The sequence below is a fragment of the Georgenia sp. H159 genome (assembly GCF_035607575.1).
Lineage (GTDB): Bacteria > Actinomycetota > Actinomycetes > Actinomycetales > Actinomycetaceae > Oceanitalea.
In genome coordinates this window covers 342,142-396,386 of sequence record NZ_JAYDZY010000007.1, presented here as the reverse complement: position 1 = coordinate 396,386, position 54,245 = coordinate 342,142, and the positions used below count along the sequence as shown (strand labels likewise).

The following is a 54,245-nucleotide window of genomic DNA, read 5'->3' as shown; positions in this document are numbered from 1 at the left end:
GCGGGGGGACCGCGGACCTGACCGTGGCCTACGGCCGCGCCGGTGACGAGGTCTACGTCGGGGACTGGGACGGCGACGGCACCGACACCCTGGGGGTGCGCCGCACCCCGTAACCCCCGGGCACACCTGGGCGCACGCAAGGCCCCGCACCACACCAGGTGCGGGGCCTTGCCGCGCATGAGGCAGACCCCGAACCCTTCGCCGACAGCGGAGTTGTTGCACCGTCAGGCGACCAGCGGTGGCGGTGTGGCAAACCCTTCGCCGACAGCGGAGTTGTTGCACCGTCAGGCGACCAGGGTGGGGGTGAGGCAGGAACCCTCGCCGACAGCGGCGTTGTCGCGCCGTTCAGGCGACCAGGGGGAGGCGCCGCGCCGGGTGCAACAACTCCGCTCTCGGCGACCAGAGGGGGGAACCTTCGCCGTGGCTGCAGGGACCCGACCAGTCATCCACCGCAGGGGCCCAGGTCGGGCTACGCGGCTAGGAGCCGTGGAGCTCGGTGTCGCGGTTCTCCAGCTTCTCCCGGGTGGACCACAGGCCGGCGGACGGCGTCGAGATGTAGAAGACCTCCTCGCCGTCGGGCAGGGTGTTCCACCCGTCCCTCATGACGGCGGGGTCGTAGCGTCGCTGCGCCTCCTCGACATCCATGTACTGGTAGCCCACCGACTCGATCTCCTCCTTACTCAGGTGACCGGGTGCGTAGGTGATCGTGAAGCGGCCCTCGGAGGACCCGTGGACGAGGTGAGCGGTGCCGTGGGGGATGTCCTGCATGTCGGCCTGCGTCCGGTAGAGGTCGATGACCTCGGCCTGGGAGAGGTAGCCGTACCTGCGGATGAGCGTGTCCACCTCCGGCTGCTCCCCGAAGCGCTCCACACCGGGGGCGATGACGAGCAGCTCGCCGCCGTCGGCGATCGCCATCCGGGTGCGGTAGACGGCCTTGTTCGCCACCCACGTCGCCCGGAACTCGTCGGCCTGCATGACCGCGACGACCTTCTTCGCGGGCTCGTCGAAGAGGGTGAAGTTCTGCTCGCGGGAGGCGCGGGCGGCGTCGTAGTACGTCTCGACGTCGTCGCCCACGTACACGCCGGTGTGGGCCAGCTTCCCGTCGTCGTCGTAGTCCATGACCACCTGGAGGTAGACGTCCGGGAGGTCGGCGAGGAAGTGCTCCTCGGCGTAGTTGAAGCAGGCCCGCACGGGCGTGAGGAGGTTGCCGAGGTTGTTCTCGATGCCGTAGACGGCCGAGGCCATGTGCGAGGCGCCGAGCAGCCGCTTGCCGCCCAGGCCGATGAAGTAGTTCTTGTTGTGGTTGGCGAACCCGAGGACCTCGTGCGGCACGACGTGGCCGACGTTGATGATGAGGTCCCACTGCTCGGTGACGAGCATGGTGTTGAGGTCGACCGGCATCTCCCAGTCGACGGCGCCGCCCGTCTGCTCGCGGACGAACTCCGCGGGCACCGTGCCCACGTTCGTCACGCCGTTCTTCCAGTCGTGCGCGTGGATGCGCTCCTCGGGGATGGAGCCGAACATCCACCGGTTGTCCTCCGGGGTGTGCGGCACGTGCTGCCCGAGCGTGGGGATGACGTGCACCTCGGTGCCCCCGGCGTCGAGCCGGTGGTAGAGGTACTCGGTCATCCAGCCGGTGCCCGAGTGGGCACGGGTGAGGTCCGGCGGCAGGAGGAGGACGCGACGGTACTCGGCGATCCCGAGCCGCTCCTTCGCCTCGTCGAGCAGCCGGTCGCACATCGCCTCGATCTGGGGCCGCGGGATGAAGCGGGCCTCCTCCTTGAACCACGTCATGGCTCGACGGTAGCGGCGGATGGACATCGCGTCATTCGGCGGGCCCGATGTGCTGCGGTGTGGTGGCAACCCATGGCAACCTGCTGGCAAGCAGTGGCAACTTCATTGCCGTGGGGGAGGGGCCTGGCGACGATGGCCTCATGAGCGCTGAGACGCAGGCATCCCTGCACGTCCACCCCGACCGTCTCCTCCCGGCACAGCCGGAGGTGCGGGAGGTGGCGCGCCGGTTGTACGCCGCCACCAAGGATCTCCCGATCATCTCGCCGCACAGCCACGTGCCCCCGCAGTGGCTCGTCGACAACGAGCCCTTCGCCGACCCCGCCTCGCTGCTGCTCGTGCCGGACCACTACGTCCTGCGCATGCTGCACGCCAACGGCGCCGAGCTGAGCGACCTGGGCCGTGGGCCCGACGGTCCGCTGCCGCTCGACGAGGCCGGAGCGCGCAAGGCCTGGCGCATCCTGTGCGAGAACTACCACCTCTTCCGCGGCACGCCCGTGAAGTACTGGTTCGACACGACCTTCGCCGAGGTCTTCGGGATCACCGAGGTGCCCAGCGCCGAGACCGCCGACGCCATCTACGACCGGATCGCGGCAGCGCTCGCGACCCCGGAGTTCCTCCCGCGCGCCCTGTTCGAGCGTTTCGGCATCTCCGTGCTGGCGACGACCGACGACCCGCTCGACGACCTCGCTCCGCACCGGGCCCTCGCCGAGGACCCGACCTTCACCGGGCGGGTCATCCCCACGTTCCGCCCCGACCGCTTCCTCGAGCTCGCCCGCCCGGACTGGCCCGAGCTGGCCCGCCGGCTGGGCGAGGTCGCCGACGTCGACACCGGCACCTACGCCGGGTACATCACCGCCCTGGAGACCCGCCGCCGGTACTTCAAGGAGCACGGCGCCGTGTCCTCCGACCACTCGCACTACGACGCCGGCACCGAGCCGCTCGAGGAGGCCGAGGCGGCGCGCATCTACGACGCCGCACTGCGCGGCGAGGTGAGCGCCGAGGACGCCACCGCCTTCCGTCGCCACATGATGAGCGAGACCGCCCGGATGGCCACCGAGGACGGGCTGGTCATGACCCTGCACCCGGCGGTCCGGCGCAACCACGACCCGGACAACCTCCGGCGGTACGGCGCCGACGTGGGGTCCGACATCCCGGTGCGCGTGGAGTTCACCGAGGCGCTGCGCCCCCTGCTGGGTCGGTACGGGAACCACCCGAACCTCACCCTCGTCGTCTTCACGATCGACGAGGACGTCTACTCCCGCGAGCTCGCGCCGATGGCCGGCTTCTACCGCTCGATGCACGTCGGCGTGCCGTGGTGGTTCCTCGATGCACCCGAGGCGATCCGCCGCTTCCGGGGGGCCGTCACCGAGACCGCCGGCTTCTACCGGACGTCCGGCTTCATCGACGACACCCGCGCCTTCCTGTCCATCCCCACGCGGCACGACATGTCCCGTCGCCTCGACGCCGCGTACCTCGCGGAGTTGGTGGCGGAGCACCGCCTCACCGAGGATGAGGCCCTGGCCACCGCCCACGACCTCGTCACGACGATCCCGAAGAAGGTGTTCAAGCTGTGACTGAGCGACTCAGCCGCCGCCCCGACCAGCCGGCCGCGCCGGTCCGCATCGCCCACCTCGGGCTCGGCAACTTCTTCCGGGCCCACCAGGCCTGGTACACGATGCACGCCGACGACGGCGCGGAGTGGGGGATCGCTGCCTTCACCGGTCGCCGGCCCGACGCTGCCCGCGCCCTCGCGCCGCAGGACGGGCTCTACACGCTCATCGTGCGCCGTCCGGAGGGCGACGACCTCGAGGTCGTCACCTCGGTGAGCGCCGCCCATGCCGCCGCCGACCACTCCGCGTGGCTGGAGTACCTGCGTGACCCGGCCGTCGCCGTCATCACGACCACCGTCACCGAGGCGGGCTACCTCCGCGGCCCTGACGGCGGGGTGGACACCGCCGACCCCGACGTCGTCGCGGACATCGAGACGCTGCGTCGCGACCCGGTCGCCCCGGTGAGAACCGTCCCCGGCAAGATCGTCGCGGGGCTCATCGCCCGACAGGCCGCCGACGGCGGTCCGATCACCGTCCTGCCGTGCGACAACCTGCCCGGCAACGGCGAGGTCGTCTCCCGGGTGGTGCGTGACCTCGCCGGTGCCGTCGACGAGGGCCTGCTGCCGTGGATCGAGGAGAACGTCGACTTCGCCAGCTCGATGGTCGACCGCATCACCCCGGCCGTCGGCCCCGAGGCCGCCGAGCTCGTCGAGCGCGAGCTGGGCGTCCAGGACGAATCCCCGGTCGCCACCGAGCCCTTCTCCGAGTGGGTCATCGCCGGCACCTTCCCGGCCGGCCGGCCGCGGTGGGAGACCGCCGGCGTCACCCTGGTGGAGGACGTCGAGCCCTACGAGCGCCGCAAGCTCCTGCTGCTCAACGGCGCCCACTCCCTCATGGCCTACGCCGGACCGATCCTCGGCCACGAGACCGTCGACGAGGCGTTCGCCGACGAGCAGGTCCGCGCCTGGGTCGAGCGGCTCTGGGACGACGCCGAGGCCAGCCTCGACGTCCCCGCGGAGGACGTCGCCGCCTACCGGGAGGCGCTGCGGGAGCGCTTCGCCAACCCGCGCATGCGCGACATCCTCGGCCGGATCGCTGCGGACGGCTCGCAGAAGCTGCCCGTGCGCCACGTCCCCGTGCTCCGCACCGAGCGTGGCGCCGGGCGGATGCCCGCGGGCGCCGTCGTCGCGGTCGCGGCCTGGATCGCGCACCTGCGCGGCGGGGGAGTGCCCGTCAAGGACGTCGCGGGGGACCGGTGGCAGCAGCTGGCGGCCGGCGACGACGAGCAGGCCGTGCGCACGGTCGTCGGCGAGCTCGCAGCGGACCTTGCCGACGACACCGAGCTCCTCTCCGCCGTCCTCGAGCAGCTGCGGGCCTTCGAGGCCGGAACGGCCCGCTGAGCATGAGCGTCGTCATCGGGATCGACGTCGGCACGACGACCGCGAAGGTCATCGCCGTCGACACCACCTCGTCCTGGCGCGTCGCCGCCTTCCGTGAGTACCAGCTCGCCGAGCCGCACCCGCGCTGGCAGGTGCAGAACCCGGCGATGGTGCTCGACGCGGTCGACCGGGCGCTGGCCGAGGTCGTCGTCGCGTGCGGCGGGCGGACGGTCGACGTCATCGGCGTCGGCTCGGCGATGCACGGCCTCGTCGCGCTCGACGAGGACCTGCGGCCCCTCACCGACATCATCACCTGGGCGGACACCCGGGCGTACGCCGAGGCCGCGGCGCTGCGCGCCGAGGGCCGGGCCCGGGAGCTGCTCCACCTCTCCGGGACGCCCGTCCACCCGATGAGCCCGCTCGTCAAGCTCCGGTGGTTCGCGGCCAACGACACGAGCACGGCCGGGCGGGCGCACCGCTGGGCCGGCCTCAAGGACCTCGTCCTGCTGCACCTCACGGGGAAGCTCGTCACCGAGCTGTCGACGGCGTCGGCCTCGGGCCTGCTCGACCTCGGCACCCGCACCTGGGCCGACTCCACGCTCGACCTCGCCGGCCTGCGGCGCGAGCAGCTGCCCGAGGTGCTGCCCACGACGGCGCTGCTCGAGCTGAGCCCGCAGGCGGCCGAGCGGGTGGGCCTGCCGGCCGGGATCCCGGTGAACACGGGCGCGACCGACGGTCCGCTCGGCAACCTGGGCACCGGCGCGATCGAGCCCGGCATCGCCGGCCTGTCGATGGGCACCAGCGGGGCCGTGCGCACCGTCGTGCCCGAGCCTCGGCTCGACGAGGGCGGCCGGCTGTTCTGCTACGCGCTGACCGACGACGCCTGGGTGACGGGGGCGGCGATCAGCAACGGCGGCGTCGTCGCGCGCTGGGCCGGTGAGGTCTACGCGCCCGACGTGCCGCCCGGTCCCCTGCGTGACGTCCAGGTCCTCGCGATGGCCGAGCAGGTGCCCGCGGGAAGCGACGGGCTCGTCATGCTGCCCTACCTGCTCGGTGAGCGTGCCCCGCTCTGGGACCCGGAGCTCACCGGCGCGTTCCTGGGCGTGCGGCACGCTCACGGGCGCGGCCACTTCATCCGGGCCGCGATCGAGGGCGTCGCCCTGCAGATGGCGAGCATCGTCGACGTCCTGGACAGCGTCACCCCGATCACCGAGGTGCGCTGCACCGGCGGGGTGTTCCGTGCGGACCTGTGGCGCACGGTCATGGCCGCGACCGTCGGACGTCCGCTCGTGCCCACCGACGACGCGGAGGGCTCGGCGCTCGGCTCGGCGATCCTCGCGCTCTACGCCACCGGCCGGGCCGAGTCCCTCGCCGCCGGCCTGGAGATGCTCAGCCCGCGCGGCGAGGTGCCCGACCCGATCACGGTGCTCCCCGAGGACCGGACGGCGTACGCCGGCCTGCGGGGCCGGGCGGCGCACCTGCTCGGTGCCTACGACGAGCTGCAGGCCTACCTCGAGGCGCTCGAGCCGAGCAGCTGACGTCGCGAGCTTGGTCCCTGGTCGCAGGGACCCAGCGCCGTTGACGGGGGTCGGTGGCCGGCCGGGTGCGGTCAGGGCACCGGCCAGGTGTGGACCGGCTCGTTGCTGTGCATGGCCTCGACGTAGTCCCGCATCATGCGGTGCAGGGCCCCCTTGCGGTCGTGCCGGCGTGCCTCGTAGGCCTCGACGGTGGCCACCTGCCACGTCGCGCCGTTGCGGCCCAGGCGTGCCCGCGCCTCGATGATGTCCAGGAACCGGCCACCGACGGCGTCGTCCACGCCGAGCCGCTCGAGCCCTTTCGCCGCCATCGGCAGCAGCGTGCGCAGCACGAGCTCGTCGACGCCCACCTCGCCCGTCCCGGGCCAGTACATCCGTGCGGTGATGCCGTCCCGAGCGGCCGACTCGAAGTTCTCCCGGGCGGCGTCGAAGGACATCCGCGACCACAGCGGCCGCTCGTCGGTCACCAGGTCGACGACCAGCCCGTAGAAGAACGCCGCGTTCGCCAGCGTGTCCACGACGCTCGGCCCGGCGGGCAGCACCCGGTTCTCCACGCGCAGGTGCGGCTGTCCGTCCTGGACGTCGTAGATGGGGCGGTTCCACCGGTAGATCGTGCCGTTGTGCAGGCGCAGCTCCGCCAGCGAGGGTGTCCCGCCGCCGGCGAACACCGCGGCCGGGTCCTCCTCGCTGCTCACGGGCAGCAGCGCGGGGAAGTAGCGGACGTTCTCCTCGAAGAGGTCGAAGATCGAGGTGATCCAGTGGTCGCCGAAGAACACCCGCGGCCGGACGCCCTGGTTGCGCAGCTCGGGGGAGCGCGTGTCGGTCGACTGGAGGAAGGTCTCCACCCGCGTCTCGGCCTGGAGGTGGTGGCCGAAGAGGAAGGGGGAGTTGGCGGCCGTCGCCAGCTGCGGGCCGGCGAGCAGCTGGGCGGCGTTCCAGTAGGCGGCGTAGCGCTCGGGACGCACCTGCAGATGGAGCTGCGTCGAGGTGCAGGCCGCCTCCGCCACGATGGAGTCCATCGTCAGCGTGAGGGGTTCCCGCCCGCCGATCCGCAGCGTGATGTCCTCGCGGCGTGAGCTCATGACGGCCTCGTCGAGCGCCGCGTAGCGGTCGCTCTCGGTGAACCAGCCGCGACCCGCCGGCGGTGCAGGAAGCGTGGGCAGCGTCCCCACCATGACGATGTCCGCGCCGACGTCCCCCGCCCGGTCCCGGGCCCGGTTGAGGTTGCGGCGCAGGGCGGCCTCGAGCTGGTCGAGGGACTGGCCGTCGATGCGTCGTGGCTCGACGTTGAGCTCGATGGTGAACTTGCCCAGCTCCGTCTGGTAGGCCGGGTCGGCGATGCGCTCGAGAACCTCCTGGTTCCCGTGGAAGGGCCGCATGTCCGGGGTGACGAGGTCGAGCTCGATCTCCAGGCCGGTGCGCCACTCCTCCTCGACGAAGACGCCGGCGTCGAGCATCGCCTCCAGGGTGTCGAGGCAGTGGCGGATCTTCGCGCGGTACCGTGCGTGGTCCGAGCGGGTGAAGGTCGTGCCGGAGATCTTCTCGCCCATGGCCGCTCCTCGGGGTCGTGGGTGTGTCGAGTGTGAGAGAACCACATCGCGGACCGGTCGGCACGCGTTCGGGCGCTGCCGGTGGACAATGGCGGGTGATGGTGGACGACGACGAGCTCGACGACGGCGCCCCGGCCGCTGGTCGGCGGCAGCGCTGGCCCTGGTGGCACCGGCAGACGACGACGACGCGCCGTGTCATCCGCACCACCCTCGCCCTCGTCGTCACCGGCCTGCTCTCCGTGGGCGCGGGGGTCCTCACCGCCTCGACGGACTCCTCGCTGGGCCCGCACGCCGCCCACTACTCGGTGACGCCGCAGCACCAGATCGTCGTCGACCTCGGACCGCTCGGGCAGGTGCTCCTCGACTCGCCGCTGCCGTGGCCGCTGGGTGTGGAGGTGGTCGTCCAGGAGATCCCGCAGGAGCTCGCGGCCGTGTCGGCCAGCCCCGTGACCGGGCTCGCCGGGGACCTCGCCGCGTACGCGCAGCTCGTCTCACAGCCCGAGGCCGTCGTGGCGGACGCCGCGATGGCGCTGGTGCGCGATGCCGTCGGTCGCACGGTGCTCATCTGGTCGGCGCTGCTCCTCGTGATCTCGGGTGGGCGGCTGGCGTCGCGCGGCCTGCTGCGCACCGAGATCGCGCACGCGCTGCGGCGACCCGGTGTGGCACCGCTCGCCGGTGTGGTCGTGGCGACGCTGGTCGCCGTCCCCACCGTCTCCGCGCTGCGGGACCGTCCCGTCCAGGGCACGACCATCAGTGCCCTCGCCGGCACGCCGATGGAGGACCTGCGTATGACGGGCCGCATGGCCCAGCTCATCGACACCTACGGCGGGTACCTCGTGGACGCCTACGAGGAGAACGAGGCCTTCTACGCGTCGGTCACCGAGAACCTCGAGGCCGCCTACGCGGCCAACCGTGCACCGCAGCGCCCGCCGGGCATCCCGATCGTCAGCCCCACCCCGACGGACCCGGCAGCGACGCAGGAACCCCCGCCGGCCGACGACGCGGCCCCGCCCGCCGACGACAGCACCGGCACCGTCGCGCCGCCCGGTGCGGGCGACGCTCCGGCTGCGGACGACGGCGCGCCCGCCGCCCCGCCGGCCACCGGGCCCGACGCACCCGCGGATCCCTCGCCGGCGGCGAGTGGCACGCCGACCGTAGACGCCATCGCCCCGGAGGTGCCCTTCCCAGGGGCCACCCCGGCGGCGACCGAACGTCCCGCCCGGGTGGAGCCGGTGACCTTCCTCCACGCCACCGACCTGCACTGCAACGTCGGGATGGGCCCGGTCCTTGCCCGGGCGATCGAGCTCAGCGGCGCCCAGGCGCTGCTGGACACCGGCGACACCGTGATGAGCGGGACCTCGGTGGAGTCCTACTGCGTCAACGCCTTCGCGGGTGCGGTCCCCGACGACGTCCCGATCGTCGTGTCCACGGGGAACCACGACTCGGTCACCACGGCGGACCAGATGCGCGACGCCGGCTACCTCGTCCTCGGGGGCGAGGTCGTCGAGGTCGCCGGGGTGCAGATGCTCGGGGACACCGACCCCACGCTCACGGCGATCGGCGAGGGCACGCGCCAGGAGCGGGAGGAGACCGTCCCGGAGATGGGGGAGCGGCTCGCCGAGGCGGCATGCGCCGCCGACCGCGTTGACCTCCTGCTCGTCCACAACCCGCGCGCCGCGCTGCCCACCCTCGAGCAGGGTTGCGCGCAGCTGTCGCTGTCCGGCCACTGGCACCGCCGCGAGGGGCCCGAGGTCCTCGACCGCGGTGTGCGGTACGTCGGCTCCAGCGCCGCCGGCGCGTCCGGGGGCGCGACGATCGGCCCGCTCAACGGCTCCGCGGAGCTCACCGTGCTCCGCGTGGACGCCAACAGCGGCCGCCCGCTGGACTACCGGGTCATCACCATCAACCCCGACACGACCGTGGAGCTGGGCCGGTGGTACAGCTTCCCGAAGGTGGCAGACGTCGCCACGCCGAGCGGGGATACTGACGGGCAGCGGTCCACCGAGGACCCGACCGACGCGGAGACGTCCGCGGGAACGGAGCGCCGATGAGCCAGCAGCCACGGGCCGAGGAGGTCACCGACGGCGACGACGAGCTGCTCGCCGAGGAGCGCGCGCTCGCCGAGCTCGACCCGGCCCACGCCACCGAGCACCAGCTCGCCGGCGGAGCCCCGCGAGGGCTGGGCTGGCTGCTCACCATCGGCGGTGTGCTCGGCCTGTGGGCGTCGGTCATGCTCGTCCTGTCCCAGCAGACCCTGCTGCGCGACCCCGACGCGGCACTGGCGTGCGACGTCAACCCGCTCATCGGGTGCGGGAAGTTCATCCTCAGCTGGCAGGCCTCCGCCCTCGGGGTGCCCAACGCCCTGCTCGGCACGATCGCCTTCTCCGTCGTCACCGCCACCGGCGTCGCCCTCCTCGGCGGCGGGCACCTGCCCCGGCCGTACTGGCTGCTGCTCATGGCCGGCTCGGTGCTCGCCGCGGTGACGATCACGTGGTTCCAGTACCAGGCCTTCGTCGAGCTGCGGGGACTGTGCCCGTACTGCCTCGTCGTGTGGGCGGTGACCATCCCGATCGTCGTCAACGTCCTCGGCCGGGGCCTGCAGGGACGTCACCTGCCCGCCCCCGACGGGCTGCGTCGTTTCCTCGTGCAGGACAGGGCGCTGCTCATCACCGTCTGGTACGCCGTCGTGCTCCTGCTCATCGGCGTCGTCTTCTGGGACCAGTGGATGCTGATCCTGTGACTGCCTCGCACGGCGAGCTGCCCGCCTCCAACGTCACCCAGGACTACCTCAAGGCGATCTACGCCGCGGTCGAGTGGGGCGGGCCCGCCACCAGCGTCAGCGCACTCGCGGCGCGCATGGGGGTCTCGGCGTCGACCGCCTCGGAGACGGTGCGGCGCCTCGCGGACGAGGGGCTCGTGCACCACGAGCGCTACGGCGGCATCTCCCTCACCTCCCGCGGGCGGCACGCGGCGCTGGCGATGGTGCGCCGTCACCGGCTCATCGAGACGCTCCTCGTGGAGCACCTCGGGTACGAGTGGGACGAGGTCCACGACGAGGCCGAGGTGCTCGAGCACGCCGTCTCCGACCTCCTCGTCGAGCGCGTCGACGCGCTGCTCGGCCACCCGGTCCGCGACCCGCACGGTGACCCCATCCCGAGCCCGGACGGCGAGGTCTCCCTGCCGCCCACCCGTCCGCTGAGCGAGACCCCCGCCGGCGACGGTGGCCACGTGGTGCGCATCTCGGACGCCGAGCCGCAGGTCCTGCGTCACCTCGCCGACGTGGGGGTGCGGCTGGACGCGCACGTCACCGTCGTCGAGGCCCGGCCCTACGTCGGGACGACGCTGTTCACGGTCACCCAGCCGGGGCAGGCCGTGGGGGACGCGGTCGAGCTCGGCGACCCGGCCGTGGCCGCCGTGTGGGTCACGCGCTGACGCTCAGAGCCCGGGCTGCGCGCTGCGCAGCTTGTGCGCCAGGTGCTGGAGGGTGCGCAGCTCCTCCTCGTCGAGCGCGCCGCCCACGTACCGGCGGATCGAGCGCACGTGGTTGCGCCCGATCTCCCGCTGCAGCCTCGCCCCCTCCTCGGTGAGGGCGACGACGACGCCGCGTCCGTCGTCGGGGGCGGCGCGGCGCTCGACGAGCCCGCGGGCGGCGAGCCGGTCGACCATGCGGCTGACGCTGGGCTGGGAGATGAGGATGAGCTCGGTGAGCTCGCGCAGCCGCATCGCCCCGCCGTCGCCGCGGCTGAGCTGGAACAGCACGTCGTACTCACGGGAGCTGAGCGGCGCGAAGTCCTCGCCGGCCTCGAAGCGGCGCATGAGTGTCACCTGGGCGCGGAAGAGCTCCTCCCAGGCCTCCGCCGCCGTGCGGGTCGAGACGCCCTGCTCGTCCTGTCGTGCCACCGTGTTCCTTCCGTTCGCCCGATGGTAGTCGCCGATAGGCTCGGGCCATGAGCACCGTCTTCACCAAGATCATCGCCGGGCAGATCCCGGGTCGGTTCGTCTGGGCGGACGATGTCTGCGTGGTGTTCGCCACGATCGCCCCGATCACGGACGGGCACATGCTCGTCGTGCCGCGCGAGGAGGTCGACCAGTACACCGACGCATCCGACGAGCTGCTCGCGCACCTGTCCGCCGTCGCGAAGAGGGTCGGCCAGGCGCAGCGGGCCGTGTGGGACGCGCCGCGTGCTGCCGTACTCGTGGCGGGGTTCGAGGTGCCGCACCTGCACGTCCACGTGCTCCCCGCGTGGGACGAGGCCGCGCTGCGCTTCGACAACGCCCGGTCCGACGTCCCCGCCGAGCAGCTCGACGCCGCCGCGGAAAAGGTTCGCGAGGCGCTGCGGGCCGCGGGCCACGGCGCGCACGTGCCCGCGGAACTGGGGTCGCCGCAGCTCGGCTGAGCCTCGTCCGGGTGGCCGCGGCCCGGCGCAGGGTCAGGTGAGGAGCTCGCGGATGTCGTCGGCGCTCAGGGGCGAGGACGCGCCGGTGCCGCCGGCGAGGACGCGGTCGAAGAGCTCGCGCTTGCGGTCGGCCAGGGCCATGACCTTCTCCTCGATCGTCCCCTCGGCGACCATCCGGTAGACCATGACGGTGCGGTCCTGGCCGATGCGGTGGGTGCGGTCGATGGCCTGGGCCTCGACGGCCGGGTTCCACCACGGGTCGAGCATGAAGCAGTAGTCCGCCTCGGTGAGGTTGAGCCCGAAGCCTCCGGCCTTGAGACTGATGAGGAACACCGGCGCATGCCCCTCCTTGAACTCCCGGATGCGGGCAGGGCGGTTGGAGGTGCTGCCGTCGAGGTAGCAGTAGTCGACGCCCTGCTGGTCGAGCCGGTCGCGCACCAGCCCGAGGTAGCCGGTGAACTGGCTGAACACCAGCGCCCGGTGCCCCTCGGCCACCACCTCCTCGAGCAGCTCGAGGAACGCCTCGGCCTTGCTCGAGCCCACGCCCTCGTAGGCGTCGTCGACGAGCTCGGGTGCCAGGGCCAGCTGCCGCAGCAGGGTGAGGGAGCGGAAGATGGTGAAGCGGTTCTTCGTGAGGTCGTCGACCAGCCCGAGGATCTTGCGCCGCTCACGCGCCAGGTGGGTGTCGTAGATCTTGCGGTGGCGCGCGGTCAGCGGCACCGTGAGCACCTGCTCCTGCTTGGGCGGCAGCTCACCGGCGACCTCTTCCTTGGTGCGGCGCTTGACGAACGGCCGGGTGCGCCGGCGCAGCCGGTCCAGCGCGGCCGCGTCCTTGTCCCGTTCGATCGGTGTGCGGTAGTTCTCGGTGAAGGTGCCGGGATCGGGGAACAGGCCGGGGGCCGTGATGGACAGCAGCGCCCACAGGTCCATGAGGCTGTTCTCCAGCGGTGTCCCGGAGATCGCCAGCTTGACCGGGGCGTCGAGGCGGCGGGCGCACACGTGCGTCTTGGCCTGGTGGTTCTTGACGAACTGGGCCTCGTCGAGGACGAGCGCCGACCAGCCCAGCGCGTCGTAGGACGCGAAGTCGATGCGGAGCAGGGTGTAGGACGTGATGACGACGTCGGCCCCCGCGACGTGCTCGGCGAGCGGGACACCGGCCTTGGCGGAGGTCCGCTCCACCGTCTGGACGGTCAGGCGGGGGGTGAAGCGCTCGGCCTCGCTGGCCCACCCGCCGACGACGGAGGTCGGGGCGACGACGAGCACCGGGTGGTCCAGTCGCCCTGTCTCCTTGGCCCGCGCGACGACGGCGAGGGTCTGGAGGGTCTTGCCCAGGCCCATGTCGTCCGCGAGGATCCCGCCGAGCCCGGCGTCCCACAGGGTGGCGAGCCACTCGACGCCCTCGCGCTGGTAGCCGCGGAGCTCGGCGCGCAGACCCGTCGGCAGCTCGACGGCACCCGGCGCCGGCCCGGACAGCAGCGCGCTCACCGTGCGCTGCCAGCGCTCGCTCTGCGCGTCGACGATCCCGAGCGTGCGCAGCTCCTGCCACAGGTCGGCCTGGTAGGGCGTGACCCGCAGTGTGCCGGACTCCTCGTCGTGCATCCCGCCGGCCTCGCGGATGAGCTGGCGCAGCTGCTCGAGCTCGGGCCGGTCGAGGCTGACGTAGCTGCCCGAGGGAAGGAAGAGGTGCTCCTCCCCGGTGGCGAGCGCCCGGAAGAGGGTCCCGAAGGGGACGGGCTCACCGTCGAGCTCGACGGCGACCTCGAGGTCGAACCAGTCACCCTCCGGGGAGTCGGCGGCGGTGAGCCGGACGGTGGGGGCCTCCTCCACGAGGCGGTAGTCGGGCACCTCACCCGTGACCTCGACGACGACGGCGGGATTCTGCTCCCGCAGGCGCGCGAGCCCGTCGGTGGTGAAGTCCGCGGCGTCGACGCGGCGGAGCTCGGCGACCGGGGCGGGACCGCGGGCCGGCGGGGCGGCCCGCAGCTGGGGGAAGCCCACGGGCAGGGAGAGCTCCTCGAGCATCCGCTGCTCGCGCGGGAGGTCACGGACCCACCCGGCCGCGGGGCCGCCGTCGTCGTCGACGGGCTGGGCGACGGGGACGTCGGTGACCGTGCCGGTGGTGCGGTACCGGAAGGCCCAGCTGAGCCGGGCGACGGCGCCGGGCAGGTGGGCGACGGTGAGCACGAGGACCGGGGCGATGACGTCGGGGAGGTCGACCGCGCCGTCGGAGGACCGGACCGGCAGCAGCCGGCGCAGCCGGGGGTAGAAGTCGCGGCGGAACCGCTCCACGCCGTCGGGCGGGATGTGCAGCGCCTCGCCGGTGACGAGCTCGGAGGCGCCGGCGGGCAGCGGCCGGGCGAGGGGGGCGAGCAGCAGCCCGTCGTCGCTCACCGCGACCCCGTGGACCGGGTGTCCGACGAAGGCGACGGCGTGCGCGCCGACCGTGCGGCCCGCGACGGTGACGACGGGCCCGACGCGCACGCCGTCGGCGAGCGGGTGCTCGGTGACGTCGAGGGTGACCTCGGCGGGCACCGCGCTGAGCGTGACGTCCCCGGCGAGGCCGCGGTGGGGGACGAGGGCGACCCCGGCATCGACGGCCTGGCGCAGGAGGGGCCACACGGCGCTGCCGAGCTCGTCGAGGTAGACGTGCTTGGCGTACGCGTGGGAGTGGGAGGCGATGAGGGCACGCAGCGCCTCGACGTGGGCGGGGTCGTAGCGGCCCCACGACCAGCGCACGTTCTGCCAGCTCACCCCGGTGCGCACCCAGGTGCCCTTGACGCCCCGGGTCACCGGGGCGATGCGCACACGCGCGGCGGTGCGCCCGGCCGCGGCGAGCGAGCCGCGGTCCACCACCCGCTCGAGCTGGAGGCCGAGCGGGTCGCCGGAGCCGGTGGAGCCGCTGACGGCGTCGTCCAGCGCCTGCTCCCAGTCCGGCTGGGCGCGGCCGGTGTCCCGGGCGGCGACGATGGTGGCGACCCCGTGCTTGCAGTCCACGGCCACCGGGCACGTGCAGTGGATGGAGACCTCGCCGCCGATCCCGAGGAGCACGAAGCTCTGGTAGGTCTTGGTGCCGCTCCCGCGGACGGTGGCGAACAGCGCACGCTCGCCCGGGTCGACGTGCAGGCGCTGGACCATGCCGCGCCGGGCGTAGCCGGTCCCCCGCTCGATCGTGCCGGGGTCGAGCTGGCGGTGCAGGGCGGCGTCGTCGGGCAGCGACAGCTGGGCGAGGGCCCGGGCGTCGCTCTCGGTCAGCTGCACCCACCTACGGTAACCGCGGGCACCGACACGGCGGGACGGCCGTCGGCCGTCCCGCCGTGGGCTCTCGGGGGACCGGTCGGCTCAGATGCTCCGGCGCATCATCCGGATGCCCACCGTGAGCCCGACCGCCGCCAGCAGCACTGCCGCGAGGGCGCCCTGCCACACGGCCGAGGCGCCGAGGTCCCCGTTGAACAGTGCCCGCTCCGCCTCGACGAGGTAGGTGAGCGGGTTGAGGTTCGCCAGCACCTGCATCCACCGGGGTGCGGCGTCGAGCGGCAGGAGCATCCCGGACAGGATCATGAGCGGGAAGATGAGCGCCTGCTGCACTGCCCAGAACATCCAGTCGCGCTCGCGCGCGGCGATGCCCAGGGAGTAGCTGAGCGCGCCGAGCCCGATCCCGAACGCGGCGAGCACGACCAGCCCGACCGCCATGCCGGGCAGGTGGGGCCGGAACCCGAAGACCGCGGCGACGAGGGTGATGACGACGGCCTGGACGGTGAGCGGCACCATCTCCTTCAGCGCCCGTCCGACCATGAGCGCCGAGCGGGCGACGGGCGTGACGAGCATCCGCTCGTGGGAGCCGGACTGGAGCTCGAAGAGCAGGTTCGAGCCCGCCATCGCCGTGCCGAAGAGCGTGCTCATGACGATGATGCCGGGCACGAACCACTGGAAGGACTCGGCCAGCGGCAGCCCGGTCATGCCGCTGAGCAGGGGCCCGAAGAAGGCGAGGAAGACGAGTGGCTGGAGCAGGGAGAAGATGACGCTGAAGGGGTCGCGCAGCACCGGCCACAGCTCGCGGACGAGGACGTTGCGGGTGTCGACGAGGACGGAGCTCACTGGATGCCTCCGGGGGTGAGGGCGGGCTGGGCGGGGGAGTCGACGTCGGCGGCCTCACGCAGGCTGCGTCCGGTGAGCCGGAGGAAGACGTCGTCGAGGGTCGGCTGGTGGAGCTCGGCGGCCACCACCCGGTGGCCGGCGGCCGCGAGGGTGGCGAGGAGGCCGGGCAGCACGCGGTCCCCGTGGTCGACGACGACGGCGTACCGCACCGCGGCGCCCTCGGGCACCTCGACGGGGGTGTGCTCGACGGCGTCGGTCCCGGTGGCGACGTGGCGCAGGGTGTCCAGCACGCCGGGCGCCGACCCGGCCACGGTGAGGACGATGCGGTCACCGGCGAGGTTCGCCTTGAGCCGGGAGGCGGTGTCATCGGCGATGAGCCGGCCGTGGTCGACGACCATGACGCGCTCGGCGAAGCGGTCCGCCTCGTCGAGGTAGTGGGTGGTGAGGAAGAGCGTCATCCCGTAGCGCTCCCGGAGCGTGAGGATGTGCTCCCACAGGTTGGACCGGGACTGGGGGTCGAGCCCGGTGGACGGCTCGTCGAGGAAGAGCAGCCGGGGAGCGGGGACGAGACCGAGTGCGATGTCGACGCGGCGGCGCTGACCGCCGGAGAGCGTCATCGTCGTGCGGGTGGCGATGTCGGTGAGACCGAGGACCTCGATGAGCTCGTCGGCGCGCTGCCGCCGCTCGACGCGTCCGAGGCCGTAGAAGGCGCCCTGGGAGACGAGCTCGTCGCGGACGCGGTAGTACTGCGCGGCCCCGTTCTTCTGGCCGATGTAGCCGATGGCCCGGCGCACGTCGTCCGGCTGCCGGGCGATGTCGAAACCGCAGACCGTCGCGTGGCCGCTGGTCGGGGGGAGCAGGGTGGTGAGCATGCGCAGGGAGGTGGACTTGCCGGCGCCGTTGGGTCCGAGGAAGGCCGTGAGGCTGCCGGGCTCGATGTCCATGGTGAGGTCGCTGACCGCGACGACCTCCTCGCCGCCCTTGCGGCGGAAGGTCTTGGAGAGCTCGCGAGTACTGATGATCGGAGTCATGGCAGGACGGTAGCGACCGATGAGGCCAGATCCTGACCGCAATAGCGGGTAGGTTTCCTCGCATGTCCGACCCCACCGCCCGCGCGCTGCGGCTGCTCTCGCTCCTGCAGACCCACCGCTCCTGGACGGGCCGCGAGCTCCGGGAGCGCCTGGGCGTCAGTGCGCGCACGCTGCGCCGCGACGTCGACCGGCTCCGCGAGCTCGGCTACGAGGTCAGTGCCCGTCCCGGGGTCGACGGCGGGTACCAGCTGGCCACGGGCGGTCGCCTGCCACCGCTCCTCCTCGACGACGACGAGGCCGTGGCGATCGCCGTCGGGCTGCGGATGGCCGCCGTGCAGGGGCTGGGCGAGCAGACGGCGCTCAGCGCGCTGGTCAAGCTCGAGCAGATGCTCGCGCCGCACCTGCGCCGGCGGGTGTCGGCGCTCCAGGAGTACGCGGTTCCGGCGGGTGGGCGCGGGCAGCAGGTGGATGCCGACGTCGTCGCCGAGCTGGCGCTCGCCTGCCGGGACCACGAGCGGGTGCGCTTCGCCTACGTGACCGCGCTCGGCGTCGAGCGCTCCCGCCACGTCGAGCCGCACACGCTCGTCTCGAACGGACCGCGCTGGTACCTCCTGTGCTGGGACCTCGACCGGGAGGACTGGCGCACCTTCCGCCTCGACCGCCTCTCCCGGCTGCTGCGCACCGGGGTGCGGACCCAGCCACGGGAGCTCCCGGTCGACGACCCCACCGAGATGGTCCTGGCGACCGACACGGACAGCGAGACCTACCCGCTCGAGGCCGTCGCCCACCTCGACCTGCCGCTCGCGGAGATGCAGCAGTACTTCGGGGTCTGGGCGACCGGAGCGACGGCGAACGAGGCGGGCGGGACCGACTGGCCGGTGGCGGGCGCCACCCTTCCCGACCTCGTCTACGGGCCGGCGTGGATCCCGCCGGAGGTCGCGTGGACGGTCACGGGCAGCGAGGCGGCGGTGCAGGCGCTGGCCGGGTTCGGCGAGCGGCTCACCCGCGCCGTCCGGGAGGGTCAGGGCGGTGACCAGCGACCCGACGCGCCCCCCGACGGCCCCGCCGACCTTCCCACGATGTGAGACACTTGTCGGGAAGCTGGTGGCGACGACGTCCTCAGCAGGGCGTCGCCGTCACCGACGACACACCCGGCCGACCCGGCCGGGTGGGACGAGTGCCCGGCCGACCCGGCAGGGCCGACGAAGGGACGTGGTACCACCATGCAGAGGATGCTCGGGGACGACTTCGCCCGACGCATGAACATCCCGCTGGCAGACATCGTCTACCTCCAGCAGCGCCCGGTCACGCTCATGCCGCGCCGCCTCCACCGCCGGTGGCACCGGCTGCGGCAGCAGCACGTCGCGCGGCTCGGTGACGCCCGCCTCCACGGCCACGACGCCGCGGGCCGCCGCGCCCGCTGACCGGACCGGCCGACGCTCCCGCCGAGCCGCTCGGCGGGAGCCGTCCCACGCGGCAGCACCGGCTCGTACCCGCCGGCGTGGAACCACCGGCGATAAATGAGTGGCTCCCCTCCGGCGTCCCCTGGCAGGGTGCTGCCCATGGCCTTCCGACTGCCTCACTAGCAGACCCCGTCGCCGCTGGGATCCGACGACGAGGTCGAGATCCCGGTGCAGCCCGGAGCCCTGCCGTCGTGCTCGACGGCTACACCACCACAGAGAACCAGGGGAAAGTCATGTCTTCGATCATGCTCGGCGACATGTCCGCCAGCAGCATGGGAATGCCACTCGCGGACTACGTGCACCTGCAGCGTCGTCCGGCCACGCGCGTCCTGCGCGGCCGCCGGGGACGCTGGGCGGGGATCGCTCCCCGCGCCGCGGTGCGCAACGCGTCGCTGCCCGCACGGTCATGGTGACCGTCAGCAGCACCCGACCCGGGCCCGGCACGCACCACGCGTGCCGGGCCCTCGCCTTGTCCTCCGCGCGGGCGCGGCGGCCGGCCGGCACCTCGCAGCCGATGAGTTCGCGGCCGGGCCCGGGTCGGTAGCGACGGACCGAGGAGAGGAGCCACCATGCCCACGACCACGTTCGACCCCCGCTTCAGCGACCCGGCCGCCGGGCCGCTCCCTTGGGAGGAGACGCTCGCGCTGCTGCGGGAGGCCGAGCTGTACTGGCTGAGCACCGTGCGGCCGGACGGCCGCCCGCACGTGACGCCGCTGATCGGGGTGTGGCACGACGGTGGCCTGTGCATCGTCACCGGGACGGGCGAGCAGAAGGCCCACAACCTCGACCACAACCCGGCCGTCGCGGTCACCACCGGGCAGAACGCCTGGGCACACGGCACCGACGTCGTCCTCGAGGGCCGGGCGGAGCGCGCGACGGCGGGCCTCACCGCCGTCGCGGACGCGTTCGTCGCCAAGTACGGCGAGGCGTGGCGCTTCGAGGTGCACGGCGACGGCTTCGGCTCCCAGGAGGGCGGGGAGGCGTGGGTGTTCCGCGTCCTGCCCGAGCGGGTGCTCGCCTTCGCCAAGGACCCCCACGGGCAGACGACCTACCGCTTCCCGGCGGCGTGACGCGCGAGCGTCCCGCCGCGCCGGGTCACCGGAGAAGGGCCCCGACCTCCGGGGTCGCCGCGCAGTACGCGTCGACGAGCTCGCGGGCGACCGCCACCGAGTCGACGAGCGGGTGGTTGGCGAAGGCGCGCCACGCGAGCTCGCGGGAGCCCTCGGCCAACGCCCGCAGCACGAGCTGCTCGCTGGCCTTGACCGTCGTCATGAGCCCGGTCATCTCACCGGTGAGCGGCGCCACGCGGTGGGGGTGGACGCCGTCGCGGTCGACTGTGCACGGCACCTCGATGACCGCCTCGGGGGACAGCTGCGGGACGATCAGCTCGCCGGATCCGCGGGAGTCGTTGCCGACCCCGAGGATCATCGTGGACGCCTCACCGGTGGCCAGGCCGGTCATGAGGTCCAGGGCCACCTCGGAGTAGCCGCCGCCCTCGACGTCCTCGGCGCGCCGGCCGTAGCGCTCGTCCTCGGGACGCGACTCGCCCATGTAGCTGGACTCCCGCTCGTGGCGGGTGGCGTCCCAGAGCTCCAGGGCCCGCTCGGGCGTCTCGCCGGCCGCGCGGTAGAACGCGCTCTGCTGCGCGTCGAGGTACTCCCCGCGGGTGGGCTCCCCACCGGTGAGGCGGGCCATGGCCTCGCGGTGCTGGTAGTAGTAGAAGAGGTACTCGTTGGGGATGGTGCCCAGGGCGCGCACCCACTCGAAGCCGAAGAGGCGCGCCTCCTCGATGCCGTCGAGGCGCTCGTCGGAGGCGAGCAGCTCCGGCAGCGCGTCGTGGCCGTCGACGTTGAGGCTGCGCAGCCACCCGAGGTGGTTGAGCCCCACGTAGTCGAAGTCCGCGTCCCGCGGGTCCTGGCCGACGGCACCCGCGGCCCGGCGCATGAGCCCGATCGGCGTGTCGCAGATGCTGACGACGCGGTTGCCGAGCACCCCGCGCATGGCCTCGGTGAGGATCCCGGCCGGGTTGGTGAAGTTGATCGTCCAGGCGCCGGGTGCGCGCTCGGCGATCTGCTCGGCGAGCCGCAGGGCGTGGGGGACGGTGCGCAGCGCGTAGGCGAGACCGCCGGGGCCCACCGTCTCCTGGCCGATGACGCCGAGCCGCAGCGCCGTGTGCTCGTCGCTGATGCGCCCGGCCGTCCCGCCGATGCGGATGGCGGAGAAGACGTAGTCCGCGCCGTCGAGCGCGTCGCCGAGGTGCGTCGTCGTGTGCACGCGCGGGGGACGGTCCAGCGCGGGGACGAGCTGGGCGAGGACGTTGCCGATGACGTCGAGCCGCTCCGCGGAGGTGTCGTAGAGCCACAGCTCGGTGACCCGGAGCTGCGCGTCGCCGGCGGAGATCGCCGCGAAGATCTGGGGGACGCGAAAACCGCCTCCGCCGATGACGGTGAGCTTCACTCGGTGATGACCTCCGTGCCGCGGGACTTCAGGACCTCGAGCCCGGGTGAGCTCGACGTGGGGCTGGTGACGACGGTGTCGATCCCCTCGGGCCCGCACACGGCGAGCAGGCCCGAGCCGGGGAACTTGTCGTCGTCGGCGACCAGCACGCGCCGTTCGGAGACGCTGAGGATCGCACGCTTGATGGGCACCTCGATGCTCGTCGTGTCCAGCACGCTGCCGTCGTCACGCACGCCGCTGGTCCCGAGGAAGGCGATGTCGGCCGTGATCTGGCTCAGTGCCTGCTCGGGGAGCATGCCGACGAAGGAGCGGTAGGAGCGGCGCAGGACCCCGCCGAGCAGGACGAGCTCGACGACGGGGTCCTCACGCAGCTCGTCGACGACGGCGAGGGACGCCGTGACGACGGTGACCCGGCGCCCCCGCAGGTGGTGGGCGACCTGGGCGACGGTGGTGCCGATGTCGAGGATGACGACGTCGCCGTCCGCGACGAGCCGGGCGGCGAGCGCGCCGATCCGCGACCGGTTCGCGGCGCGGTCGTTCGCGACGGCCTCGAAGGGCCGGGCCTCGGGCTCGACCGACCCGCCGCCGCGCACCCGCTGGAGCCGGCCCTGCCGGCTCAGCAGGTTGAGGTCGCGCCGGATGGTCGACGTGCTGACCCCGAAGCGCTCGGCGAGGCGCGTGACGGCGACCTCTCCGGTGTCGCGGAGCTCGGCCAGGATCGCGTCCCGGCGGGTGGTCGTCAGCACGCCAAAACACTAGCAGGATTGCGCATCAGTGAGCAGCAGTGTGCATAGAATGTCCGCACATGGACGCGACGTCCGGACATGGAGGTCCGGGCCAGGAAGGAGCCCAGCGTGAGTGAACGGTCCGCGGAGGCGTCGGCGAGTACGGAGCTCGACGTCTTCCTCTCCGGCCCGCTGTTCCTCGACATCGTCTTCTCCGGCCTACCCACCGCGCCCAGGCCCGGCACCGAGGTCTGGGCGAGCGGCATGGGCTCGCTGCCCGGCGGCATCGCCAACCTCGCCGTCGCGACCAGCCGGCTCGGCCTGTCCACCGGCCTGGCCACCGGCTTCGGTGACGACGTCTACGGCCGCTGGTGCTGGGACATCCTCGCCGACGAGGCCATCGACCTGTCCCACTCCGCACGGTTCGAGTCCCAGCACACGTCGGTCACCGTGTCGATGGCCTACGACGGCGACCGCGCCATGGTGACCCACGGCCACGACCTGCCCCTGAGCTACGACGAGCTCATCACCGAGCCGCCGGACGCCCGCGCCGTCATCATCGACCTCGACGACGAGCGCGCCCGGGAGCGGTGGTGGCGCCAGGCGGGCGCGAACGGCGCGAAGATCTTCGCCGACGTCGGCTGGGACCCCTCGGAGACCTGGGACGCCGGCCGGCTGGACGCTCTCGAGGACTGCTACGCCTTCCTGCCCAACGCCGGTGAGGCGATGGCCTACACCCGCGCAGACTCCCCGCGCGCCGCGGCGCGCGCCCTGGCCGAGCGGGTGCCCCTCGTCGTCGTGACGATGGGCGACGACGGCGCGGTGGCCATCGACTCGGGCAGCGGAGAGGAGTGCCACGTCCCGGCACTGAGCGTCGAGGCGATCGACCCGACCGGCGCCGGTGACGTCTTCCTCGCGGCCTTCGCCCGCGGGACACTGGCGGAGTGGCCGCTGGAGCAGCGGCTGCGGTTCGCCTCGCTGTGCTCCGGCCTCGCGGTCCAGGAGTTCGGAGGGTCGCTCGCCGCCCCGGGCATCGGCGACCTGCATGATTGGTGGCAGCAGCTGGACGCGGCCCACGGGGAGGGCGACCCGGACGCCACGGCCCTGCGCGAGCACTACCGGTTCCTGCCCGACGTCCTGCCCGCCCGCCCCGGACGGGTCACCCGCCGGGCCGACGCCACGTTCGCACTGGAGTCCGACCTCTGAGCTGTCAGCGGGGAACACACCGGGCGGCACCGCCGCCCACGACCAAGGAGAACACCATGAGCCGACTACGCAGACACCGCGCCGTCGTCGCCACAGCAGCCGTGGCGACGTTCGCGCTCGCGGCCTGCACCCCCGGGAGCGGGGGGAACGGGGACTCCGACGAGACCGAGCCGGGCACCGACGCCACGAGCGAGGAGATCGTCACCGACATCTCCTCGCTGGGCGACGTCACCCTCGTCGTGTGGGACCAGGAGGTCCGCGGAGGCCAGAACGAGCAGATCGAGCAGCTCAACGCCGCCTTCATGGACGAGTACCCCAACGTCACCATCGACCGGGTCACCCAGTCCAACGACGACCTCACCACCACCCTGCGCCTGGCACTGACGGGCGACGACGCCCCCGACGTCACCCAGGTCAACAACTCCCGCTCGCAGATGAGCCAGTACGTCGCCGCCGGCCAGCTGCGCAACCTCGACCCCTACGCCGACGCCTACGGCTGGACCGACCGCTTCTCCGACTCGGTCCTCCAGAACACCCGGTACTCCGAGGACGGCGTCACCTTCGGTGAGGGCTCGATCTTCGGTCTCCCGCAGGTCGGTGAGGTCGTCGGGGTCTACTACTCCAAGTCCAAGCTCGAGGAGCTCGGGCTCGAGGTGCCCGAGACCTGGGCCGACTTCGGCGAGCAGCTCGCCACCATCAAGGAGGCCGGCGAGACCCCGCTCATGCTCGGCAACCTCGACGCGTGGCCGGCCGCCCACGTCTTCGGCCCCGTCCAGGGCGCGCACGTCGACCCCGAGGTCATCCGCACGCTCGGCTTCGGCAACGAGGGCGCGAGCTGGGAGACCGAGGAGAACCGCGCCGCTGCCGAGGAGCTCGCCTCCTGGGTGGAGGCCGGCTACTTCAACGAGGGCTTCAACGGCGCCGACTACGACGCCGTGTGGCAGTCCTTCACCGAGGGCACCGGCGTCTACCTCATGGCCGGCTCCTGGCTCGGCCCGGACATCGAGGCCGCGATGGGCGAGGACGTCGGCTTCTTCGCCCCGCCGCCGGTCGAGGCGGGCGCGGGCAAGGTGACCACCGGCGGGACGGGCATCCCCTTCGCCGTCACGGCCGCGTCGGACGTCCCGGACGTCGGTGCCGCGTACATCGACTTCATCACGAGCGAGGACGCGATGGCCGTGCTGGCCGAGACCGGCAACATGCCCGTCGTCGAGACGGCGGAGCACATGCCCGAGGGCGGCCTCCAGGCCGACATCTACGCCGCCTACGGCGAGGTCACCGAGGAGGGGTCCCTCGTGCCCTACCTCGACTGGGCCACGCCGACGATGAGCGACACCCTGGGCCAGAGCCTGCAGTCGTTCATGGGCGGGCAGCTCGACGTCGACGGCCTGCTCAGCACCCTCGAGGCCGACTACAGCGAGTTCGTCTCCTCGGCGCAGTGACATGAGTGCCCAGCCGCGGGGCGCGATCGCTGCCCTCCCGCGGACGGCCCGCAAGGGTCGTCCGCGGGGGCTGGGCCGCTTCGGCGTCACCCCCTACCTCTTCCTCGCACCGGCGCTGCTCGTCTACGGTGCGTTCCTCCTCTACCCGCTCGTGCGGGCGGCCCAGATCTCGCTGTACGAGTGGAACGGCCTCACCGTCGCGACCTTCGTCGGGTTCGAAAACTACGTCGACGTCTTCCAGGACGAGCGCCTGCGGGAGGCCTTCTGGCACGCCCTCGTGCTCATCTTCTTCTTCTCGGTCCTGCCGCTCGCCATCGGCCTGGTGCTCTCCACGCTGCTCGTGCGCGCGCAGGTCAAGGGCATGGCGTTCTTCCGCACGGTCGTCTTCCTGCCGCAGGTCATCGCCATGGTCGTCGTCGCGGTCGCGTGGCGGCACATCTACGCCCCCACCGGCCCGCTCAACGACCTGCTCGACTCGATCGGGCTGGGCTTCCTCACCCGCGCGTGGCTCGGGGACTTCACCTGGACGCTGCCCGCCGTCGGGTTCATCGGGACGTGGGTCTCCACCGGCCTCGTCACGGTGCTGCTCATGGCGGGGATGGCCCGGATCCCCAAGGAGCTCTTCGAGGCGGCGACCCTCGACGGGGCCGGCGCGATCCGCACCTTCTTCGCCATCAGTGTGCCCTCGGTGCGGGCCGAGATCGTCGTCTCGCTCACGCTGACGATCATCGCGGCCCTCAAGACCTTCGACCTCGTCTACGTCACCACGGGTGGTGGTCCGGGCACCTCGACGACCGTGCCCAGCTACGAGGTGTACCGACGCGCGTTCATGACCGGTGAGGTCGGCTCCGCCGCCGCCGTCGCCATCGTGCTCACCGTGCTCATCTTCTGCATCAACCTCGCGGTCAACGTCATCGGGGAGAAGGAGTCATGAGGGTCTCCACCGGTGAGCGCCTGGGCAACTACGTCATCCTCGTCGTCTTCGCGGCCTTCGCGCTGGCCCCGATCGTCACGATCCTCACCACGGCGCTGTCGCCGGAGACGCCCGAGGACGCGGCCGGCGGCCCGTTGCACGTGGAGAACTTCGCCCGGGCGTGGGAGCAGGGCCGCTTCGGGGAGTACATGACCAACTCGGTCATGGTGGCCGCGATCGTCGTCACGAGCGCGACGCTGCTGTCGATCATGGCCGGCTACGCGCTGGGCGCCTTCGACTTCCCCGGTGCCACGGTGCTCTTCTACGTGTTCCTCGTCGGCATCATGGTGCCCGCCGAGGCGATCGTCGTCCCGCTGTTCTTCGACTTCCAGACCCTCGGTCTGACGAACACGGTGTGGGCCATCGCGCTGCCGCAGGTCGCCCAGTCGGTGGCCTTCGGCACCTTCTGGATGCGTGCCTACTTCCGCGGTGCCAACCGCTCGATCATCGAGGCGGCGCGGCTCGACGGCGCCGGGCACCACCGTGTGCTGTGGCAGGTGCTGCTCCCGGTGGCACGGCCCGCCGTCGTGACCCTGGTGCTGCTCACCTTCATGTGGACGTGGAACGAGTTCCTCATCCCGCTGGTCATGTCGCCCAACGCCCAGCTGCGCACCGCCCCGCTCGGACTGGCGATGTTCCAGGGGCAGTACACGCAGGGCACCGTGCTCCTCGCCGCCGGCGCCGTGCTCGTCGCGCTGCCCATGGTGGTGCTCTACCTCTTCCTCCAGCGTCACTTCATCCGCGGCATGCTCGAGGGCGCCGTCAAGGACTGACGTGCGTGCGCACGCCTGCACGCAGTGTGGGCAGTTGCTTGCACAATCGGGCACTCCTCACTAGGTTGTGGACGCAGTCCAGTGACGGGCGTCACAGTGCGGACGAGGTCGTCTGCCCGAGCAGGAGGTAGCCGTGAGAAAAGGCATAGCCGCAGCAGCGTTTGCTGCGCTCGCCCTGGGAGCCGTCGTTCCGACGGCGGCCGGGCAGACCGAGGAGCCGCCGCTGACCGTGGGCGAGCCGTCGGTCGCCACCGAGGTGGACGAGAACAAGATCGACGTCATGGGCATCTGGGCCCACCCCGACGACGACGCGAGCTTCACCACCCCGTGCGGGGTGTGGAACGACCTCTACGACGTCCAGTGCGGCGTCATCATGCTCACCCGCGGCGAGGGTGGCTCGAACTCCGTGGGTGACGAGCAGGGGCCGGCGCTCGGACTGCGCCGCGAGAACGAGGACCGCACCTCGCACTACCGCTCCGGGACCGTCGACATCTACAACATCGACGCCGTGGACTTCTACTACAACACCAGCGCCGCGCTCACCGAGGAGGTCTGGGGCTCCGAGCGCATCCAGCGCCAGGTCGTCCACGTCATCCGCCAGACGCGGCCGGAGATCCTCACCGGCTTCTCCCCGTTCCCCGCCGGGCACGGCAACCACCAGTACGCGGGCCGCGTCATCTGGGAGGCCGCGCAGATGGCCGCCGACCCGACGGCGTTCCCCGAGCAGCTCACCGGGCCGGACGCCGTCGACGTCTGGCAGGTCAAGATGATCACCTCCGGCGCGAGCACCCAGGGCGAGGGCGGGACGGAGGGCCCGCAGTGCAACACCGGCTTCACCCCCGCACCGACCAACCCGTTCACCGTCGTCGGGACGTGGAGCGGCTACGACTCCCCGTACGAGTGGCTGCCGGGCAACGTCCAGGGCCAGCCCGCCGGCACGCCCCAGACGTGGGCGCAGGTCGGGCGCGAGGGCAACCGGGCGCACCCGACGCAGGCGCGCGAGAAGCACGAGGGCGTCTGGGAGCCCCAGTGCCTGCGCTACGGCATCGCGTGGTCGCTCGTGCCGTTCCAGCCGAACGGTGCGGCCGCCAACGGACGCGACGACGCCATCCTCTTCGGCTCGGTCGTGCAGGACCCGGGCGGCATGCCGCTCGGCTCCACGTTCTACCTCGAGGTCGAGGACTACTTCCAGGCACCGGGCGAGCCCTTCGAGGTCACGCTCAACGCCCAGTCCGGTGACGGCACCGTCGCCGCGGGCGAGGCCACGCTCGAGGTCCCCGAGGGCTGGACGGTCAGCGAGCCGCAGACGCTCGGGCCGATCACCTCCGCGGAGGAGGCGGAGGCGACGTTCACCGTCACGCCGTCGCAGGACGCCGCCACGGGCCGCTACCCGCTGTCCGCGTCGTTCGGCAACGGTGCGGTGACGGCGTACAACGACACCCGCGTCGAGATCGTCGCGGGCGTCGAGGGCCGGTTCCAGCGCTGGGGCAACTACGCCGAGTACGACGACTGGGCCGAGGAGTTCACCTGGGTCTCCGGCCGCTCGGGCGCCAACTGGAAGATCGGCGCGGGGGAGACGATCTCCGTGCCGGTCGTCGTCACCAACCGCACGAGCAGCGCGCAGAGCGGTGAGGTCTCGCTCACCGTCGAGCCGCCCCTCACCGCCTCGGAGCCCGGCACCTACACGGACCTCGCGCCCGGCGCGGAGACCACGGTGACCCTCACGCTCACCCACACCGAGCCGGGGGACCTGGGCGGCAGGACCGTCGACGTCCCGATCACGACGACGAGCGGGGCCGGGACGAGCACGGAGAACCTCTCCCTCGTCGTGGTGCCGACCGCCGTCGTGCCGGAGCTCGCCGCGCCACCGCAGGTGGACGGCACGGAGGACGACGCCTACGGCGCCGCGCTCGACGTCGGGCGCCGCTGGGAGGGTGCCGAATGCGAGCCGGACGGCACGGACTGCGGCGCCGGCAGCTACGCCAGCGCCGGGTGGCACGGCGACGACCTCTACCTCTTCGTCAACGTCGTCGACGACGTCGCGGGTGCGGCCGCCCCGCCGGAGCGGTGCTTCGGTCACTGGCTCGTCGACTCGGTGGAGGTGCTCCTCGACCCGCTCGGCGGCTCCCGCGACACCTCGACGACGTTCAAGAGCGGGATCATGCCGTTCACCGACGACCCGACGGGCAGCGCCGGCCAGGGCCCGGACGGGCCGTGCTGGAGCCGCGACGCCGACGCCCACCAGGGCTTCTCCTCCGGCCCGCTCGCCGAGCTGGTCGAGGAGGGCCCGAACTCACCGGGCCAGGAGGTCGCCGTCGACGTCGACATCGCCGAGGACGGCACCTACACCGGTGGGGGGTACACCATCGAGGTGAAGGTCCCGCTGGCCAACCTGCCCGCCGGCTTCATGACGAGCACGCCGCCCACGGGTGACGCGGCGACGAACGACGTCGACCCCGACTACCTGGGGTTCAACGTCACGCCGTACGACTCGGACAACCAGGACTTCATCGGGGACACCCGCCTGGCGTGGTCGCCGTTCGGCAGCCAGCAGTCCGAGCCGTACCGCTGGGGCCACGTCTACCTCGAGGGGTACACCCCGCCCGAGGGACGCGCGACCGAGCCGGACGAGCCGATCATCCCCGACACCGCCCTGCTCGGGGTGGAGTCGCCGCAGACGATCTACCAGTCGGCGACGCGCGGCGTGACGATCTCCGGCCTGCCGGCGAGCCGCGCGATGACGGTCGGCGACATCGAGATCACGACCGAGGCGGTGACCATCCCGGTGAGCTCGACCGAGGCGGGGACCGTGCGGGCGTTCCTCTGGCACGGGGAGCACGGCATCATCCCGGTCTGGGTGTCCAGCTGTGAGGGCGACGAGTACGGCTTCTCCTCCTGCTCCGAGGAGGACGGCGCGGCCGCGCCGTGGGCGCCCGACATGGGCGGCCGCCTGCTCGGTGACGGGATGCTCGAGATCGGCACCGGCTCCGCGACGCTGGAGATCGGGATCGACACCGAGATCCACGAGGCGCTGCGGGACGACGGCTCGATCCTCATCTCCTTCCAGTCCGCGGACGACGAGGTCAACGCCTGGTACTTCCCGGTCGTCGAGGGGGAGTACCCGACCGAGGAGCCGACGACGGAGCCACCGACGGAGGAGCCCACGACCGAGCCGCCGACGGAGGAGCCGACCGAGGAGCCGACGTCGCCGGCGCCCACCGACCGGCCGACGTCACCGCAGCCGTCCACGGCGCCCACCGACCGTGGCCCGGGACGACTGCCGACGACGGGCGCGAGCGTCCTCACCGCCGCGCTCGTGGCGCTGGGACTGGCCGCGGCCGGTGGCACGGCACTCGCCGTGCGGCGGCGGCACGCGGGCGAGTGATCGCCTGAGCCGTTGACGGCGCCCCGGGGCAGCCAGCCCCGGGGCACCGCCGTGTCACGGCCCAGCGCTCGCGCCTCCCCGTACGTCTGCCCGTCGTCCCGGGCGAAGAGTCGGGGCGGACTACCGCGCGACGAGGCTGGTCTGGAACGTGTAGCGGGAGGCGCGGTAGATGTGCGTGCCGAGCTCGACGACCGTGTCGGTGTCGGCGATGGCGATCCGTTCCATGGTGAGGACGGCGGCGCGCGCGGGCTCCTCGAGCACGCGCGCCTCGGCCGCCGTGGCCTGACGCGCCCCGATGGTCTGGTGCGCCAGTCGCAGCCGCACCCCGCGCGCACGCAGCGAGGCGTACAGCCCGTCGCGCTCGAGGTCCTCCCGGCTCGGGGCGAGCTCCGCGCGGATGACGTTGGTCATCAGGGCCAGTGGCTCGCCGTCCGCGAAGCGGAGCCGGCGCACGTGGACGACGTCGTCGCCCGGGCTGATCCCGAGCCGCTGGGCGACCTCCTCGCTCGCGGGCCGGGTCTCGTACTCCAGGACCTCGGTCCGCGGTGTGCGGCCGACGGCGGCGAGGTCGTCGTGGAGGCTGGTGAGCTCGACGGCGCGGCGGATGATCTCCGGCGCGACCTCGGTGCCGACCCCGCGCTTGCGCACGAGCATGCCCTTGTCGACGAGCTCGTGGAGAGCGCGACGGGCGGTGGGCCGGGAGACCTGCAGGCGGTCGGCCATGGCCAGCTCGTTCTCGATCCGCGTGTGCGGCGGCAGCTCGCCCGAGACGATCGCGGCCTGGAGGACCGTGGCGATCTGGTGGTAGAGCGGCACGGGGCTCGAGCGGTCCAGGTGCACCACGGGCCGGTAGATCTCCGCCGGGGGCGGGGCCGACGTCGTCGTCATGATCCTCCTCGGCAACTTGTCGGGACAATGACACATTCTGCCACCTTGTCCCGTGCGCGTCCCCGGACCCGCGACCCACGGACGGACTTTGTGCTGACATACGGTTGACCGCACGGTGCTCGGCGGGGGAGGATCGTGGCCAGCAGCCAGAGGCCGCCGGTGGCCCAACCACGGCGCGGTGAGGAGAGTGTGATGACGAGCCCGGCGAACGGTCGCCCCGAGGTCCTGACGTTCGGTCGCAGCGGCGTGGACATCTACCCGCTGACCTCGGGAGTGGGCCTGGAGGACGTCGAGACCTTCGGCAAGTTCCTCGGCGGCAGCCCAACCAACGTCGCCGTCGCCGCCGCCCGGCTGGGCCGCAGCGCAGCGACGATCACCGGGGTCGGTGACGACCCCTTCGGTCGCTACGTGCGCCGCGAGATGAGGCGCCTGGGCGTGAGCGACGAGTTCGTCGTCACCTCCACCGAGCTCAACACCCCCATCACGCTGTGCGAGATCTTCCCGCCGGACGACTTCCCGCTGTACTTCTACCGCGAGCCGAGCGCGCCCGACCTCCAGGTGCGGCCGGAGGACATCCCGGTGGACGCGGTCCGCGCGGCGGGCGTCATGTGGTTCTCGGGGACCGGGCTGTGCGAGGAGCCCAGTTGCTCGGCGCACCACGCGGCGCTGCGGGCCCGCGAGCGCCGCGAGTACACGGTGCTCGACCTCGACTACCGCCCGATGTTCTGGGGCTCCCGGGAGGAGGCCACCGCCCAGGTGCGCGCCTTCCTCCCCGGCGTCACCGTCGCGGTGGGCAACCGCGAGGAGTGCGAGGTCGCGGTGGGGGAGACCGACCCCGACCGCGCGGCCGACGCCCTGCTCGAGGCCGGCGTCGAGATCGCCATCGTCAAGCAGGGGCCGCTCGGCACGCTCGCCAAGACGCGTGAGGAGCGCGTGGAGGTGCCGCCGACGCCGACCGAGGTGCTCAACGGCCTCGGCGCCGGCGACGCGTTCGGCGGGTCGCTGTGCCACGGGCTGCTCGCGGGATGGTCCCTGGGCCGGACGGTCGCCGCCGCGAGTGCCGCCGGCGCCATCGTCGCGGCGCGGCTCGAGTGCTCCACCGCGATGCCGACGGAGGGCGAGGTGCTCGAGGTCGTCGACGCCGGCGCCCGCCCCCAGGACGTCGAGCGCAGGCCGCTGTGACGGTCACCGTCGAGGACGTCCGCCGCATCCGGATGCACGAGCCGGAGCGCATCTCCCGGGCGCTCGCCGAGCGTCCCCGCGGCCGGCTGCCCCGGCCGGGCGAGAAACTCATGGTCATCGCGGCCGACCACCCCGCCCGCGGATCGCTCGGCGCCGGCAGCCACCCGATGGCGATGGGGGACCGCCGCGAGCTCCTGCGCCGCTGCGCCGCCGCCCTGGGACGCCCCGGCGTGCACGGCTTCCTCGGGACGGCCGACATGGTCGAGGACCTCACCCTCATGGGTGCGCTCGACGGCAAGCTCGTCCTCGGGTCGATGAACCGCGGCGGGCTGCGCGGAGCGAGCTTCGAGATGGACGACCGCTTCACCGGGTACACGACGCGCTCCATCGTCGACTCCGGCCTCGACGGCGGGAAGGTGCTCCTGCGCGTCGACCTCGCGGACCCCGGCTCGCTGCGCACGATGGAGGCCACGGCCCGTGCCGTCGACGAGCTCGCGGGGGAGCGGCTGATGGCGATGGTCGAGCCCTTCATGTCCCGGCGCGTGGACGGCGCGACCGTCAACGAGCTGACCACCGAGGCCGTCGTGCGGTCCGTGGCGATCGCCGCCGGGCTCGGGGGGACCTCCGCCTACACCTGGCTCAAGCTCCCCCTCGTGCCGGACATGGAGGCGGTCGCGGCGGCGTCGACGATGCCCGCGCTCATCCTCGGCGGTGAGGTGAGCACCGACGTCGAGGCCACGGCCGAGGGGTGGGCCGAGGCGCTGCGCCACCCCGGGATCGAGGGGCTGGTCATCGGACGGGCGCTGCTGTACCCCGCCGACGACGACGTCGAGGGAGCCGTCGACCGAGCGGTGGGACTGCTGTGACCGAGACCGACGACCTTCTCCTGCGCGCCGGCGACACCGCGCACGGCCCCTACGCCCTGGACGTCACGCCGGAGCGGGCCGGCTGGCGGTTCAGCGGGCTCAAGGTGCTCCGCCTCGCGCCCGGCGGCAGCGAGGAGCTGAGCACCGGCGAGGACGAGGTGCTCGTCCTGCCGCTGTCCGGCGCGTGCACCGTCGAGGTCGACGGCCGCACGATCGAGCTGGCCGGCCGGCCCGACGTCTTCACCGCCGTCACCGACTACCTCTACCTCCCGCTCGGGACGACGGCGCGCCTCAGCTCCGTCGACGGCGGCACCGTCGCGCTCCCGACGGCGCGGGCCACGCGCCGGCTCCCCGTCTCCTACCAGGGGGCGGACAAGGTCCGGACCGAGCTGCGCGGCGCCGGTCAGGCCTCCCGCCAGGTGAACAACTACGCGCTCGCCAACGACGTCGAGACCGACCACCTCCTCGTCTGCGAGGTCCTCACGCCCGGTGGCAACTGGTCCTCCTACCCGCCCCACAAGCACGACGAGCACACGCAGGACGAGCGCGAGCTCGAGGAGATCTACTACTTCGACGTCCGCCCCGGCCCCGACGGCCCCGGCTTCGCCTTCCACCGCACCTACGGCACGCCCGACCGCCCGATCGAGATCGCGGCCGAGGTCCGCGCGGGCGACGTCGTGCTGACCCCCCACGGCTACCACGGCCCCTCGATGGCCGCGCCGGGGTACGACCTGTACTACCTCAACGTCATGGCCGGGCCCGCCGAGGACCGCACCTGGATGATGACCGACGACCCCTCCCACACCTGGGTCCGCGCCACGTGGGAGTCCCTGGAGGTCGACCCCCGGCTCCCGATGACCCGCCCCGTCGAGCAGCGTGAGGACCGAGCATGAGCGACTCCACGGCACCCCCGACCGTCCGCCTCACGGTGGCCCAGGCCCTCGTGCGCTTCCTGTCCGTCCAGTACTCCGAGCGCGACGGCGTGGAGCAGCGGCTCGTCGCCGGTGCGTTCGGCATCTTCGGGCACGGGAACGTCGCCGGACTCGGCCAGGCCCTCCTGGAGAACGAGCTCGACCCGGCACCGGGGGAGCAGCCGATGCGCTTCTACCAGGCCCGCAACGAGCAGAACATGGTCCACGCCGCGGTCGGCTACGCCCGCACCACCAACCGGCTGCAGACCTTCGCGTGCGCCGCCTCCATCGGCCCCGGCTCGACCAACATGCTCACCGGCGCCGCCCTCGCCACGATCGACCGCATCCCGGTGCTCCTGCTGCCCTCGGACAACTTCGCCACCCGCGCGCCGGACCCCGTCCTCCAGCAGCTGGAGAACGAGCAGAGCGCCGAGGCCTCGGTCAACGACGCCTTCCGGCCCGTGTCGCGGTTCTTCGACCGCATCCACCGTCCGGAGCAGCTCGTCCCCAGCGTGATGGCGGCGATGCGGGTGCTCACCGACCCCGCCGAGACCGGCGCCGTGACGCTCTGCCTGCCGCAGGACGTCCAGGCCGAGGCGTACGACTGGCCCGCGAGCCTCTTCCGCAGACGCGTCTGGCACGTCGCGCGCCCGGTCCCCGAGCCCGCCGCCCTCCAGCGCGCGGCCGCCGTCGTCCGCGACGCCAGACGGCCCGTGCTCGTCGCCGGCGGCGGCGTCGTCTACTCCGAGGCGAGCGACGCGCTCACCGCCTTCGCCGACGCGACCGGTATCCCGGTCGTGGACACGCAGGCGGGCAAGGGCGCGATCAGCTGGGAGCACCCCGCCGCCGCGGGCGGGGTGGGCTCCACCGGCAACGCCGCGGCCAACGCCCTGGCCGCCGAGGCCGACGTCGTCATCGGGGTCGGCACGCGCTACACCGACTTCACCACCGCGAGCCACACCGCCTTCCGCAACCCCGACGTGCGGTTCGTCAACCTCAACGTCAAGGCCTTCGACGCCGCCAAGAACGCGGCGGAGATGGTGGTCACGGACGCGCGCGCCGGGCTGGACGCGCTGCGGGCCGCGCTCGAGGGGTACCGGGTCGAGGAGGCCTACTCCCGGCGCGTGACCGAGCTCGTCGCGGACTGGGCACGGGTCACCGAGGAGTGCTACCACCGCGGCCACGGGCCGCTGCCCGCCCAGACGGAGGTCTTCGGCGCGCTCAACGAGCTCCTCGGCGACGAGGACGTCCTCATCAACGCCGCCGGCTCCATGCCCGGTGACCTGCAGGCGCTGTGGCGGGCCCGCACCCCCGTCCAGTACCACCTCGAGTACGGCTACTCGTGCATGGGGTACGAGATCCCGGCGGCCATGGGCGCCAAGCTGGCGCGTCCGGACAGCGAGGTCGTCGCCGTCGTCGGGGACGGCAGCTACCAGATGGCGCCGCAGGAGATCGCCACCATCGTCGCCGAGGGGCTCAAGGTCGTCCTCGTCGTCCTGCAGAACCACGGCTGGTCCTCCATCGGGTCGCTCTCGGAGTCCCACGGCTCCCAGCGCTTCGCCACGAGGTACCGCCGGCGCAACCCGGAGACGGGGATGCTCGACGGTGAGAGGCTGCCCGTCGACCTCGCCGCGAACATCCGCAGCTACGGCATCGAGGTGCTCGAGCCGAGCTCCATCGCCGAGTTCCGCGAGGCCTACGCCACCGCCGCGGCAGCGGACGCGACGACCGCCATCGTCATCGAGACCGACCTGGAGGGGCCCAACCCGCCGTCGTCGAACTGGTGGGACGTGCCCGTCGCGCAGACCTCCCGCCTGGAGAGCACGCGCCGCGCGCGCACCGAGTACGAGCAGGCCAAGGGCGAGCAGCGGCCCTACCTCTGAGCACCGCATCGGTCTCCCGACCGAGGAAAGAAGACACCCATGACCACCATCGACCACTGGATCGCCGGGGCCCCGTACGCGGGGACGGCCACCGCGACCACACCCGTCCACAACCCCGCCACCGGCGAGGTCAGCGCCCAGCTCGCCACGGCCGACGCGGCCGTCGTCGACGAGGCCGTCCGCACCGCGGCGGAGGCGCAACGGACGTGGGGCGCGACGTCGCTGGCCAGGCGCACCGAGATCATGTTCCGGATGCGTGAGCTCGTCGTGCAGCACACCGAGGAGCTGGCGCGGATCATCAGCGCCGAGCACGGCAAGACCGTCGACGACGCCCGCGGGGAGATCGCCCGCGGGCGGGAGACGCTCGACTTCGCGTGCGGGGTCAACCACGCGAACAAGGGCGAGTACAGCGCGGACGCCTCCACGGGCGTCGACGTCCACTCCATGCGGCAGCCGCTCGGCGTGGTCGCCGGGATCACCCCGTTCAACTTCCCGGCCATGGTGCCGATGTGGATGCACCCGATCGCCATCGCCACCGGCAACGCCTTCATCCTCAAGCCCTCCGAGCGGGACCCCTCCGCGGCCAACTACGTCGCCGACCTCTACCGCCAGGCCGGGCTGCCCGACGGCGTCTTCAGCGTCGTTCACGGCGACAGGACGGCCGTCGACGCGATCCTCGAGCACCCGGGCATCGCGGCCGTCTCCTTCGTCGGCTCCACCCCGATCGCCAGGTACGTCCGGGAGAAGGGCGCGGCCCACGGCAAGCGCGTCCAGGCCCTCGGTGGGGCGAACAACCACGCGATCGTCATGCCGGACGGTGACATCGAGTACGCGGCGTCGCAGATCGCGGCCGGCGCCTTCGGCTCGGCGGGGGAGCGCTGCATGGCCGTGCCGGCGGCCGTCGCGGTCGGCGAGGCCGGGGACCTCCTGGTCGCGGCGCTGAGGCGGGAGGCCGAGCAGATCGTCGTCGGCCCCGGTGACCGTGACGGCGTGGGCATGGGCCCGGTCATCACCGCGGAGGCCCGCGAGCGGGTGATCCGCTACGCCACCGAGGCGATCGAGTCCGGCGCGGAAGCCGTCGTCGACGGACGGGACCTGGTCGTCGAGGGCCACGAACGCGGCTTCTTCGTCGGTCCCACGGTGCTGGACCGGGTCGGCACCGACGTCGGGGCCTACCGTGAGGAGGTCTTCGGACCGCTGCTCACGGTCGTGCGGGCCGAGACCTTCGAGGAGGCGCTGGACATCGTCAACTCCTCACCCTTCGGCAACGGTGCGGCGATCTTCACCGCCTCCGGGGAGTACGCGCGACGGTTCAGCCACGAGGTCCAGGCCGGCATGGTCGGCGTCAACGTCCCGATCCCCACGCCGGTGGCCTACTACTCCTTCGGCGGCTGGAAGGACTCCCTCTTCGGGGAGCACCACGCCCACGGCCCCGAGGGCGTGCGGTTCTACACCCGCAACAAGGTCGTCACCACCCGGTGGCCCCACGTGGACCGCCCCGTCCAGGCGTCCATGAGCTTCCCCTCCACCACCGACTAGCTCGCCGCGACGCGGGCCCCGGCTCCCCGGGCCGCTCGCGGCCGCCGGAAAGGACCACCATGGTCAGGATCGCCGTCATCGGCGCGGGCCGTATCGGCGCCGTCCACGCCGCCACCGTCGCGCGCCACCCCGGCGCCGAGCTGCGGCTGGTGTGCGACCCCGCCGGGGACGCCGCCGAGCGGCTCGCCGCCGAGCACGGCGCGCGGGCGACCCGCGACATCGCCGACGTCTACGGCGCCGAGGACGTGGACGCCGTCATCATCGGCTCGCCCACCCCCCTCCACGTGGAGCAGATCATCGGCTCCGTCGGGGCGGGCAAGGCGGTGCTCTGCGAGAAGCCCGTCGACCTCGACCTCGGCCGGGTGGACGAGTGCATCGCCGCGATCACCGGCCAGGAGCACCGGGTGATGATCGGGTTCAACCGTCGCTTCGACCCGACCTTCGCCGAGATCCACGCCCGCGTCCGGCACGGGGAGATCGGGCCGCTGGAGCAGCTGACGATCGTCAGCCGCGACCCGGCCCCGCCGCCCACCGAGTACGTGGCGGTGTCCGGCGGCATCTTCCGCGACATGACGATCCACGACCTCGACACCGCCCGCTTCTTCCTCGGGGAGATCGTCGAGGTCAGCGCGGTCGGGCAGCGCCTGGACCCCGCCTTTGCCGACCTGGCCGACTACGACGCGGCGGTCACCACGCTGGTGTCCGCCGACGGCGCGGTCGCCACCGTCGTCAACTCCCGGCACTGCGCCACCGGCTACGACCAGCGCCTCGAGGCCTTCGGCCCGCGCGGGTCGCTCGAGGCGGTCAACCACACCGCGACGGCGGTGCGCCACTCGTCGGCGGCGCACTCCTCGGCGGCGGGGCCCTACCTCAACTTCTTCCTCCAGCGGTACGCCGAGGCCTACAGCCTCGAGCTCAGCCACTTCATCGACGCGGTCCGCGAGGGCCGCCCGGCGTCGCCCACGCTCCACGACGGGCGCGCCGCCCTCGTCCTGGCCGACGCCGCCACCCGCAGCGCCACCACCGGTGAGCGCGTCCTGCTGTCCAGCACCGCGACGACGAGGAGTCACTCATGAGGATTGCCGGAGCCCCGATCAGCTGGGGCGTGTGCGAGGTTCCCGGGTGGGGACACCAGCTGAGCCCGCAGCGCGTGCTCACCGAGATGGCCGAGCTGGGCATCACGGCCACCGAGTTCGGGCCGCAGGGCTGGCTGCCCGAGGCGCCGGCCGAGCGGGCCGAGGCCCTGACGCCCTACGGCCTGGCCGCCGTCGGCGCGTTCGTGCCGGTCGTGCTCCACGACCCCGACCACGACCCGGTGCCCGAGGTCGACCGCGAGCTCGACAGCTTCGAGGCGGCGGGCGGTGACGTGCTCGTGCTGTCCGCGAACTCCGGCCAGGACGGCTACGACGAGCGTCCCGAGCTCGACGAGGCCGGCTGGGCCACCCTGCTGCGCAACCTCGACCGGCTCACCGAGCTCGCCGCCTCCCGCGGGGTACGCGCGAGCCTCCACCCGCACGTCGGGACGATGGTCGAGCGCGAGGACGAGGTCCGGCGGGTCGTCGAGGGCTCCGCGGTGCCGCTGTGTCTCGACACCGGGCACCTCCTCATCGGCGGCACCGACCCGGTGGCGCTGGCGGCGGAGCACGCCGCACGCATCAACCACGTCCACGTCAAGGACGTGCGCCTCGACCTCGCCCGCAAGGTCCAGCGGGGGGAGCTGGGCTACACCGACGCCGTGCGCCAGGGCATCTTCGCGCCCCTGGGCTCCGGCGACGTCGACTTCGCCGCGATCGTCTCCGCCCTCGACGCCGTCGGCTTCGACGGCTGGTACGTCCTGGAGCAGGACACGATCCTCACGGCGGAGCCACCCGCCGGCGGCGGCCCCGTCGACGACGTGCGCCGCTCGCTGGAGCACCTCACCTCGCTCTCGCGAGCCTGAGCCGCCGCCGGACGGGCTGGGCAGGGCGCGACGCCTCGGCCGCAGCGCGGACGGCGGCGACTCGCCGGTGCAACCACCCGCAAACCTGGGGACGCCGACCCAGCGTCTACCCTGTGAGGCGCGGCACCGCCGCGCGCACCACGTGAAGTTGTCGGTATGTCAGGACAATCCTTGACAGGCCGGTGTGGTGCGCACCACACTGAATCTCGTGGGCGGCGTAGTCCACCCGCCCGCGGACCGGACGAGGGGAACAGCCAATGACGGCCGTTGCTGACCGCGAAGCCGCGCCTCCGGAGGGACCCGCCTCGGGCCGCTCCGGGCAGCAGAGCAGGGGCCTGCACGCGGCTCTGACCGTGGTGCGGCTCGGCCCCGTCCTGCTCCTCGCCGTCATCATGGCGGTGCTCGCGGCGCTCAACCCGCTGTTCCTCTCACCCGTCAACCTGGGCAACGTCGGGCTCGAGGCGTCGGTCGTCGCGATTCTCGCGCTCGGGCAGCTGCTCGTCATCATCACCGCGGGCATCGACCTGTCCGTCGGGTCGGTCATCGCGATGTCGAGCATCTTCGGCGCGCTGTGGATCCGTGAGCTCGACCTCGTCACGGGCTGGCTCGTCATCCCGACGATGATCATCGCCGGCGGCCTCGCGGGCGGGATCAACGGCACGCTCTTCGTCAAGGGCAAGCTCCCGCACCCCTTCCTGCCCACCCTGGCCATGCTCATGGTCGCCCGCGGCGTGGCGCTCATCGTCAGCGAGGGGCAGCCGATCACCGGGATGCCGGAGTCGGTGACCACCATCGGCTCGGGCCGCATCGGCTACGTCCCCTACGCCGTCGTCCTCGTCGCCGTGCTCGCCCTCCTCGTCTACGTGCTGCTGCGGCGGATCACCTGGGGCCAGTGGATCTACGCCATCGGCGGCAACCGGGAGGCCGCGCGCCGGGTCGGGGTGCCGGTCGACCGGGTGCTCATCTCCGTCTACGTGCTCAGCGGGATGTCCGCGGGAACGGCCGCCATCGTCGTCTCCGGCCAGACGAACTCCGCCTACCCGACCGCCGGAAACCTCATGGAGCTGTCCGCGATCGCCGCCGTCATCATCGGCGGGGCGAGCTTCTTCGGCGGCCGGGGCACCGTCGTCGGGACACTGGTCGGCGCCCTCATCCTCGGCGTCATCCAGAACGGCCTCAACCTCATGAACGTGCAGAGCAGCTGGCAGTACGTCGCCCTCGGTGCCGCGGTCGTCATCGCCGTCGAGCTCGATGTCGTGCGCTCCAGGCTGGAGACCCGGCTGCGCGTGGTGCGGACCGAGGAGACGGAGGAGGCGACATGACGACGACGGAGCAGGGTTCCGCGCCGGTCCTCGAGGTCCGTGGTGCGGTCAAGCGGTTCGGTGCGGTCACCGCGCTGGCGGGTGTGGACCTGTCGGTCCACCGCGGGGAGGTGCTCGGCCTGCTCGGTGACAACGGCGCCGGGAAGTCCACCCTCATCAAGGCGGTCACCGGTGTCCACCAGCTCGACGAGGGGGAGATCTTCCTCGACGGTGAGCGGGTCGCGGTCACCAGCCCGACCGGCGCACGCAGCCACGGGATCGAGGCGGTCTACCAGGACCTCGCGCTCTTCGACAACCTCGACGTCGCCACCAACCTCTACGTGGGGCAGGAGCTCACCAAGCCCCGCGGCTGGCGCGGGTTCGGCTGGCTGGACCGCAAGGCCATGCGCCGCGACGTCGAGGAGCGGCTCGCCACGCTGCAGGTCCACCTGCCCGACCTCAAGGGGCACGTCGGGCTCATGTCCGGCGGGCAGCGGCAGGCGATCGCCGTCGCCCGGGCGGTGGCCTTCGCCCGGCGGGTGCTCATCCTCGACGAGCCGACCGCGGCCCTCGGGGTGCGCGAGACCCGCAACGTGCTCGACGTCATCCGGCGCCTGCCCGAGGAGCACGGGATCTCCATCATCCTCATCTCGCACAACATGGACCACGTCGTCCAGGTGTGCGACAACGCCGTCGTCATGCGCCAGGGGCGCGTCGTCGGCAGCACCCGCCCGTCACCCGAGACGGCACAGGACATGGTCGCGATGATCGTCGGCGCCACCGAAGGCGTCGGGAAGAAGGGACACCCGCAATGAGGCTCACCCGTCACAGGACCGCACTGGCCGCGGCCGCCCTCACCAGCGCTCTCGTCCTCGCCGCCTGCGGTGGCGACGACGGCGGTGAACCAGGAGGCGGCGACGGCACCGGCGACGCCGAGGGGGACTACACGGTCGCCGTCGTGCTCAAGACGCTCTCCTCACCCTTCTGGCTGCAGGTGGCCGGCGGGGTGGAGGACGGCGCGGAGGCCGCCGGGGTCGAGGTCACCCTCGCGGGGGCCACGGCCGAGACCCAGGTCCAGGAGCAGATCGACAAGGTCCGCGCGGCCATCACCCAGCAGGTCGACGCCCTCGTCGTCGCCCCGACCCAGGCCGAGCAGCTCCAGCCGATCCTCCAGCAGGCCGTCGACGCCGACATCCCCGTGCTCCTCGTCGACACCGACATCGAGGACTGGGACGGCAAGGAGACCTTCGTCGGGACCGACAACTACGCCGCCGGCGTCACCGCGGGGGAGTACATCCTCGAGCAGACGGACAGCGGCTCGATCGCCGTCATCCGCGGCGTCCCCGGCAACCCGTCGACCGACTCCCGGATCGACGGGGCGCTCGACACGATCGAGGACAGCGGGATCGAGGTCGTCGCCGACCTCGCGGCGAACTCCGACCGCGCCGAGGGCCGCTCGGTGATGGCCGACATCCTCCAGTCGAACCCCGACGTCTCCATCGTCTTCGCCGCCAACGACGACATGGCGCTGGGCGCCCTCGAGGCGATCAAGTCGGCGGGCGTGAACCTCGAGGACATCCTCGTCATCGGGGTGGACGGCACGAGCGACGCCGTGGACTCGATGCTTGCCGGTGAGCTCGACGCGAGCATCGCGCAGAACTCCTACGACATGGGCCGCACCAGCGTCGAGCTGGCCGTCGAGCTGCTCGAGGGCGGGACCATCGAGGAGCGGGTCGACACCGGCGTCACGGTGGTGACCGCCGAGACGGCCGAGGAGTACGGCAGCCAGCTCGAGGACCAGGCCGCCGACGAGGACGTCGCCGAGGAGCAGTGACCGCTCGCTCGGGCCGGGCCCACCACGCCGGTGGACCCGGCCCGGGCGCGACCGGACAGGGACGGGACGGAGGACGAGGCACGTGCTCGACGTCGGAGTGATCGGTCTGGGCGCGATGGGCGCCGACCACGTCCGTGCCCTGGCCCGGCACGTCCCGGACGCGCGGGTGGTGGCCGTGCACGACGCCGCACCGGAGCGTGCCGAGCAGGTCGCCCGGTCCGTCGGGGCGCGGGTGGCCGGCAGCGCCGAGGAGCTCATCACCGGCGCGGACGTCGCGGCCGTGGTCATCGCGTCGCCCGACGACACCCACGCCGAGCTGACACTGGCGTGCCTCGCGGCGGGCAAGCCGGTGCTGTGCGAGAAGCCGCTGGGCGTGGGCGTGGCCGAGTCGGCACAGGTGGTCGGCGCCGAGGACGCGGCCGGACGGCGGCTGGTGACGGTGGGTTTCATGCGCCGCTTCGACCCCGGGTACCTCGAGCTACGGACGGCCGTGCTCGACGGGCTCGTCGGCGACCCGGTGCTCGTCCACTGCGTCCACCGCAACGCCACGCCGCACCCGCAGGCCACGAGCGAGGGGGTGGTCGCCAACTCGATGGTGCACGAGCTCGACATCCTCCCGTGGCTCACCGGGCTCCCGGTCACGGCCATCGAGGTCCGCTCACCGCGGACCACCGGCCTGCGCGACCCGCAACTCGCCACCCTCGAGCTCGGCGGTGGAGCGGTCCTCGCGTCGGTCGAGGTGTTCCTCGGGGCGCGGTACGGCTACGAGGTGCGCTGCGAGGTGGTCGGCACGCACGGCGCCGCGAGCCTCCGGCCGCCGGGCCGGCTCGAGCTCACCTACGACGGGCACTCCCGCACCCCGGTGCCGGCGGACTTCCGCGGCCGCTTCGCCGAGGCCTACCGGGCCGAGCTGCGCGCGTGGGTCGACGCCGCGCGTGCCGGTGGCGCGACCGGGGCCTCCACCGAGGAGGCCCACCGCGCCAACGTCGTCGCCGCCGCGGGGGTCGAGTCCCTCCGCACCGCTCGTCGCGTGAGCGTCCCGGAGACGGGGCCGCTGCTCCCACCCGACGCCCCATACCCACCGCCGCCGGCGCCCGGTGGCCACGCCGCCCCCGTCGCGCCGAGCGCCGAACTCTCTGCTGCGCCACCTCTCGAGCGCCGCGGCGCGGACGGACGATGAGCGCCACCGCCGCACCAGGGCCACGCCGGCCCGTCGGCGTCGGGGTCATCGGCCTCGGCTGGATGGGCCGGCTCCACGCACGCAGCTACCGCAGCGTGCCCGAGCGGTACCCCGAGCTCCGGGTCGCGCCCGGCCTGCTCGTCGCGGCCGACCCGTTCGAGCACACCCGGCAGGCCGCCGTGGACCACCTCGGGTTCGAGCGGGCGAGTGCCGACTGGCGCGACGTGCTCACGGACCCGGACGTCGACGTCGTCTCCATCTGCGCCCCCAACCATCTGCACCGGGAAATCGCGCTCGCCACGGCAGCGGCCGGCAAGCACTTCTGGATCGAGAAGCCGATGGGCCTCGACGCGGGCGAGAGCGAGCAGATCACCAGGGCGGCGCAGGCCCGGGGTCTGCGGACGGCCGTCGGGTTCAACTACCGCCACGCCCCGGCCGTCGCACACGCGCGCGAGCTCGTCCGAGCAGGTCGTCTCGGCCGGGTCACCTCCGTGCGGGTGTGGCTGCTCGCGGACTACGCCGCCTCGCCGGACGCGCCGCTCACGTGGCGCTACGAGCGCGCGAAGGCCGGCTCGGGTGTGATCGGTGACCTCCTGTCCCACGGCGCCGACCTCGCCCAGTTCCTCGTCGGGCGGATCAGTGAGGTCGCGGCGCACAGCAGCACGGTCATCGCGGAGCGGCCGGTCCCGACGTCCGTGGGCGTGGGCCACGGCGGGTACGAGGTCGGTGACGAGCGGGGACCGGTGGAGAACGAGGACCAGGTGGCCGCGCTGCTGCGCTTCGACTCCGGCGCCGCCGGGACGATCGAGTGCAGCAGGGTGGCGCACGGCCCACGGTCGGAGTACGTCGTCGAGGTCTACGGCACGCGGGGCTCGGTGCGCTGGAACTTCGAGCGTCTCAACGAGCTCCAGGTGGCGGACGACGACGGCGGCTACCGCACCGTGATGGTCGGACCCGGCCACGGGGAGTTCGCCCGGTTCCAGCCGGGCGCGGGGACGAGCATGGGTTTCGACGACCTCAAGACCATCGAGGCGGCCCTGTTCCTGCAGTCGGTGCTCACCGGTGAGCAGCTCGCGCCCGCGGCGGCCGACGGCTGGGGCGCGGCGGCGGTCGCCGAGGCGGTCGTGGCCTCGGCCGCCGACGGCCGCTGGCACACGGTCGCGCAGGTCCCGGGGACGACCTACGACCGGTAGGCGCGTCCCGCGCTACGTCGTCCTGGGGCTCGGCGCGATGACGAGCGTCCCGGGCCGGGGGGAGTAGGTGCGGTCGAGCACCAGGCTGGCCGCGCCGACCGCCGCCAGGTGCTCGCCCACGGTCGTGTCGAGGAGCTCGACCGGGTGGATGTCGTGCGCGGCGGCGTGCTCGGCGAACATCGCCGGCGCGACGGTGAAGAAGTAGGGGGACATCCGGGTCCAGTACGGCCCGCCGAGGACGAGTCGCTCGACGTCGAGCAGGTTGGTGACGAGCAGCGCGGCCCGCACCATGGCGACGGCCGAGCTGTGCACCACCTCGAGGGCGTGCTCCTCGCCCGCGTCCGCACGGTCGTAGAGGCGGCGCAGCTCGGCATCCAGCTCGACGAGCGACGACGGCGAGCTGCCGTCCCCGGACTGCCGCACCATCTCCTCGGCGCTGATGATGACCTTGGTGCAGCCACGCTGGCCGCACCGGCACTGCTCACCGCCCTGGTCGACGACGATCTGCCCGAGCTCACCGGCGTTGTTCGACGCCCCGCGCAGCACCTCGCCGTTGACGACCAGGCCGGCACCGATGCCGGTGCCCAGGTAGATGAGTGCCGCGGACGTGGCGGACGCGAACGTCCCGGCCCAGATCTCGGCGGTGGCGGCGGCGACGACGTCCTTCTCCAGCTGCACCGGCAGGCCGACGACGCGCTCGAGCTCGGCACGCACCGGGACCTGGCGCCAGCCCGGCAGGTGGGGCGGGTTGTCCACCACCCCGCGTGCGACGTCGACCGGCCCGGGGGTGGCGACCCCGACGCCGAGGATCCGCTCCCGGGGGACGTCGGCGGCCGCGACGAAGGACAGCACCCGCTCCCCGACAGCCGTGACCGTGGCGACCGCGTCCGGTGCCACCGGGGTGGCGAACCGGTCGGTGGCCACGGTGAGGCCGGCGAGGTCGAGCAGCACGAGGGTCGTGAGCGCCGGGTCGATGTGGACGCCGACGGCGTACCGGGCGGCGGCGTCGATCGACAGGGGCGTGCGCGGCTTGCCCTGCCCGGCGGCGACCGGCTCGCCCTCACGGATGAGGCCGTCGCGCAGCAGCCGCCGGCAGATGTTGGTGACGGTCTGTCCGGCCAGTCCGGTGAGCTCGCCGATCTCCACCCGGCTGACCCCGGGAGCGGTGCGGATCGCGTGCAGCACAACGGCCTGGTTGAAGGTCCCCAGCTGCCCGAGGTTCGCCCCTCGGGGACCACGCCGTGGCGTCACCCGTCCTCCTTGACGTTAAATCAATCAATGTGATGAACTAACCCTAGCAGTGATCGGGGTCACTCGATGACTGCCGCGGGCTCCGCACGGAAGCGGGTCCGGTAGCTCCATACCGGCTCACCACCGTCGCGCGACGAAGCGTGCCGCGCGCCTGACCTCTCATCCTCCCCACCACCACGGAGAACTGTCATGATCAGGAAGACGTCCACGAGCGCGATCGCTGGTACAGCGGTCCTCGCCCTCACCCTTGCAGCCTGCAGCAGCGACGACGGCAACGGCGGCGCAGGCGACGACTCCACGCAGGACGGCGGCGCCGTCACCCTCACCCTCGTCACCAACGCGATCTCCGGCGGCAAGAACGCCGCGGAGGCCGACTGGATCGAGAGCTGGCTGATCCCCGAGTTCGAGGCCGCGATGGCCGAGGAGGGGCAGGAGGTCGAGGTCGTCTTCGAGGCCCAGGGGGTCGATGACGAGGACTACAAGACGAAGATCGCCCTGGACCTCCAGTCGGGCGGCGGCGCCGACATCATCGGCATGGACGGCATCTGGGTCGGTGAGTTCGCCGAGGCCGGCTACATCGAGCCGCTCGAGGAGGTCGGCGGCTCGGCCGTCGCCGAGTGGGAGGGCTGGGAGCAGATCCCCGAGGCCGTGCAGAACGCGCTGGCCTTCGAGGGCGAGCGGTACGGCGTCCCCCAGGGCGCGGACGGTCGCGTGCTGTTCTACAACAAGGAGCTCTTCGCGGAGGCCGGCCTTCCCGAGGACTGGGAGCCCACGGGCTGGGAGGACATCCTCGAGGCTGCTCGCGCCCTCAAGCAGATCGACGGCGTCATCCCGATCCAGCTCAACGCCGGGACCGCGATGGGTGAGGCGACGACGATGCAGGGCGTGCTGCCGATGCTCGTCGGCACCGGCGCCGAGGTGTGGGCCGACGACACGTGGCTCGGTGGCACCGAGGAGCTCGGCGAGGTGCTCGACCTCTACAGCACGATCTACGTCGACGAGGAGCTCGGCGACCCGATCCTCCAGCAGGAGGCGGCCGGACGCGACACCTCCTTCTCGCTGTTCGCGGAGGGGCAGATCGGCATCCTCCTCGAGGGTGACTACTTCTGGCGGGCCGTCGTCCACCCGGAGGTCGGCACCGCACCGATGGAGAACCGCGACGAGGTCGTCGGCTACACCCGCATCCCCGCCCAGGAGCCGGGCGCCGGCATCAACGGCCAGGACTACGTCTCCATGTCCGGTGGGACCGGGCGCGTGCTCAACCCCAGCTCGGAGAACCCCGAGCTCGCGTGGGAGCTGCTCGCCTTCATGAACTCGGCGGAGGCCTTCGAGGCCCGGGCCGAGGGGACGATCAACATCACCCCGCGTGAGGACGTCAACGCCACGCTCCTCGAGGGTGAGGAGATGCTCACGTACGTGAGCGACGAGGTCCTGCCGATCACCGCCTACCGCCCGGGCCTGGCCGCCTACCCGGAGGTGTCCCTCGCGCTGCAGGAGGCCACGGCCGCGGTCGTCGGAGGCACCTCGGTGGAGGACGCGCTCGATGCTTACGGCCAGACCGTCGCCGGCATCGTCGGCGACGAGAACGTCGACAACGGCTGAGCCGGGTGAGTCTGGCGACAGCCGCGACGCGGCCGCCGCGCGGGCGGCGGCAGCGTCGTCGGCCGGCTGACGTCGCCGGTCTGGGCGGGGTGGGTGCCGGTGCCTTCATGGCACCCGCCCTGGCCCTCATCGGCCTGTTCCTCATCTTCCCCGCGCTGTGGACCATCTACCTCGGGATGACGGACTACCGGCTGACCGGTCTGGCAGCGGCCGACCCGCAGTTCGTCGGTCTGGACAACTACACCGACGTCCTCGCCGACGCCGAGTTCTGGCGGTCCCTGCGCCTCACCCTGGCATTCGTGCTGTTCTCCGGGGTCATCGGCCAGACGCTGCTGGGCTTCTCGGTCGCCTGGGCGTTGCGCAGGCTCAAGCCGTGGGCGAAGACGATCGTGGAGACGCTCGTGCTCGCCGCGTGGGTGGTCCCGACGTCCGTCGGGGCGTTCCTGTGGCTGGCCCTGCTCGACCGGCGCGACGGCACGCTCAACTGGCTGCTGGACACGCCGGGGACCGCCTGGCTCATCGAGTACCCGATGACGAGCGTCATCATCTTCAACATCTGGGTCGGCACCGCGTTCTCGATGCTGCTGTTCTCCTCGGCGCTCGGCGCCGTGCCGCCGTCGCAGCTGGAGACCGCCCGGATGTCCGGGGCGTCCACCTGGCAGCAGCTGCGCGACGTGGTCATCCCCAACATCCGGGGACACATCCTCACGAACACGCTGCTCATCACGCTGTGGACGTTCAACACCTTCACCCCCTACCTGCTGACGGCAGGGGGGCCCAACGGACAGTCCGAGATCCTGCCGGTGTACATCTACCGGACGGCGATCCCGGGCGGGCAGCTCGGGGTCGGGGCGGCGATCTCGCTCATCATGCTGCTCATCAACCTCGTCATCGCGCTGGGGTACATGCGCATCGGCCGGGAGAGGAAGCGCTCATGACCGCGACCGTGGCACCCGCCTCAGCGGGTCGGCGGACGACGAAGAAGTTCGTCGTGCGCGTGCTGTTCGTGCTGGCGATGGTCGTCGTCGGGTTCTTCTTCGCCCTGCCGATGGCCTGGCTGGTCACCCAGCCGTTCAACTCCACGCCGACCCTGACGGTGGGCTGGCCGGACTGGACTCTGGACAACTTCTCGGTGCTGGCCGAGAACCCCTACGCGCTGCGCTCGATCGGCAACTCGCTCATCCTGGGCCTGGGCACCATCGTCGTCGTCGTCAGCCTCGGCTCGCTCGCCGCCTACGCGCTGTCCCGGGTGCGCATCCCGGGCCGCGACGGGCTGCTCTACGCGCTGCTCCTGCTGTCCTCGGTGGTGACCGGGACCGCGGCCATGGTGCCGCTCTTCCAGCTCATGGTGGCCACCGGGCTCATCAACACCCAGACCGGCGTCGTGCTCGCGCTGTCCGGCGGCGTGCTGCCCACCGTCATCTTCATCCTCAAGGACTTCATGGACTCCATCCCCAAGTCCTACGAGGAGTCCGCCCGGCTCTACGGGGCGCGTCCGGGGCAGATCCTGCGCCACGTCGTCGTACCCATCGCCCGGCCCGGGCTGGCGTTCGTGGCGGTCTGGGCCCTGGTCCAGGTGTGGGGCAACTTCCTGCTGCCCTACATCCTGCTGCGCTCGCCGGAGGCCCAGCCCGCCGCCGTCATCATGTACACCTTCTACACCGAGAGCGGCCAGGCGAACCTCAGCCTCATCTCGGCCTTCTCGCTCGTCTTCTCCGTGCCGGTCATCCTCATGTACTTCCTCGTCAACCGCCGGTACGGCTTCCGCTTCCATGGAGGGATCAAGTCCTGATGTCCGCAATTACCACGAGCGCGTTGGTCAAGGAGTACCCCGGCGGTGTCCGCGGGGTCGACGGCGTGGACGTCACGATCGCGCACGGCGAGTTCTTCGCCCTCCTCGGTCCCTCCGGCTGCGGCAAGACGACCCTGCTCCGCTCCATCGCCGGCCTGGAGGCCATCACCGAGGGCACCCTGCACATCGGGGAGCGCGACGTGACGAACGCCGAGCCGGGCGAGCGCGGGGTCGCGATGGTCTTCCAGGACTACGCGCTCTTCCCGCACATGGACGTGGCCGACAACATCGCCTACCCGCTGAAGATCCAGAAGGTCAAGCGCGAGACCCGGCGCGACAAGGCCGTCTCGGTGGCCGGAGGTCTGGCCCTCGACGGGCTGACCGAGCGCCGCCCCAACCAGCTCTCCGGCGGGCAGCAGCAGCGCGTGGCGCTCGCCCGGGCGGTGGCGATCGAGCCGGAGGTCCTCCTCCTCGACGAGCCGCTGTCGAACCTCGACGCCCGCCTGCGGCTGGAGGCCCGCACCTTCCTCAAGGAGCTCCAGCGGGACCTCGGGGTCACCACCGTGTTCGTCACGCACGACCAGGCCGAGGCGCTGGCCCTGGCCGACCGGATCGCGGTGATGAAGAGCGGCAAGCTCCAGCAGATCGGCACGCCGCAGGAGATCTTCCAACGCCCGGCCAACACCTTCGTCGCCTCCTTCATCGGATCGACGCCGATGAACCTCGTCGAGTCCGAGGTCAGCGACGGCCGCGTGCACGTGGGGGAGGGCAGCGTCCCGCTGCCCGACGGCGTCCGGCTCGCCGACGGCACGGCGGTCGTGTGGGGCGCGCGCCCGGAGTACCTGCGCTGGTCGACCGACGCGGTCCCGCAGGGGATCCCGGGCGAGGTGAGCGTCACCGAGAACCTCGGGGCCTCCACCCTCATCACGGTGGCTTCCGGCTCGGCCCGGCTGCAGCTCGTCGTCGCCGAGGAGGAGGCCCCGGCCGCCGGGGACCGCGGCTGGATCGAGGCCTCCGCCCGGCGCAGCCTCGTCTTCGACCCCGAGACGACCGAGCGGATCTAGATGACCACCGTCGTCGAGCAGCTCCACGTCACGCTGGACCACCAGATCGCCCAGCGGTACCACCCCGTGCCGTTCACGGTGGCCGCCGACAGTCCGTCGGTGAGCGTCGCCCTGTCCTACGACACGGGCCGCGGCGTCGTCGACCTCGGCTGCGAGGGGCCCGCGGGGTGGCGGGGCTGGTCGGGCGGTGCCCGCGACCGTTTCACCATCACCCCCGACGTCGCGACCCCGGGCTACCTGCCCGGGGAGCTGGAGCCGGGGACCTGGCAGGTGGTCCTCGGGCTGCACCAGCTGCCGGCGGAGGGCCTCGACGTGCGGGTCGAGATCAGCACCCCGGCCACCGAGCCGCCCGAGCGCGAGCGACGGGCAGCACCGGTGACCCGCACGGTGCGCGGCAGCGACCGTGACCTCCCCGCGCCACCGGGTCTGCGCTGGTATGCGGGTGACTTCCACGCCCACACCGTCCACTCCGACGGCAGCGAGAGCATCAGCGAGCTGGCCGTCCGCGGGGTGCGCGCCGGCCTGGACTTCGTCGCAGTCACCGACCACAACACCGTGAGCCACCACCCGCACCTCGCGGGCGTCGGCGCCGAGCACGGCATCGGCCTCCTGCCCGGCCAGGAGGTGACGACCTCCCGCGGCCACGCCAACGCGCTGGGGGACATCGGCTGGGTCGACTTCCGCCGTCCCGCGAGCAGCTGGGTGCAGGAGGTCGCCGAGCGTGGCGGGGTGCTGAGCGTCAACCACCCCGTCGACGGCGACTGCGCGTGGCAGCACCCCCTCGACGTGCTCCCCGCCGCCCTGGAGCTGTGGCACATCTCGTGGTTCCGCGACCTCACCCACACCGGCGCCCTCGCCTTCCGGCAGCGGTGGGACGGGCCCGTCACCCTGCTGGGCGGCAGCGACTTCCACCGTCCCGAGCAGGGCTGGACCCTGGGGACGCCGACGACGTGGGTCGCGGCCGAGGACCCCTCGCCCGAGGCGGTCCTCGCCGGGGTGCGTGCCGGTCGCACCGCCATCAGCGTCGGGGTGGGCCCGGACGCCGTGCCGCGCCCCCTGTCCGCCCCCGTGCTGCTGCGGGTGGAGGACGACGTCGTCGCGGTGGGTGGCGAGGGCACGGTCCTCGTCGACGCCGACGGACGACGACGCCGCATCACCAGTGACCGCCTGAGCGTCCCGGGAGACTGGGGCCGCGGGATCCTGCACCTCCAGGACGCCGACCGCCGCGTCCTCGCCATCTGCTGAACGGAGCTTCATGAACGCCGGTGCCATCACGTCCGCCGGCTCGCCACCGAGCGAGCCGGGCATCGTCCTCGTCCCGCACACCCACTGGGACAGGGAGTGGTACGAGCCCCACGACGTCTTCCGCCTGCGCCTCGTGCACGTGCTCGACGACGTCGTCGCCCGCCTTGAGGCGGACCCGGAGTTCCGCTTCACCCTCGACGGCCAGGCGGCTGCCGTCGAGGACTACCTCGAGGTCCGCCCCGAGCAGCGCGAGCGGGTCGCGGCCCTCGTCCGTGCCGGACGGCTGGCGGTGGGCCCCTTCCTCATCCTGCTCGACGAGTTCTGCTGCGACGGCGAGACCATCGTGCGCAACCTCGAGCTCGGGCTGGCCCGGGCCGGGCACCTCGGCGCAGCGATGCCGGTCGGCTACCTGCCGGACATGTTCGGGCACACGGCGCAGATGCCGCAGATCCTGCGCGGCTTCGGGATCACCCACGCCTCGCTGTGGCGCGGGGTCCCGGCCGCGGTGACGGAGCACGCGTTCAGCTGGCGCGCCCCCGACGGGTCCGCGGTGCGTACCGAGTACCTCTTCGACGGCTACGGCAGCGCCCTGGACCTGTTCGCCGTGCCCGACCGGCTCGCCGAGCTCACGGCGCGGTACCGCGAGGACACCCGCTCCTGGTACGGCGCGGACCCTGTGCTCGGCATGTTCGGCACCGACCACATGGCACCGCCGCCCGACCTCATGGACCGCGTGCGCGAGCACAACGCGACCTCCGAGCGGACCGGCGCGCCGGCGATCCGGGTCGCCACGCTCACCGAGTACCTCGCCGACCGGCCCACCGACGCGGCCGCCCTCGCGGCGCTGCCCGAGGTGACGGGGGAGCTGCGCTCCCACGCGCGCGGCAACCTGCTGCCCGGCGTCTTCTCCATCCGCACCAACCTCAAGGCCGCCATGGCGCGCGCCGAGCTCACGCTCACCCAGGCGGAGCGGCTCGACGCGCTCTACGGCGCAGAGGACCACCGGTCCTTCTTCGACCTCGCCTGGTACCGGGTGGTGGAGAGCACCGCCCACGACTCGATCACCGGCTGCGGGGTCGACGAGACCGCCGAGCAGGTCGCCACCCGCCTGGCCACCGCCGCCGCCGTCGGCCGTGCCGTGAGCGAGCGCGTGCTCGACGGGCTCGCGCGCGACGTGCCCTCCGATGCCTACGTCGTCGCCAACACGCTGCCCTGGCCACGGACGGTGCAGGCCGAGGTCGTCGTCCCCGGAGCCGCCGAGGGGCAGGTCGCCGGGGAGCTCCCCACCGCCCTGGGGGACGAGCGGATGAGCGGCGCGGACCTCGTCAAGATCCTGCGCCGCATCCACGGCCGGGAGCTGTTCGGGCAGCAGATCACCGGCTACACCTGGGGTGAGGGCACGCTCCACATCGAGGTCGCCGAGGTGCCCGAGGGACCGTTCGACCTCGCCGTGCTCACCGAGGAGATCCACGCCGCCGTCGCGGCCGACGCGCACCGGACGTGGCGGGTGCTGACCACCGCGCGTCCCCGGCAGCGGGTCGTCCTCCAGGCGGAGGTCCCCGCCCTCGGCCACGTGGCGGTCCGGCCGTCGTCGTCGACCACCACCACTCCGGTGAGTGCCACCCCCCGTCACCTCAGCGGCGCGCTCCTCGACGTCGTCGTCCGCGACGACGGCACCCTCACCCTCACGGCAGCGGACGGCACCGTCCTCGACGGCGTCGCCCGGCTGGTCGACGCGGGGGACCGGGGGGACTCCTACAACTACGGGCCCGTGGCGCAGGCGCCCGCCCTCGACGCGCCGAGCTCGGTCTACACCGAGGTCGTGGCGGCCGGGCCGCTCCGCGCGGCGGTCGAGGTCGTGCGGCGTTACGACCTGCCCGTGGGGGTCGACCCCGAGGACCGCGACCGGCGGCTGGACAAGACCGAGGAGCTCGTCGTGCGCATGCTCGTCGAGCTGCGCGCCGGTGAGCCGTTCGTCCGGCTGACGACACGGGTCGTCAACACCGTGCGTGACCACCGGCTGCGCCTGCACGTGCCCCTGGGCACGCAGGTGGAGGAGTCCGTCGGCGCCGGGCAGTTCGACGTCACCAGCCGGGGGCGGACCGCCGAGGGCGGCTGGGGCGAGTACCCGCTCCCGACCTTCCCCGCCACGGGCTTCGTCTCGGCCGGCGCCGCCCACGTGCTCCTGCGGAAGCTCACCGAGTACGAGGTCGTGCCCGGCACGGACGGCGACGAGCTCGCCCTCACCCTGCTGCGCGCCGTCGGGATGATGAGCGTCAACGTCCACCCGCTGCGGGACGAGCCCGCCGGGTCGGAGATCCCCGTGCCCGGGGCGCAGTACCTCGGCACCGAGGTGACGACGAGCCTGGCCGTGCTCCCGTACGCCGGCGGCTGGGAGGAGGCGGACGTCGCGCGGTGGGCGGAGTCGTTCCGCCACGACCCGCTGGTCCGTCGTGGTCTCGCGCCCGCGGGCGGGCAGCTGCGGGCGCCGGTGACCGGCCCCGAGCTCACCGGTCCGGCGGTGCTGAGCAGCCTGCGCCGCGTCGCGGGGGACCGGCTCGAGGCCCGGGTGGTGAGCATGAGCCGCACCGGGCAGCGCGTGGGCCTCGCGGCGCCCGCCGGCACCGAGTGGTCGGTCACCGACCTGCGGGGCGAGCCGCTGCGCGTGAGCCCGGACGACGAGCTGCGCAGCGGTGAGGTCCGCACGCTCCGCGCGCCGGCACCACCCGTCGCCACCCCCGAGGAGGGACAGCCGTGATCGCCCTGGCCAACGCCCCCGTCAGCTACGGAGTCTTCGAGCTCGGCGCGAGCGCCGGCGGC

The 54,245-nt window shown here is 72.7% G+C and carries 45 protein-coding genes (1 of these 45 running past the window's edge); 35 read left to right on the top strand and 10 right to left on the bottom strand.

Going from position 1 to position 54,245, the window contains the following annotated elements:
• Nucleotides 1-477 precede the first annotated feature (477 nt).
• Complete coding sequence (locus VR894_RS12410) at nucleotides 478-1,794, bottom strand: lactate racemase domain-containing protein (RefSeq protein WP_324651958.1); 1,317 nt, start codon at nucleotides 1,792-1,794, stop codon at nucleotides 478-480.
• 140 nt (nucleotides 1,795-1,934) lie between these two features.
• On the opposite strand from VR894_RS12410, the gene uxaC reads away from it, so the two are divergent.
• From uxaC to VR894_RS12395, 3 genes are read left to right on the top strand one after another with little or no spacing between them, the layout of a single operon-like run.
• Entirely contained in the window at nucleotides 1,935-3,368 is a 1,434-nt protein-coding gene (gene uxaC, locus VR894_RS12405) for a glucuronate isomerase (RefSeq protein WP_324651956.1), read from the top strand.
• Nucleotides 3,365-4,744: a mannitol dehydrogenase family protein gene (locus VR894_RS12400; RefSeq protein ID WP_324651955.1), complete on the top strand. Its 1,380-nt coding sequence runs from the start codon at nucleotides 3,365-3,367 to the stop codon at nucleotides 4,742-4,744. Before uxaC ends, VR894_RS12400 begins: the two co-directional genes overlap by 4 nt.
• Nucleotides 4,745-4,746: 2 nt before the next feature.
• A complete protein-coding gene (locus VR894_RS12395) occupies nucleotides 4,747-6,261 on the top strand; it encodes a gluconokinase (protein WP_324651954.1) in 1,515 nt (504 codons plus the stop codon).
• Between the two features lie 71 nt (nucleotides 6,262-6,332).
• Here VR894_RS12395 and VR894_RS12390 read toward each other — a convergent pair whose 3' ends face one another.
• Complete coding sequence (locus VR894_RS12390) at nucleotides 6,333-7,808, bottom strand: glutamate--cysteine ligase (RefSeq protein ID WP_324651953.1); 1,476 nt, start codon at nucleotides 7,806-7,808, stop codon at nucleotides 6,333-6,335.
• Nucleotides 7,809-7,906: 98 nt separating this feature from the next.
• Here VR894_RS12390 and VR894_RS12385 point away from each other — a divergent pair, with 98 nt between their 5' ends.
• From VR894_RS12385 to VR894_RS12375, 3 genes are read left to right on the top strand one after another with little or no spacing between them, the layout of a single operon-like run.
• Entirely contained in the window at nucleotides 7,907-9,859 is a 1,953-nt protein-coding gene (locus VR894_RS12385) for a metallophosphoesterase family protein (protein WP_324651952.1), read from the top strand.
• Entirely contained in the window at nucleotides 9,856-10,548 is a 693-nt protein-coding gene (locus VR894_RS12380) for a vitamin K epoxide reductase family protein (RefSeq protein ID WP_324651951.1), read from the top strand. Before VR894_RS12385 ends, VR894_RS12380 begins: the two co-directional genes overlap by 4 nt.
• On the top strand, nucleotides 10,545-11,240 hold the full coding sequence (locus VR894_RS12375) for a metal-dependent transcriptional regulator (RefSeq protein WP_324651949.1): 696 nt from the start codon (nucleotides 10,545-10,547) through the stop codon (nucleotides 11,238-11,240). The genes VR894_RS12380 and VR894_RS12375 overlap by 4 nt, the downstream gene beginning before the upstream one ends.
• A gap of 3 nt (nucleotides 11,241-11,243) precedes the next feature.
• Here VR894_RS12375 and VR894_RS12370 read toward each other — a convergent pair whose 3' ends face one another.
• Entirely contained in the window at nucleotides 11,244-11,708 is a 465-nt protein-coding gene (locus tag VR894_RS12370; protein WP_324651948.1) for a MarR family winged helix-turn-helix transcriptional regulator, read from the bottom strand.
• A gap of 47 nt (nucleotides 11,709-11,755) precedes the next feature.
• Here VR894_RS12370 and VR894_RS12365 point away from each other — a divergent pair, with 47 nt between their 5' ends.
• Nucleotides 11,756-12,205, top strand: coding sequence for an HIT family protein (locus tag VR894_RS12365; RefSeq protein ID WP_324651947.1), 450 nt, complete (start codon nucleotides 11,756-11,758; stop codon nucleotides 12,203-12,205).
• Nucleotides 12,206-12,238: 33 nt separating this feature from the next.
• On the opposite strand, the gene VR894_RS12360 is transcribed toward VR894_RS12365, so the two are convergent.
• From VR894_RS12360 to VR894_RS12350, 3 genes are all read right to left on the bottom strand, one after another.
• On the bottom strand, nucleotides 12,239-15,463 hold the full coding sequence (locus tag VR894_RS12360; protein WP_324651945.1) for a DEAD/DEAH box helicase: 3,225 nt from the start codon (nucleotides 15,461-15,463) through the stop codon (nucleotides 12,239-12,241).
• A gap of 81 nt (nucleotides 15,464-15,544) precedes the next feature.
• Nucleotides 15,545-16,300, bottom strand: a complete 756-nt coding sequence (locus VR894_RS12355) for an ABC transporter permease (protein WP_324651943.1) — start codon at nucleotides 16,298-16,300, stop codon at nucleotides 15,545-15,547.
• Entirely contained in the window at nucleotides 16,297-17,331 is a 1,035-nt protein-coding gene (locus VR894_RS12350) for an ABC transporter ATP-binding protein (RefSeq protein WP_324651942.1), read from the bottom strand. Before VR894_RS12350 ends, VR894_RS12355 begins: the two co-directional genes overlap by 4 nt.
• 62 nt (nucleotides 17,332-17,393) lie before the next feature.
• On the opposite strand from VR894_RS12350, the gene VR894_RS12345 reads away from it, so the two are divergent.
• The 4 genes from VR894_RS12345 (at nucleotide 17,394) to VR894_RS12330 (ending at nucleotide 19,864) form a co-directional block, all read left to right on the top strand.
• Nucleotides 17,394-18,416, top strand: coding sequence for a helix-turn-helix transcriptional regulator (locus VR894_RS12345; RefSeq protein ID WP_324651940.1), 1,023 nt, complete (start codon nucleotides 17,394-17,396; stop codon nucleotides 18,414-18,416).
• 138 nt (nucleotides 18,417-18,554) lie between these two features.
• A complete protein-coding gene (locus tag VR894_RS12340) occupies nucleotides 18,555-18,755 on the top strand; it encodes a hypothetical protein (RefSeq protein ID WP_324651938.1) in 201 nt (66 codons plus the stop codon).
• Nucleotides 18,756-19,027: 272 nt separating this feature from the next.
• The gene (locus VR894_RS12335) at nucleotides 19,028-19,207 is read left to right on the top strand and encodes a hypothetical protein (RefSeq protein WP_324651936.1); all 180 of its coding nucleotides are present in this window, start codon (nucleotides 19,028-19,030) and stop codon (nucleotides 19,205-19,207) included.
• A 156-nt stretch (nucleotides 19,208-19,363) separates the two neighbouring features.
• Entirely contained in the window at nucleotides 19,364-19,864 is a 501-nt protein-coding gene (locus VR894_RS12330; RefSeq protein WP_324651935.1) for a pyridoxamine 5'-phosphate oxidase family protein, read from the top strand.
• A 25-nt stretch (nucleotides 19,865-19,889) separates the two neighbouring features.
• Here VR894_RS12330 and VR894_RS12325 read toward each other — a convergent pair whose 3' ends face one another.
• Entirely contained in the window at nucleotides 19,890-21,251 is a 1,362-nt protein-coding gene (locus VR894_RS12325; RefSeq protein WP_324651934.1) for a 6-phospho-beta-glucosidase, read from the bottom strand.
• Entirely contained in the window at nucleotides 21,248-21,997 is a 750-nt protein-coding gene (locus tag VR894_RS12320; protein WP_324651933.1) for a DeoR/GlpR family DNA-binding transcription regulator, read from the bottom strand. Before VR894_RS12320 ends, VR894_RS12325 begins: the two co-directional genes overlap by 4 nt.
• 108 nt (nucleotides 21,998-22,105) lie before the next feature.
• Between VR894_RS12320 and VR894_RS12315 the strand changes: the two genes are divergently transcribed.
• The 5 genes from VR894_RS12315 (at nucleotide 22,106) to VR894_RS12295 (ending at nucleotide 29,755) form a co-directional block, all read left to right on the top strand.
• On the top strand, nucleotides 22,106-23,182 hold the full coding sequence (locus VR894_RS12315) for a PfkB family carbohydrate kinase (RefSeq protein ID WP_324651932.1): 1,077 nt from the start codon (nucleotides 22,106-22,108) through the stop codon (nucleotides 23,180-23,182).
• A 56-nt stretch (nucleotides 23,183-23,238) separates the two neighbouring features.
• Complete coding sequence (locus VR894_RS12310; protein ID WP_324651931.1) at nucleotides 23,239-24,624, top strand: ABC transporter substrate-binding protein; 1,386 nt, start codon at nucleotides 23,239-23,241, stop codon at nucleotides 24,622-24,624.
• Nucleotide 24,625: 1 nt separating this feature from the next.
• A complete protein-coding gene (locus VR894_RS12305) occupies nucleotides 24,626-25,558 on the top strand; it encodes a sugar ABC transporter permease (RefSeq protein WP_324651929.1) in 933 nt (310 codons plus the stop codon).
• Entirely contained in the window at nucleotides 25,555-26,370 is an 816-nt protein-coding gene (locus VR894_RS12300; protein ID WP_324651928.1) for a carbohydrate ABC transporter permease, read from the top strand. Before VR894_RS12305 ends, VR894_RS12300 begins: the two co-directional genes overlap by 4 nt.
• Before the next feature lie 133 nt (nucleotides 26,371-26,503).
• Nucleotides 26,504-29,755 (top strand): PIG-L family deacetylase, encoded by a 3,252-nt coding sequence (locus VR894_RS12295; RefSeq protein WP_324651926.1) that lies wholly within the window; start codon nucleotides 26,504-26,506, stop codon nucleotides 29,753-29,755.
• A gap of 120 nt (nucleotides 29,756-29,875) precedes the next feature.
• On the opposite strand, the gene VR894_RS12290 is transcribed toward VR894_RS12295, so the two are convergent.
• Nucleotides 29,876-30,643 carry a GntR family transcriptional regulator gene (locus VR894_RS12290; protein ID WP_324651924.1) on the bottom strand — a complete coding sequence of 256 codons (768 nt, stop codon included), beginning with the start codon at nucleotides 30,641-30,643 and terminating at the stop codon, nucleotides 29,876-29,878.
• A 192-nt stretch (nucleotides 30,644-30,835) separates the two neighbouring features.
• On the opposite strand from VR894_RS12290, the gene iolC reads away from it, so the two are divergent.
• From iolC to VR894_RS12230, 12 genes are all read left to right on the top strand, one after another.
• Nucleotides 30,836-31,825, top strand: coding sequence for a 5-dehydro-2-deoxygluconokinase (gene iolC, locus VR894_RS12285; protein WP_324651922.1), 990 nt, complete (start codon nucleotides 30,836-30,838; stop codon nucleotides 31,823-31,825).
• A complete protein-coding gene (locus VR894_RS12280; protein WP_324651920.1) occupies nucleotides 31,822-32,691 on the top strand; it encodes a deoxyribose-phosphate aldolase in 870 nt (289 codons plus the stop codon). Before iolC ends, VR894_RS12280 begins: the two co-directional genes overlap by 4 nt.
• Nucleotides 32,688-33,584 (top strand): 5-deoxy-glucuronate isomerase, encoded by an 897-nt coding sequence (gene iolB / locus VR894_RS12275; RefSeq protein WP_324651918.1) that lies wholly within the window; start codon nucleotides 32,688-32,690, stop codon nucleotides 33,582-33,584. The genes VR894_RS12280 and iolB overlap by 4 nt, the downstream gene beginning before the upstream one ends.
• Nucleotides 33,581-35,485, top strand: a complete 1,905-nt coding sequence (iolD, locus tag VR894_RS12270) for a 3D-(3,5/4)-trihydroxycyclohexane-1,2-dione acylhydrolase (decyclizing) (protein ID WP_324651916.1) — start codon at nucleotides 33,581-33,583, stop codon at nucleotides 35,483-35,485. Before iolB ends, iolD begins: the two co-directional genes overlap by 4 nt.
• Nucleotides 35,486-35,524: 39 nt before the next feature.
• Nucleotides 35,525-37,024 carry a CoA-acylating methylmalonate-semialdehyde dehydrogenase gene (locus VR894_RS12265; RefSeq protein WP_324651914.1) on the top strand — a complete coding sequence of 500 codons (1,500 nt, stop codon included), beginning with the start codon at nucleotides 35,525-35,527 and terminating at the stop codon, nucleotides 37,022-37,024.
• A 59-nt stretch (nucleotides 37,025-37,083) separates the two neighbouring features.
• Entirely contained in the window at nucleotides 37,084-38,100 is a 1,017-nt protein-coding gene (gene iolG / locus VR894_RS12260) for an inositol 2-dehydrogenase (protein ID WP_324651912.1), read from the top strand.
• Nucleotides 38,097-38,963: a TIM barrel protein gene (locus VR894_RS12255; RefSeq protein WP_324651911.1), complete on the top strand. Its 867-nt coding sequence runs from the start codon at nucleotides 38,097-38,099 to the stop codon at nucleotides 38,961-38,963. The genes iolG and VR894_RS12255 overlap by 4 nt, the downstream gene beginning before the upstream one ends.
• Nucleotides 38,964-39,220: 257 nt before the next feature.
• Nucleotides 39,221-40,285, top strand: a complete 1,065-nt coding sequence (locus VR894_RS12250) for an ABC transporter permease (RefSeq protein ID WP_324651909.1) — start codon at nucleotides 39,221-39,223, stop codon at nucleotides 40,283-40,285.
• Nucleotides 40,282-41,079, top strand: coding sequence for an ATP-binding cassette domain-containing protein (locus VR894_RS12245; RefSeq protein ID WP_324651907.1), 798 nt, complete (start codon nucleotides 40,282-40,284; stop codon nucleotides 41,077-41,079). Before VR894_RS12250 ends, VR894_RS12245 begins: the two co-directional genes overlap by 4 nt.
• Nucleotides 41,076-42,098 (top strand): sugar ABC transporter substrate-binding protein, encoded by a 1,023-nt coding sequence (locus VR894_RS12240; protein WP_324651905.1) that lies wholly within the window; start codon nucleotides 41,076-41,078, stop codon nucleotides 42,096-42,098. Before VR894_RS12245 ends, VR894_RS12240 begins: the two co-directional genes overlap by 4 nt.
• A gap of 82 nt (nucleotides 42,099-42,180) precedes the next feature.
• Nucleotides 42,181-43,278, top strand: coding sequence for a Gfo/Idh/MocA family oxidoreductase (locus VR894_RS12235; RefSeq protein WP_324651903.1), 1,098 nt, complete (start codon nucleotides 42,181-42,183; stop codon nucleotides 43,276-43,278).
• The gene (locus tag VR894_RS12230) at nucleotides 43,275-44,471 is read left to right on the top strand and encodes a Gfo/Idh/MocA family oxidoreductase (RefSeq protein ID WP_324651901.1); all 1,197 of its coding nucleotides are present in this window, start codon (nucleotides 43,275-43,277) and stop codon (nucleotides 44,469-44,471) included. Before VR894_RS12235 ends, VR894_RS12230 begins: the two co-directional genes overlap by 4 nt.
• Nucleotides 44,472-44,483: 12 nt before the next feature.
• Here the strand turns inward: VR894_RS12230 and VR894_RS12225 are convergent, their stop codons facing one another.
• Nucleotides 44,484-45,722 carry an ROK family transcriptional regulator gene (locus VR894_RS12225; protein ID WP_324651900.1) on the bottom strand — a complete coding sequence of 413 codons (1,239 nt, stop codon included), beginning with the start codon at nucleotides 45,720-45,722 and terminating at the stop codon, nucleotides 44,484-44,486.
• A 189-nt stretch (nucleotides 45,723-45,911) separates the two neighbouring features.
• Here VR894_RS12225 and VR894_RS12220 point away from each other — a divergent pair, with 189 nt between their 5' ends.
• The 7 genes from VR894_RS12220 to VR894_RS12190 form a co-directional block, all read left to right on the top strand.
• The gene (locus VR894_RS12220) at nucleotides 45,912-47,324 is read left to right on the top strand and encodes an extracellular solute-binding protein (protein ID WP_324651899.1); all 1,413 of its coding nucleotides are present in this window, start codon (nucleotides 45,912-45,914) and stop codon (nucleotides 47,322-47,324) included.
• A gap of 107 nt (nucleotides 47,325-47,431) precedes the next feature.
• Nucleotides 47,432-48,262: a sugar ABC transporter permease gene (locus VR894_RS12215; RefSeq protein WP_324651898.1), complete on the top strand. Its 831-nt coding sequence runs from the start codon at nucleotides 47,432-47,434 to the stop codon at nucleotides 48,260-48,262.
• Complete coding sequence (locus VR894_RS12210; protein ID WP_324651896.1) at nucleotides 48,259-49,116, top strand: carbohydrate ABC transporter permease; 858 nt, start codon at nucleotides 48,259-48,261, stop codon at nucleotides 49,114-49,116. The genes VR894_RS12215 and VR894_RS12210 overlap by 4 nt, the downstream gene beginning before the upstream one ends.
• A complete protein-coding gene (locus VR894_RS12205; RefSeq protein WP_324651895.1) occupies nucleotides 49,116-50,180 on the top strand; it encodes an ABC transporter ATP-binding protein in 1,065 nt (354 codons plus the stop codon). The genes VR894_RS12210 and VR894_RS12205 overlap by 1 nt, the downstream gene beginning before the upstream one ends.
• The gene (locus tag VR894_RS12200) at nucleotides 50,181-51,425 is read left to right on the top strand and encodes a CehA/McbA family metallohydrolase (RefSeq protein WP_324651893.1); all 1,245 of its coding nucleotides are present in this window, start codon (nucleotides 50,181-50,183) and stop codon (nucleotides 51,423-51,425) included.
• Nucleotides 51,426-51,435: 10 nt separating this feature from the next.
• The gene (locus VR894_RS12195) at nucleotides 51,436-54,183 is read left to right on the top strand and encodes a hypothetical protein (protein WP_324651891.1); all 2,748 of its coding nucleotides are present in this window, start codon (nucleotides 51,436-51,438) and stop codon (nucleotides 54,181-54,183) included.
• Nucleotides 54,180-54,245, top strand: the beginning of a protein-coding gene (locus tag VR894_RS12190) for a sugar phosphate isomerase/epimerase (protein WP_324651889.1). It continues 840 nt past the right edge of the window; only the first 66 of its 906 coding nucleotides appear in the window; its start codon is at nucleotides 54,180-54,182; its stop codon lies off the right edge, out of view. Before VR894_RS12195 ends, VR894_RS12190 begins: the two co-directional genes overlap by 4 nt.

Excerpts from the sequence above, each read along its gene's own strand:
- VR894_RS12410 (WP_324651958.1), bottom strand. The coding sequence starts at position 1,794 with ATGACGTGGTTCAAGGAGGAGGCCCGCTTCATCCCGCGGCCCCAGATC.
- uxaC (WP_324651956.1), top strand. The coding sequence starts at position 1,935 with ATGAGCGCTGAGACGCAGGCATCCCTGCACGTCCACCCCGACCGTCTC.
- VR894_RS12395 (WP_324651954.1), top strand. The coding sequence starts at position 4,747 with ATGAGCGTCGTCATCGGGATCGACGTCGGCACGACGACCGCGAAGGTC.
- VR894_RS12390 (WP_324651953.1), bottom strand. The coding sequence starts at position 7,808 with ATGGGCGAGAAGATCTCCGGCACGACCTTCACCCGCTCGGACCACGCA.
- VR894_RS12385 (WP_324651952.1), top strand. The coding sequence starts at position 7,907 with ATGGTGGACGACGACGAGCTCGACGACGGCGCCCCGGCCGCTGGTCGG.
- VR894_RS12380 (WP_324651951.1), top strand. The coding sequence starts at position 9,856 with ATGAGCCAGCAGCCACGGGCCGAGGAGGTCACCGACGGCGACGACGAG.
- VR894_RS12365 (WP_324651947.1), top strand. The coding sequence starts at position 11,756 with ATGAGCACCGTCTTCACCAAGATCATCGCCGGGCAGATCCCGGGTCGG.
- VR894_RS12350 (WP_324651942.1), bottom strand. The coding sequence starts at position 17,331 with ATGACTCCGATCATCAGTACTCGCGAGCTCTCCAAGACCTTCCGCCGC.
- VR894_RS12345 (WP_324651940.1), top strand. The coding sequence starts at position 17,394 with ATGTCCGACCCCACCGCCCGCGCGCTGCGGCTGCTCTCGCTCCTGCAG.
- VR894_RS12340 (WP_324651938.1), top strand. The coding sequence starts at position 18,555 with ATGCAGAGGATGCTCGGGGACGACTTCGCCCGACGCATGAACATCCCG.
- VR894_RS12335 (WP_324651936.1), top strand. The coding sequence starts at position 19,028 with ATGTCTTCGATCATGCTCGGCGACATGTCCGCCAGCAGCATGGGAATG.
- VR894_RS12330 (WP_324651935.1), top strand. The coding sequence starts at position 19,364 with ATGCCCACGACCACGTTCGACCCCCGCTTCAGCGACCCGGCCGCCGGG.
- VR894_RS12310 (WP_324651931.1), top strand. The coding sequence starts at position 23,239 with ATGAGCCGACTACGCAGACACCGCGCCGTCGTCGCCACAGCAGCCGTG.
- VR894_RS12305 (WP_324651929.1), top strand. The coding sequence starts at position 24,626 with ATGAGTGCCCAGCCGCGGGGCGCGATCGCTGCCCTCCCGCGGACGGCC.
- VR894_RS12300 (WP_324651928.1), top strand. The coding sequence starts at position 25,555 with ATGAGGGTCTCCACCGGTGAGCGCCTGGGCAACTACGTCATCCTCGTC.
- VR894_RS12290 (WP_324651924.1), bottom strand. The coding sequence starts at position 30,643 with ATGACGACGACGTCGGCCCCGCCCCCGGCGGAGATCTACCGGCCCGTG.
- iolC (WP_324651922.1), top strand. The coding sequence starts at position 30,836 with ATGACGAGCCCGGCGAACGGTCGCCCCGAGGTCCTGACGTTCGGTCGC.
- iolD (WP_324651916.1), top strand. The coding sequence starts at position 33,581 with ATGAGCGACTCCACGGCACCCCCGACCGTCCGCCTCACGGTGGCCCAG.
- VR894_RS12265 (WP_324651914.1), top strand. The coding sequence starts at position 35,525 with ATGACCACCATCGACCACTGGATCGCCGGGGCCCCGTACGCGGGGACG.
- iolG (WP_324651912.1), top strand. The coding sequence starts at position 37,084 with ATGGTCAGGATCGCCGTCATCGGCGCGGGCCGTATCGGCGCCGTCCAC.
- VR894_RS12255 (WP_324651911.1), top strand. The coding sequence starts at position 38,097 with ATGAGGATTGCCGGAGCCCCGATCAGCTGGGGCGTGTGCGAGGTTCCC.
- VR894_RS12250 (WP_324651909.1), top strand. The coding sequence starts at position 39,221 with ATGACGGCCGTTGCTGACCGCGAAGCCGCGCCTCCGGAGGGACCCGCC.
- VR894_RS12245 (WP_324651907.1), top strand. The coding sequence starts at position 40,282 with ATGACGACGACGGAGCAGGGTTCCGCGCCGGTCCTCGAGGTCCGTGGT.
- VR894_RS12240 (WP_324651905.1), top strand. The coding sequence starts at position 41,076 with ATGAGGCTCACCCGTCACAGGACCGCACTGGCCGCGGCCGCCCTCACC.
- VR894_RS12230 (WP_324651901.1), top strand. The coding sequence starts at position 43,275 with ATGAGCGCCACCGCCGCACCAGGGCCACGCCGGCCCGTCGGCGTCGGG.
- VR894_RS12220 (WP_324651899.1), top strand. The coding sequence starts at position 45,912 with ATGATCAGGAAGACGTCCACGAGCGCGATCGCTGGTACAGCGGTCCTC.
- VR894_RS12215 (WP_324651898.1), top strand. The coding sequence starts at position 47,432 with ATGGCACCCGCCCTGGCCCTCATCGGCCTGTTCCTCATCTTCCCCGCG.
- VR894_RS12210 (WP_324651896.1), top strand. The coding sequence starts at position 48,259 with ATGACCGCGACCGTGGCACCCGCCTCAGCGGGTCGGCGGACGACGAAG.
- VR894_RS12205 (WP_324651895.1), top strand. The coding sequence starts at position 49,116 with ATGTCCGCAATTACCACGAGCGCGTTGGTCAAGGAGTACCCCGGCGGT.
- VR894_RS12200 (WP_324651893.1), top strand. The coding sequence starts at position 50,181 with ATGACCACCGTCGTCGAGCAGCTCCACGTCACGCTGGACCACCAGATC.
- VR894_RS12195 (WP_324651891.1), top strand. The coding sequence starts at position 51,436 with ATGAACGCCGGTGCCATCACGTCCGCCGGCTCGCCACCGAGCGAGCCG.